Annotated in this window: 56 protein-coding genes, 3 tRNA genes and 1 pseudogene (2 of these 60 running past the window's edge); 15 read left to right on the top strand and 45 right to left on the bottom strand. The window is 70.0% G+C overall.

From position 1 onward, the window contains the following. The 13 genes from rplX to rpsJ form a co-directional block, all read right to left on the bottom strand. Positions 1 to 17: the 5' end (the start) of a 50S ribosomal protein L24 gene (gene rplX / locus ACIBTU_RS35055; protein WP_016645174.1), read on the bottom strand. The gene continues 307 nt to the left of window position 1, outside the view; 17 of the gene's 324 nt are visible here — the first part of the coding sequence; it begins with the start codon at positions 15 to 17; its stop codon lies off the left edge, out of view. 2 nt (positions 18 to 19) lie between these two features. Continuing rightward, complete coding sequence (gene rplN, locus ACIBTU_RS35050; protein ID WP_003992364.1) at positions 20 to 388, bottom strand: 50S ribosomal protein L14; 369 nt, start codon at positions 386 to 388, stop codon at positions 20 to 22. Positions 389 to 569: 181 nt separating this feature from the next. Beyond that, positions 570 to 854, bottom strand: a complete 285-nt coding sequence (gene rpsQ / locus ACIBTU_RS35045; protein ID WP_111663851.1) for a 30S ribosomal protein S17 — start codon at positions 852 to 854, stop codon at positions 570 to 572. Further along, the gene (rpmC, locus tag ACIBTU_RS35040) at positions 854 to 1,078 is read right to left on the bottom strand and encodes a 50S ribosomal protein L29 (RefSeq protein WP_059079052.1); all 225 of its coding nucleotides are present in this window, start codon (positions 1,076 to 1,078) and stop codon (positions 854 to 856) included. Before rpmC ends, rpsQ begins: the two co-directional genes overlap by 1 nt. Continuing rightward, positions 1,078 to 1,497 carry a 50S ribosomal protein L16 gene (rplP, locus tag ACIBTU_RS35035; RefSeq protein WP_055553500.1) on the bottom strand — a complete coding sequence of 140 codons (420 nt, stop codon included), beginning with the start codon at positions 1,495 to 1,497 and terminating at the stop codon, positions 1,078 to 1,080. The genes rpmC and rplP overlap by 1 nt, the downstream gene beginning before the upstream one ends. A gap of 5 nt (positions 1,498 to 1,502) precedes the next feature. Continuing rightward, a complete protein-coding gene (rpsC, locus tag ACIBTU_RS35030) occupies positions 1,503 to 2,345 on the bottom strand; it encodes a 30S ribosomal protein S3 (protein ID WP_399130729.1) in 843 nt (280 codons plus the stop codon). Next, complete coding sequence (gene rplV, locus ACIBTU_RS35025) at positions 2,345 to 2,692, bottom strand: 50S ribosomal protein L22 (protein WP_004571827.1); 348 nt, start codon at positions 2,690 to 2,692, stop codon at positions 2,345 to 2,347. The genes rpsC and rplV overlap by 1 nt, the downstream gene beginning before the upstream one ends. Positions 2,693 to 2,733: 41 nt before the next feature. Next, positions 2,734 to 3,015: a 30S ribosomal protein S19 gene (gene rpsS / locus ACIBTU_RS35020; protein WP_125514475.1), complete on the bottom strand. Its 282-nt coding sequence runs from the start codon at positions 3,013 to 3,015 to the stop codon at positions 2,734 to 2,736. A 12-nt stretch (positions 3,016 to 3,027) separates the two neighbouring features. Continuing rightward, positions 3,028 to 3,864 (bottom strand): 50S ribosomal protein L2, encoded by an 837-nt coding sequence (rplB, locus tag ACIBTU_RS35015; RefSeq protein WP_161304259.1) that lies wholly within the window; start codon positions 3,862 to 3,864, stop codon positions 3,028 to 3,030. A 39-nt stretch (positions 3,865 to 3,903) separates the two neighbouring features. Beyond that, positions 3,904 to 4,323: a 50S ribosomal protein L23 gene (gene rplW / locus ACIBTU_RS35010; protein WP_399130728.1), complete on the bottom strand. Its 420-nt coding sequence runs from the start codon at positions 4,321 to 4,323 to the stop codon at positions 3,904 to 3,906. Continuing rightward, positions 4,323 to 4,976: a 50S ribosomal protein L4 gene (gene rplD, locus ACIBTU_RS35005; protein WP_399130727.1), complete on the bottom strand. Its 654-nt coding sequence runs from the start codon at positions 4,974 to 4,976 to the stop codon at positions 4,323 to 4,325. Before rplD ends, rplW begins: the two co-directional genes overlap by 1 nt. An 8-nt stretch (positions 4,977 to 4,984) precedes the next feature. Next, positions 4,985 to 5,629, bottom strand: a complete 645-nt coding sequence (rplC, locus tag ACIBTU_RS35000; RefSeq protein ID WP_399130726.1) for a 50S ribosomal protein L3 — start codon at positions 5,627 to 5,629, stop codon at positions 4,985 to 4,987. 15 nt (positions 5,630 to 5,644) lie between these two features. Beyond that, positions 5,645 to 5,953 carry a 30S ribosomal protein S10 gene (rpsJ, locus tag ACIBTU_RS34995; RefSeq protein WP_003948644.1) on the bottom strand — a complete coding sequence of 103 codons (309 nt, stop codon included), beginning with the start codon at positions 5,951 to 5,953 and terminating at the stop codon, positions 5,645 to 5,647. 548 nt (positions 5,954 to 6,501) lie between these two features. Between rpsJ and ACIBTU_RS34990 the strand changes: the two genes are divergently transcribed. Continuing rightward, a complete protein-coding gene (locus tag ACIBTU_RS34990) occupies positions 6,502 to 8,742 on the top strand; it encodes an MFS transporter (protein WP_399130725.1) in 2,241 nt (746 codons plus the stop codon). 21 nt (positions 8,743 to 8,763) lie between these two features. On the opposite strand, the pseudogene ACIBTU_RS34985 reads toward ACIBTU_RS34990, so the two are convergent. Continuing rightward, positions 8,764 to 9,914: pseudogene (locus tag ACIBTU_RS34985) on the bottom strand (FAD-dependent monooxygenase). Between the two features lie 215 nt (positions 9,915 to 10,129). Between ACIBTU_RS34985 and ACIBTU_RS34980 the strand changes: the two are divergent. The 3 genes from ACIBTU_RS34980 to ACIBTU_RS34970 all read left to right on the top strand — a co-directional run bounded on the left by ACIBTU_RS34980 (position 10,130) and on the right by ACIBTU_RS34970 (position 13,212). After that, a complete protein-coding gene (locus tag ACIBTU_RS34980; RefSeq protein WP_399130724.1) occupies positions 10,130 to 11,683 on the top strand; it encodes an ADP-ribosylglycohydrolase family protein in 1,554 nt (517 codons plus the stop codon). Positions 11,684 to 11,866: 183 nt separating this feature from the next. Further along, the gene (locus tag ACIBTU_RS34975; protein WP_399130723.1) at positions 11,867 to 12,619 is read left to right on the top strand and encodes a hypothetical protein; all 753 of its coding nucleotides are present in this window, start codon (positions 11,867 to 11,869) and stop codon (positions 12,617 to 12,619) included. Between the two features lie 152 nt (positions 12,620 to 12,771). Further along, the gene (locus tag ACIBTU_RS34970; protein WP_399130722.1) at positions 12,772 to 13,212 is read left to right on the top strand and encodes an SsgA family sporulation/cell division regulator; all 441 of its coding nucleotides are present in this window, start codon (positions 12,772 to 12,774) and stop codon (positions 13,210 to 13,212) included. 109 nt (positions 13,213 to 13,321) lie between these two features. On the opposite strand, the gene ACIBTU_RS34965 is transcribed toward ACIBTU_RS34970, so the two are convergent. Continuing rightward, positions 13,322 to 13,999 carry a PepSY domain-containing protein gene (locus tag ACIBTU_RS34965; RefSeq protein WP_399130721.1) on the bottom strand — a complete coding sequence of 226 codons (678 nt, stop codon included), beginning with the start codon at positions 13,997 to 13,999 and terminating at the stop codon, positions 13,322 to 13,324. Between the two features lie 394 nt (positions 14,000 to 14,393). Between ACIBTU_RS34965 and ACIBTU_RS34960 the strand changes: the two genes are divergently transcribed. From ACIBTU_RS34960 to ACIBTU_RS34945, 4 genes are all read left to right on the top strand, one after another. Next, complete coding sequence (locus ACIBTU_RS34960; protein ID WP_399130720.1) at positions 14,394 to 16,604, top strand: PIG-L family deacetylase; 2,211 nt, start codon at positions 14,394 to 14,396, stop codon at positions 16,602 to 16,604. Positions 16,605 to 16,721: 117 nt separating this feature from the next. Further along, the gene (locus tag ACIBTU_RS34955; RefSeq protein WP_399130719.1) at positions 16,722 to 17,171 is read left to right on the top strand and encodes a hypothetical protein; all 450 of its coding nucleotides are present in this window, start codon (positions 16,722 to 16,724) and stop codon (positions 17,169 to 17,171) included. Further along, positions 17,168 to 18,556 carry a hypothetical protein gene (locus ACIBTU_RS34950; RefSeq protein ID WP_399130718.1) on the top strand — a complete coding sequence of 463 codons (1,389 nt, stop codon included), beginning with the start codon at positions 17,168 to 17,170 and terminating at the stop codon, positions 18,554 to 18,556. The genes ACIBTU_RS34955 and ACIBTU_RS34950 overlap by 4 nt, the downstream gene beginning before the upstream one ends. Further along, positions 18,553 to 18,876 (top strand): hypothetical protein, encoded by a 324-nt coding sequence (locus ACIBTU_RS34945; protein ID WP_399130717.1) that lies wholly within the window; start codon positions 18,553 to 18,555, stop codon positions 18,874 to 18,876. Before ACIBTU_RS34950 ends, ACIBTU_RS34945 begins: the two co-directional genes overlap by 4 nt. Before the next feature lie 126 nt (positions 18,877 to 19,002). Here ACIBTU_RS34945 and tuf read toward each other — a convergent pair whose 3' ends face one another. From tuf to ACIBTU_RS34860, 17 genes are all read right to left on the bottom strand, one after another. After that, positions 19,003 to 20,196 (bottom strand): elongation factor Tu, encoded by a 1,194-nt coding sequence (gene tuf, locus ACIBTU_RS34940; RefSeq protein ID WP_399130716.1) that lies wholly within the window; start codon positions 20,194 to 20,196, stop codon positions 19,003 to 19,005. A gap of 151 nt (positions 20,197 to 20,347) precedes the next feature. After that, positions 20,348 to 22,474, bottom strand: a complete 2,127-nt coding sequence (gene fusA, locus ACIBTU_RS34935) for an elongation factor G (RefSeq protein ID WP_399130715.1) — start codon at positions 22,472 to 22,474, stop codon at positions 20,348 to 20,350. Between the two features lie 39 nt (positions 22,475 to 22,513). Then, on the bottom strand, positions 22,514 to 22,984 hold the full coding sequence (rpsG, locus tag ACIBTU_RS34930; RefSeq protein ID WP_116511074.1) for a 30S ribosomal protein S7: 471 nt from the start codon (positions 22,982 to 22,984) through the stop codon (positions 22,514 to 22,516). A 2-nt stretch (positions 22,985 to 22,986) separates the two neighbouring features. Continuing rightward, a complete protein-coding gene (gene rpsL, locus ACIBTU_RS34925; RefSeq protein ID WP_003948652.1) occupies positions 22,987 to 23,358 on the bottom strand; it encodes a 30S ribosomal protein S12 in 372 nt (123 codons plus the stop codon). 300 nt (positions 23,359 to 23,658) lie between these two features. Continuing rightward, positions 23,659 to 24,141: a DUF1707 and DUF4190 domain-containing protein gene (locus tag ACIBTU_RS34920; protein WP_399130742.1), complete on the bottom strand. Its 483-nt coding sequence runs from the start codon at positions 24,139 to 24,141 to the stop codon at positions 23,659 to 23,661. Between the two features lie 185 nt (positions 24,142 to 24,326). Beyond that, on the bottom strand, positions 24,327 to 28,226 hold the full coding sequence (locus tag ACIBTU_RS34915; protein ID WP_399130714.1) for a DNA-directed RNA polymerase subunit beta': 3,900 nt from the start codon (positions 28,224 to 28,226) through the stop codon (positions 24,327 to 24,329). A 100-nt stretch (positions 28,227 to 28,326) separates the two neighbouring features. Then, positions 28,327 to 31,812: a DNA-directed RNA polymerase subunit beta gene (rpoB, locus tag ACIBTU_RS34910; protein WP_399130713.1), complete on the bottom strand. Its 3,486-nt coding sequence runs from the start codon at positions 31,810 to 31,812 to the stop codon at positions 28,327 to 28,329. A gap of 221 nt (positions 31,813 to 32,033) precedes the next feature. Then, positions 32,034 to 32,228, bottom strand: a complete 195-nt coding sequence (locus ACIBTU_RS34905; RefSeq protein WP_399130712.1) for a hypothetical protein — start codon at positions 32,226 to 32,228, stop codon at positions 32,034 to 32,036. Between the two features lie 151 nt (positions 32,229 to 32,379). Next, entirely contained in the window at positions 32,380 to 32,763 is a 384-nt protein-coding gene (rplL, locus tag ACIBTU_RS34900) for a 50S ribosomal protein L7/L12 (protein ID WP_394433398.1), read from the bottom strand. A gap of 110 nt (positions 32,764 to 32,873) precedes the next feature. Beyond that, positions 32,874 to 33,404 (bottom strand): 50S ribosomal protein L10, encoded by a 531-nt coding sequence (gene rplJ / locus ACIBTU_RS34895; RefSeq protein ID WP_399130711.1) that lies wholly within the window; start codon positions 33,402 to 33,404, stop codon positions 32,874 to 32,876. A gap of 265 nt (positions 33,405 to 33,669) precedes the next feature. After that, positions 33,670 to 34,629 (bottom strand): hypothetical protein, encoded by a 960-nt coding sequence (locus ACIBTU_RS34890; RefSeq protein ID WP_399130710.1) that lies wholly within the window; start codon positions 34,627 to 34,629, stop codon positions 33,670 to 33,672. A 114-nt stretch (positions 34,630 to 34,743) separates the two neighbouring features. Then, positions 34,744 to 35,442 (bottom strand): hypothetical protein, encoded by a 699-nt coding sequence (locus ACIBTU_RS34885; protein WP_399130708.1) that lies wholly within the window; start codon positions 35,440 to 35,442, stop codon positions 34,744 to 34,746. A 112-nt stretch (positions 35,443 to 35,554) separates the two neighbouring features. Beyond that, positions 35,555 to 36,286 (bottom strand): 50S ribosomal protein L1, encoded by a 732-nt coding sequence (gene rplA / locus ACIBTU_RS34880; RefSeq protein WP_399130707.1) that lies wholly within the window; start codon positions 36,284 to 36,286, stop codon positions 35,555 to 35,557. A gap of 82 nt (positions 36,287 to 36,368) precedes the next feature. After that, positions 36,369 to 36,803 carry a 50S ribosomal protein L11 gene (gene rplK, locus ACIBTU_RS34875; RefSeq protein ID WP_016645192.1) on the bottom strand — a complete coding sequence of 145 codons (435 nt, stop codon included), beginning with the start codon at positions 36,801 to 36,803 and terminating at the stop codon, positions 36,369 to 36,371. A gap of 195 nt (positions 36,804 to 36,998) precedes the next feature. Beyond that, complete coding sequence (gene nusG / locus ACIBTU_RS34870) at positions 36,999 to 37,886, bottom strand: transcription termination/antitermination protein NusG (RefSeq protein ID WP_399130706.1); 888 nt, start codon at positions 37,884 to 37,886, stop codon at positions 36,999 to 37,001. A 77-nt stretch (positions 37,887 to 37,963) separates the two neighbouring features. Beyond that, entirely contained in the window at positions 37,964 to 38,251 is a 288-nt protein-coding gene (secE, locus tag ACIBTU_RS34865; protein WP_399130705.1) for a preprotein translocase subunit SecE, read from the bottom strand. A gap of 107 nt (positions 38,252 to 38,358) precedes the next feature. Continuing rightward, positions 38,359 to 38,431, bottom strand: a tRNA-Trp gene (locus ACIBTU_RS34860). A 202-nt stretch (positions 38,432 to 38,633) separates the two neighbouring features. On the opposite strand from ACIBTU_RS34860, the gene ACIBTU_RS34855 reads away from it, so the two are divergent. Together ACIBTU_RS34855 and ACIBTU_RS34850 are read left to right on the top strand one after the other, a co-directional pair. After that, positions 38,634 to 39,872: a pyridoxal phosphate-dependent aminotransferase gene (locus tag ACIBTU_RS34855; protein ID WP_399130704.1), complete on the top strand. Its 1,239-nt coding sequence runs from the start codon at positions 38,634 to 38,636 to the stop codon at positions 39,870 to 39,872. Positions 39,873 to 40,009: 137 nt separating this feature from the next. Beyond that, positions 40,010 to 41,032 (top strand): adenosine deaminase, encoded by a 1,023-nt coding sequence (locus ACIBTU_RS34850; protein ID WP_399130703.1) that lies wholly within the window; start codon positions 40,010 to 40,012, stop codon positions 41,030 to 41,032. Between the two features lie 52 nt (positions 41,033 to 41,084). Here the strand turns inward: ACIBTU_RS34850 and ACIBTU_RS34845 are convergent, their stop codons facing one another. Next, positions 41,085 to 41,699, bottom strand: coding sequence for a TetR/AcrR family transcriptional regulator (locus tag ACIBTU_RS34845; protein WP_399130701.1), 615 nt, complete (start codon positions 41,697 to 41,699; stop codon positions 41,085 to 41,087). Between the two features lie 124 nt (positions 41,700 to 41,823). On the opposite strand from ACIBTU_RS34845, the gene ACIBTU_RS34840 reads away from it, so the two are divergent. Continuing rightward, positions 41,824 to 42,456, top strand: coding sequence for an NAD(P)-dependent oxidoreductase (locus tag ACIBTU_RS34840; RefSeq protein WP_399130700.1), 633 nt, complete (start codon positions 41,824 to 41,826; stop codon positions 42,454 to 42,456). On the opposite strand, the gene ACIBTU_RS34835 is transcribed toward ACIBTU_RS34840, so the two are convergent. The 10 genes from ACIBTU_RS34835 to ACIBTU_RS34790 form a co-directional block, all read right to left on the bottom strand. After that, positions 42,453 to 43,868 carry a tetratricopeptide repeat protein gene (locus ACIBTU_RS34835; RefSeq protein ID WP_399130699.1) on the bottom strand — a complete coding sequence of 472 codons (1,416 nt, stop codon included), beginning with the start codon at positions 43,866 to 43,868 and terminating at the stop codon, positions 42,453 to 42,455. The two genes, ACIBTU_RS34840 and ACIBTU_RS34835, sit on opposite strands and share 4 nt — an antisense overlap. A gap of 92 nt (positions 43,869 to 43,960) precedes the next feature. After that, positions 43,961 to 45,016, bottom strand: a complete 1,056-nt coding sequence (locus ACIBTU_RS34830; RefSeq protein WP_399130698.1) for a UDP-N-acetylmuramate dehydrogenase — start codon at positions 45,014 to 45,016, stop codon at positions 43,961 to 43,963. A 68-nt stretch (positions 45,017 to 45,084) separates the two neighbouring features. Continuing rightward, positions 45,085 to 45,465, bottom strand: coding sequence for a DUF3291 domain-containing protein (locus tag ACIBTU_RS34825; RefSeq protein ID WP_399130697.1), 381 nt, complete (start codon positions 45,463 to 45,465; stop codon positions 45,085 to 45,087). A gap of 53 nt (positions 45,466 to 45,518) precedes the next feature. After that, positions 45,519 to 46,982, bottom strand: coding sequence for a DHA2 family efflux MFS transporter permease subunit (locus ACIBTU_RS34820; protein ID WP_399130696.1), 1,464 nt, complete (start codon positions 46,980 to 46,982; stop codon positions 45,519 to 45,521). A 102-nt stretch (positions 46,983 to 47,084) separates the two neighbouring features. Further along, positions 47,085 to 47,636: a TetR/AcrR family transcriptional regulator gene (locus tag ACIBTU_RS34815; RefSeq protein WP_399130695.1), complete on the bottom strand. Its 552-nt coding sequence runs from the start codon at positions 47,634 to 47,636 to the stop codon at positions 47,085 to 47,087. Positions 47,637 to 47,797: 161 nt separating this feature from the next. Beyond that, positions 47,798 to 48,226 carry a MaoC family dehydratase gene (locus tag ACIBTU_RS34810; RefSeq protein WP_399130694.1) on the bottom strand — a complete coding sequence of 143 codons (429 nt, stop codon included), beginning with the start codon at positions 48,224 to 48,226 and terminating at the stop codon, positions 47,798 to 47,800. Positions 48,227 to 48,231: 5 nt separating this feature from the next. Beyond that, positions 48,232 to 48,684, bottom strand: a complete 453-nt coding sequence (locus ACIBTU_RS34805; protein WP_399130693.1) for a MaoC family dehydratase N-terminal domain-containing protein — start codon at positions 48,682 to 48,684, stop codon at positions 48,232 to 48,234. Positions 48,685 to 48,798: 114 nt separating this feature from the next. Next, positions 48,799 to 48,963: a 50S ribosomal protein L33 gene (rpmG, locus tag ACIBTU_RS34800; RefSeq protein WP_003948671.1), complete on the bottom strand. Its 165-nt coding sequence runs from the start codon at positions 48,961 to 48,963 to the stop codon at positions 48,799 to 48,801. An 89-nt stretch (positions 48,964 to 49,052) separates the two neighbouring features. Next, positions 49,053 to 49,125 (bottom strand) — tRNA-Met (locus tag ACIBTU_RS34795). A 34-nt stretch (positions 49,126 to 49,159) separates the two neighbouring features. Continuing rightward, a tRNA-Thr gene (locus ACIBTU_RS34790) sits at positions 49,160 to 49,232 on the bottom strand. A gap of 264 nt (positions 49,233 to 49,496) precedes the next feature. On the opposite strand from ACIBTU_RS34790, the gene ACIBTU_RS34785 reads away from it, so the two are divergent. Together ACIBTU_RS34785 and ACIBTU_RS34780 are read left to right on the top strand one after the other, a co-directional pair. Then, positions 49,497 to 50,756, top strand: a complete 1,260-nt coding sequence (locus ACIBTU_RS34785; protein ID WP_399130692.1) for an amidohydrolase family protein — start codon at positions 49,497 to 49,499, stop codon at positions 50,754 to 50,756. A gap of 98 nt (positions 50,757 to 50,854) precedes the next feature. Further along, positions 50,855 to 51,511, top strand: coding sequence for an SDR family oxidoreductase (locus tag ACIBTU_RS34780; RefSeq protein WP_399130691.1), 657 nt, complete (start codon positions 50,855 to 50,857; stop codon positions 51,509 to 51,511). A gap of 44 nt (positions 51,512 to 51,555) precedes the next feature. Here the strand turns inward: ACIBTU_RS34780 and ACIBTU_RS34775 are convergent, their stop codons facing one another. Continuing rightward, positions 51,556 to 51,801 carry a hypothetical protein gene (locus ACIBTU_RS34775; RefSeq protein WP_399130690.1) on the bottom strand — a complete coding sequence of 82 codons (246 nt, stop codon included), beginning with the start codon at positions 51,799 to 51,801 and terminating at the stop codon, positions 51,556 to 51,558. Positions 51,802 to 51,951: 150 nt separating this feature from the next. Between ACIBTU_RS34775 and ACIBTU_RS34770 the strand changes: the two genes are divergently transcribed. Continuing rightward, on the top strand, positions 51,952 to 52,677 hold the full coding sequence (locus ACIBTU_RS34770; RefSeq protein ID WP_399130689.1) for a nucleotidyltransferase domain-containing protein: 726 nt from the start codon (positions 51,952 to 51,954) through the stop codon (positions 52,675 to 52,677). Positions 52,678 to 52,702: 25 nt separating this feature from the next. Here the strand turns inward: ACIBTU_RS34770 and ACIBTU_RS34765 are convergent, their stop codons facing one another. Next, positions 52,703 to 53,578 carry a winged helix-turn-helix transcriptional regulator gene (locus ACIBTU_RS34765; protein ID WP_399130688.1) on the bottom strand — a complete coding sequence of 292 codons (876 nt, stop codon included), beginning with the start codon at positions 53,576 to 53,578 and terminating at the stop codon, positions 52,703 to 52,705. A gap of 195 nt (positions 53,579 to 53,773) precedes the next feature. On the opposite strand from ACIBTU_RS34765, the gene ACIBTU_RS34760 reads away from it, so the two are divergent. Next, positions 53,774 to 54,695: the 5' portion of an MFS transporter gene (locus ACIBTU_RS34760; protein ID WP_399130687.1), read on the top strand. Its footprint extends 377 nt past the window's final position; 922 of the gene's 1,299 nt are visible here — the first part of the coding sequence; the start codon lies at positions 53,774 to 53,776; its stop codon lies beyond the right edge, outside the window.

The raw sequence follows: 54,695 nt of genomic DNA, 5'->3' as shown, positions 1-54,695 counted from the left end.
CCCTTCTTGATCTTCATGCTTACAGCACCTCCGGCGCGAGCGAGATGATCTTCATGAACTTCTTCTCGCGCAGCTCACGGCCCACCGGGCCGAAGATACGGGTGCCACGAGGGTCGCCGTCGTTCTTGAGAATGACAGCGGCGTTCTCGTCGAAGCGGATGTACGAGCCGTCCGGACGGCGGCGCTCCTTGACGGTGCGAACGATGACGGCCTTGATGACGTCACCCTTCTTCACGTTGCCGCCGGGGATCGCGTCCTTGACGGTGGCGACGATGACGTCACCGATGCCCGCGTAGCGGCGACCCGAGCCACCGAGAACACGGATGCAAAGGATCTCCTTGGCACCAGTGTTGTCGGCGACGCGAAGTCGCGACTCCTGCTGGATCACGTCTATCTCCTGATCGTCTGCCGGTTCCCGGTGGGGGGGTCCCGGAGGAATCCCCCACCGAGCCTGGCGGAACTGTCCTGCGGGGTTGCCCGCAGGAATTACTTACTGTCCTGGTGGAAGACCCGCGCCCCGAAAGAAACCGACGGGGCGAGGGGCAGCGGGAGCGAGTGCTCCCGCTTGATTACTTCGCCTTCTCCAGGATCTCGACGACGCGCCAGCGCTTCGTCGCGGACAGCGGCCGGGTCTCCATGAGGAGGACACGGTCGCCGACACCCGCGGCGTTCTGCTCGTCGTGCGCCTTGAGCTTGTTCGTACGGCGGATGACCTTGCCGTACAGGGCGTGCTTGACGCGGTCCTCGACGGCGACGACGACGGTCTTGTCCATCTTGTCGCTGACGACAAGACCCTCACGGGTCTTGCGGAAGCCGCGGGCGGCGGTCTCTTCAGTCACAGTCTTCTCGCTCATCAGGCGTTCTCCACCGTCTCGATGCCCAGCTCGCGCTCACGCATGAGGGTGTAGATCCGCGCGATGTCCTTGCGGACGGCCTTGAGCCGGCCGTGGTTCTCGAGCTGACCGGTCGCCGCCTGGAAGCGGAGGTTGAACAGCTCTTCCTTGGCCTCGCGGAGCTTGTTGAGAAGCTCCTCGTTGCCCAGCTCGCGCAGCTCGGACGCCTTGGTCCCGGCCGACATCACGCCTCACCTGCTTCGCGCTTAACGATCTTGCACTTCATCGGCAGCTTGTGGGCCGCACGAGTCAGAGCTTCACGCGCGATCTTCTCGTTGGGGTACGACAGCTCGAACATGACGCGTCCGGGCTTGACGTTGGCGATCCACCACTCCGGCGAACCCTTACCGGAACCCATGCGGGTCTCGGCAGGCTTCTTGGTGAGGGGACGGTCCGGGTAAATGTTGATCCAGACCTTGCCGCCACGCTTGATGTGACGCGTCATGGCGATACGAGCGGCCTCGATCTGACGGTTCGTCACGTAGGCCGGGGTGAGCGCCTGGATGCCGTACTCGCCGAACGCAACCTGCGTGCCACCCTTGGACATACCGCTGCGCTTCGGGTGGTGCTGCTTGCGGTGCTTGACCCTACGGGGGATCAGCATTTCGGTCAGGCCTCCGTTCCGGTGCTCTCGGCAGCCGGAGCGGCAGCGGCGGGAGCGTCGGCCTTGGGGGCCTCGGCAGCCGGCGCGGACTGCTGCTGCGGCTTACGACCGCGACCGCCACGCTCGCCACCGCGGCCACCACGGCCGGCCGGGCGGTCGTTGCCACCACGGGCCGGGCGGTTGCCGGCACGGGCAGCGGCGTTCTCGGCGCGGACCTCGGCGATGTTCTTGACATCGCCCTTGTAGATCCAGACCTTCACGCCGATGCGGCCGAAGGTCGTCTTGGCCTCGAAGAAGCCGTAGTCCACGTTGGCGCGGAGCGTGTGCAGGGGCACGCGGCCCTCGCGGTAGAACTCCGAACGGGACATCTCGGCACCGCCGAGACGACCGCCACACTGGATCTTGATGCCCTTGGCGCCGGCCTTCATCGACGACTGCATGCTCTTACGCATGGCGCGACGGAAGGAGACGCGGGAGGACAGCTGCTCCGCCACGGCCTGGGCCACGAGCTGAGCGTCGACCTCGGGGTTCTTGACCTCGAGGATGTTCAGCTGGACCTGCTTGCCCGTGAGCTTCTCGAGGTCACCGCGGATGCGGTCGGCCTCGGCGCCACGGCGGCCGATGACGATGCCGGGACGAGCGGTGTGGATGTCCACACGCACGCGGTCACGGGTGCGCTCGATCTCAACCTTCGAGATGCCGGCGCGCTCCATGCCGGACGTCATCATCCGACGGATGGCGACGTCTTCCTTGACGTAGTCCTTGTACAGCTTGTCGGCGTACCAACGCGACTTGAAGTCGGTCGTGACACCGAGCCGGAACCCGTGCGGGTTTACCTTCTGGCCCATTACCGGGTTCCTTCCTTGCTGCTGACGACCACGGTGATGTGGCTGGTCCGCTTACGGATCCGGTAGGCACGGCCCTGGGCACGCGGACGGAACCGCTTCAGGGTCGGGCCCTCATCCACGTACGCCTCGCTGATGACCAGCGAAGAGGCGTCGGTGTGGTCGTAGTTGTGCGCGGCGTTGGCAATGGCGCTGTCCAGCACCTTGCCGACCGGCACGCTCGCGGCCTGCGGGGCGAAACGCAGGACCGCCTGAGCCTCCGTGGCGTCCATGCCACGGATGAGGTCCACCACGCGGCGGGCCTTCATGGGCGTGACGCGGATGTACCGCGCCTGGGCCCTGGCTTCCATGGTTGTCCCTTCAATGTTCGTCATAGTCGTTCACACCCCGCTTAGCGGCGCTTCGACTTGCGGTCGTCCTTGACGTGGCCGCGGAAGGTGCGGGTCGGCGAAAACTCACCGAGCTTGTGGCCGACCATCGACTCGGTGACGAACACCGGGATGTGGGTCTTGCCGTTGTGCACCGCGATCGTGTGCCCCAGCATGCTGGGGATGATCATCGAGCGCCGGGACCAGGTCTTGATGACGTTCTTGGTGCCTGCTTCGTTCTGGACGTCCACCTTCTTCACAAGGTGGTCGTCGACGAAGGGCCCCTTCTTGAGACTGCGCGGCATCTAAACCCGCTCCTAGCGCTTCTTGTTCGACTTGCGGCGGCGGACGATGTACTTGTTGCTCGCCTTGTTGCGATCACGAGTACGACCCTCCTTCTTGCCCCACGGCGAGACCGGGTGACGACCACCGGAGGTCTTGCCTTCACCACCACCGTGCGGGTGGTCGACCGGGTTCATCACGACACCACGCACGGTCGGGCGGACGCCCTTCCAGCGCATGCGGCCGGCCTTGCCCCAGTTGATGTTCGACTGCTCGGCGTTGCCGACCTCGCCGACGGTGGCGCGGCAGCGCACGTCGACCAGGCGGATCTCACCGGAGGGCATGCGGAGGTGGGCCATCGAGCCCTCCTTCGCGAGCAGCTGCACGGAGGCACCCGCGGAGCGGGCGAACTTGGCGCCACCACCGGGACGGAGCTCGATCGCGTGGATCGTGGTACCGACCGGGATGTTGCGGAGCGCCAGGTTGTTGCCGGGCTTGATGTCGGCCGCCGGGCCGTTCTCGACCACGGCACCCTGGGCGAGCCCACGGGGGGCCAGGATGTAGCGCTTCTCGCCGTCCGCGTAGTGCAGAAGAGCGATACGCGCGGTGCGGTTGGGGTCGTACTCGATGTGAGCGACCTTCGCCGGCACGCCGTCCTTGTCGTGACGACGGAAGTCGATCACGCGGTAGGCGCGCTTGTGGCCACCACCCTGGTGGCGGACCGTCACGCGACCGGAGTTGTTACGGCCGCCCTTGCTGTGCAGGGGGCGGACCAGCGACTTCTCCGGCGTGGACCGCGTGACCTCGACGAAGTCGGCGACGCTGGAGCCACGACGGCCCGGCGTAGTCGGCTTGTACTTGCGGATTCCCATTTCTCAGTCCTCGTCCGATATTCGGACCAGGGCGCTCCGTTAGGAGGCCTGGCCGAAGATGTCGATACGGTCGCCCTCAGCGAGGGTCACGATCGCGCGCTTGCTGTCAGCACGCTTGCCGAAGCCCGTCTTGGTGCGCTTGCGCTTGCCCTGACGGTTGATCGTGTTGACCCCGGAGACCTTGACCGAGAAGACCGCCTCGACGGCCTGCTTGATCTGGGTCTTGTTGGCACGCGGGTCGACGATGAACGTGTACTTGTTCTCGTCGAGCAGGGCGTACGACTTCTCCGAGACGACCGGACGAACGAGAATGTCACGGGGGTCCGTGAAGCTCTTGCTCAGCGGCGCGGGCTCGACAGCGATCTTGCCCTCGGTGGCGATGCGCTTCGCCTTGGCGACGCGCGCGGCCTTGGCGGCCTTGGCGGCCTTCGAGGCGATGCTCGGGTGACGCGTAGCCATCAGGCTTCGCTCCCTTCGGTGTCAGCGGCCTTGGGGCCAGACACGAAGGACTCGAAAGCGGCCTGGGTGAAGACCACGTCGTCCGAGACGAGAACGTCGTACGTGTTCAGCTGGCCCGGCTCCAGGATGTGGACCTGGGGCAGGTTGCGGGCGGAGAGCCACGCGGTCTCGTCGGCGCGCTCGGCGACCAGGAGCACGTGCTTGCGCTCCGAGATCTTGCCGAGCAGCGTCTTCGCGGCCTTCGTGGAGACCTCGCCCTCGACCACGCCGGAGACGACGTGGATGCGAGCGTTGCGGGCCCGGTCGGTGAGGGCGTGACGCAGCGCGGCAGCCTTCATCTTCTTCGGGGTCCGCTGCGAGTAGTCACGCGGCACGGGACCGTGCACGACGCCACCACCGGCGAACTGCGGGGCGCGGGTCGAGCCCTGACGGGCGCGGCCGGTGCCCTTCTGGCGGTACGGCTTCTTGCCGCCACCACGGACTTCGCCACGGGTCTTGGTCTTGTGCGTGCCCTGGCGGGCAGCGGCCAGCTGAGCGACGACGACCTGGTGGAGCAGCGGAACGCTGATCTTCTCTACGTCGAAGATCTCCGCGGGGAGCTCGACGGACCCGGCCTTGTCGCCAGCCGGCGAAAGGATGTCAACAGTGCTCATCGGTTACCTCAGGCCCCCTTGGCCGCGGTGCGGACCAGGACGAGGCCGCCGTTCGGACCGGGAACCGCGCCCTTGATGAGCAGCAGACCCTTCTCCGCGTCAACGGCGTGGACGGTCAGGTTCTGGGTGGTGACCCGCTCGTTGCCCATACGGCCCGCCATGCGGAGGCCCTTGAACACACGGCCGGGGGTGGCGCAGCCACCGATCGAGCCCGGCTTGCGGTGCACGCGGTGGGCACCGTGAGATGCCTTGCCACCGGCGAAGTTGTGACGCTTCATGACACCGGCGAAGCCCTTGCCCTTGCTCTTGCCGGTGACGTCGACCTTGACGCCGGCCTCGAAGGTCTCGGCGGTGATCTCCTGGCCGAGGGTGTACTCGCTGGCGTCAGCGGTACGGATCTCGACGAGGTGACGACGGGGGGTGACGTCGGCCTTGGCGAAGTGACCCTTGAGGGGCTTGTTCACCTTGCGCGGGTCGATCTCGCCGAAGGCGATCTGGACCGACTCGTAGCCGTCGACGTCGTTCGTACGGACCTGGGTCACGACGTTCGGGCCGGCCTTGACGACGGTGACCGGAACAACACGGTTGTTCTCGTCCCACACCTGCGTCATGCCGAGCTTCTCGCCCAGAATGCCCTTGATCTGCTTGGTCATCTAGATCAACCGCCCTTAGAGCTTGATCTCGATGTCGACACCGGCCGGGAGGTCGAGTCGCATCAGAGAGTCAACGGTCTTGGGGGTCGGGTCGAGGATGTCGATCAGGCGCTTGTGCGTGCGCATCTCGAAGTGCTCGCGAGAGTCCTTGTACTTGTGCGGCGACTTGATGACGCAGTACACGTTCTTCTCGGTAGGCAGCGGCACCGGGCCCGCGACCGACGCACCAGTACGCGTCACCGTCTCGACGATCTTCTTCGCCGAGGAGTCGATGACCTCGTGGTCGTAGGCCTTGAGCCGGATGCGGATCTTCTGTCCCGCCATGGCTACTTAGTAGTCCTTTGTCTCGAAACGCTCTGGCTCCTGGGGGCCTTGTTTCACACTTCCTCCGACCCACGCGGTCGGGCGTGTCGCGGTGTCGCTGACAGAAATATCCGTACGGACATCCCTGCTACAGGAACCGCGGCCCAGGGCCGCACGAGCTGGAAGGAAGAAACCCACCAGGCGCCTGGTGGAGCTCCGCGCTGAGCTTCCCGGAAGATTCCCGTACGTCCGCCCCAGCGCTGCCGCAGGCGGCAGATAAGGCGACGAGTACTGTGGGACTCGCTTCCGGTCCTCCCGGCGGGAGGCGCGCAGCATCGGCACTCAACCGAGCAACCCCGACAGTCTGCCATACGGGGCACCTCCGGGGCCAATCGAGCCGTAGAGAGTACCCGGTGTGTGACCGAGGTCAAACTGCCCCCGGCACGACGGCGCGCCCAGCGAGAACCGCCCCTCGGAATAAGTAGGACTTTCAGCACTTACCCGGCACTCCTGCGCCCGGGACCCTGGTGGTCGGAGTTGTCCACGGGGGGACTGCCAGGGAGGCCCGAGTGTTCGACCACGCCCAGGGGACGGGTGCCGTGGCCCGGAGCAAGGGTGAACGCCTGCGGGTGCCGGGGCTCCTGCTGGCCTCCGTCGCCGCGTTCTACGTCATCGCGCCGGTGCTCGACGCGGCCGCCGCGCCGCTCGTACGGGCCGATCTCGGGCTCGGCCCCGAGCACGAGGCCGTCGCGCGGGTGGTCGGGGTCTCCGTCACGCTGCTCACCCTGGTCGCGGCCGGGCGGGCCTGCGACGTCGCGGGCCGGCGCCGGGTGCTGCTCCGAGCGCTGGCCGTGCTGTCCGCGGCCTGCGCGCTGCTCGCGGTCTCCTTCAGCGGGTGGGTGTACGTGCCGGCCCGGATCGTCATGGCCGCCGCGCTCGCCGCCGTGTTCGTGGCCTGCCTCGCCTGTCTCGCCGGCGTCTACATGCCGGGGCGGGTGCGCCGGGTGACCGGGTGCTGGCTCGCGGCCATGTCCGCGGGGTTCGTCGTCGCCGTGAACGTCGCGCCGCGCCTCCTCTCGCTGGCCGGCTGGCGCCCGGCGATGGCGGCGCTCGCCGTCGCGGCCACCGGCGCGCTGCTCCTCGTACGGCATCGGCTGCCCGACGACGGGCGGCCCGAGGCGCGGGGGCCGCTCAACGACCCGGTGACGACCGGCTGTTGGGCCGTGGCCGGGGCGCTGGCGGCGGCCGGGCTGCAGCTCGCGCCGCTGTGGGGCTGGGCCGATCCGCGGGTGGGCGGGGTGCTGGGCGCGGCCGTGGTCGTGGGGGTGGGTGCCCGGCTGCGTGCCCTGACCCGCAACGGGCGCACCTCGCTGCCCGCGCGGCTCGGGGTCCCGGTGCTGGTCGCCGGGGTCACCCTGGGCTTCACCCAGACCGTGCTCGCGGTGGCCGTGCCGACGCTGATGATCGCCTCGGGCGGTTCGCCGGCGGCGGGCGCGCTCGCGCTCTCGCTGTTCGGGGCCGGCGGCGCCGCGGGCAGCCTGCTGGTCGTCCGGCGCCGCGCCCTCTCCCCCGTGGCCGGCTGCTCCCTGGGGCTGCCGCTCGCCGCGATCGGGCTCGCGCTGCTGCACACGCTGCTGAGCCACGGCGGGGCCTCGCTGCTCAGCGGCTGCGTCGTCGTCGCCGTGATCGGGTTCGGCATCATGCTGGCGCTGGCCCCGCGCATGGCGGGCTTCCTCACCGCGGTCCCGCACACCGACCTCGGCGGCACGATCGCGCTGCTGCCGGGCGCGATCCTGTTCGGCGCGGCCGCGGCGCAGACGATGCCGTACAGCGTGGGCGCCGCTCCCGCCGAGGCGGCGGACACCGCGGGTCAGATGCTCTGGATCGCCACGATCGTGGTCGCCGCGGCCTCGCTGCTGCTCGGCCGGCCCGTGGTCGCGCTCGTCGTGGCCTCGACGTCCGTCCTGCAGTACCTGGTGGCGAAGGCGCAGACCGACCAGTCCGTGGAGATGCTCGTCGCGCTCGGCGTGGGCGCGGCGGCCGGTGGCATCGCCTGGTCGCGGGGCCGGCTCACGGAGCGGCTCACCCGCTCCCAGGAGACGGCGGGCGCGCTGCTGCGCGCGGTGCTGCACCCGATCCCGGGCACCCTCGGCCGGCTGCGCCTCGCGGGCCTGTACGAACCGGCGACCGCCGACACCGGCATCGGCGGCGACTTCCTGGAGGCCCTGCACACCCCGTACGGCACCCGCGTGCTCATCGGCGACGTGCGCGGCAAGGGACTCCAGGCGGTGCAGACGGTGACGGACCTGCTGGGCTGTTTCCGCAGTCAGGCCTACGAGACCGAGGACCTCGGGGAGCTCGCGGCGCGGCTCGACCGGCAGGTGCTGCGGGCGGCCGAGGCGCGCGGGGACGAGGAGCTGTTCGCGACCGCGCTGCTGATCCAGCACGGGGCCGGGACACCGCACCTGGAAGTGATCAACTGCGGTCACCCTGGGCCGGTCGCCGTGGGCCGCTCGCGCGCCGAGGAGATCGAGGGACCCGTACACCTGCCGCTCGGCTTCGGCACGCTCGGCGCCGTCGACGCCCACCGGGTCTCGCTGGACGACACGACGACGCTGGTCGCCTACACGGACGGGCTGAGCGAGGCGCGGAACGCGAGCGGCGAGTTCTACCCGCTGATCGACCGGCTGGCCGACGGGGCGGACGGACCGCCCGACGCGCTGGTCGGGCGGCTCGCGGACGAGGTGCGGAACTGGACGCACCATCTGGGCGACGACATCGCGATCGTCGCCCTGACGCCGGCGGCCTGACCGCTTTTCTCCGGGGGCGGCCTAGTAGGGCTTCGCCAGGACGTGGGCGGCGCCCGGGACGCCGACCTTGAGGAGTTCGTCCTCCTCCGGAGTGGTCGGGGTGCCGGTCTCCTGGCGCAGCACCGCGCGGGACAGGGCCTGCACCCACAGGGCGCGCGGGCGGCGCCGGGCCTCCCAGGCGGTGAGCGCCTCGGGCACTCCGGGCTCGGCGTCCAGCGCCTCGGCGAGCACCAGCGCGTCCTCGACCGCCATGGCCGCGCCCTGCGCGAGGTGCGGGGTGGAGGCGTGCGCGGCGTCTCCGGCGAGGACGACGCGGCCCACGTGCCAGGGCTCCTCGACGGTCACCTGGGAGATCCGCGAGTACACGACCGCCGACGGGTCGGCGACGGCGGCGAGCGCGTCGGCGACCGGTCCGCCGAACATCCTGAGGCGCTCGGCGAGCTGCTCGTGGGCGCGCTCCGGGTCCGGCCGGAAGTCCTCCCGCTCGGCGAACACCGCGCCCAGGTACATGAGTTCGCCGGTGATCGGGGTGAGCAGCGCCTTCGCCTCCGGTCCGGCCGTGCCCATCACGACGCCGCGCACCTCGGGCGGGCGCGGCACGGTGACCCGCCAGTTGGCGAAGCCCGTGTACTCGGGGGTGTACGTGTCCCCGTAGAGCCGGGTGCGCAGCGGGGAGCCGATGCCGTCGAAGCCGACGACGAGGTCGTGGCGGGCCGTGCTGCCGTCGGAGAGGGTGACGTCGACACCGGTGCCGTCGTCCTTCAGCTCGGTGATGGTCGTGCCGAGCCGGAGGTGCGCCCCGGCGGCGCGGGCCGCGTCGGCGAGGATCCGGGCGAGGGCGGGGCGGGGGATGCCGTTGGCGGCGGGGGCGTCGGCCATGCGGGGCTGGGGTATCGCGGCGAGCGTGGTCCCGGCCGGGTCGGCGATGGTCAGGGTGTCCCACACGAAGCCGGCCGCGAGGCACGCGTCGAGGACGCCGATCTCGCGCATGACGTGCAGGGCGTTGGACGGCTGGATGATGCCGACGCCGAGCGCGTCGAGCTCCTCGCGCAGTTCCGCGACCTCGACGGTGTGGCCGCGGCGGGCAGGGCCGTGGCGAGGGTGAGGCCGCCGATGCCGCCGCCGTGGATCAGGACGCGGAGGGCGGTCGCTGGTGCGGGTGCTGCCGTCATGCCGGGTGACTCCTGGGGTCAAGTGCCGTGACGCGGACGGGGACTGACGGTCGGTCGGACCTCGCCGGTCTGTGACGCGGCATGTTAATCAGGCCCGCGGGGCGGTCTGCGGGCAACTCCCGCACGATCGGCACAGGTTCTCCACGCGGGGCCGCGTGATGGGATGGAGGCCCAGATCAAAGCGCTCCGTCAGACCGTCAGAGGGGAACATCGTCGTGAGTCAGCCGGCCGGTCCGGGCCCGCGTTTCGTGCCGCGCGCGTACATCAATCCGCGGTTCGATGAAGACCTGCGGTTCAACGAGGTGGGCGGCCCCGCGCGGTACGCGTCCCGCACCGAGCGGCCCGTGCGGTACGGCGCCGTGGCCGACGGGCAGGGCACGGTCACCGGGTACGTGTGGGCGAACGACGCGGACGACGCGGCGGGCTGGATCGTACGCCGGGACGCCGGAGAGAAGGCCGCCGGCGACGGGACCTGGGCGCTGCGACTGCGCGACTCCAAGGCCGCGGGCCGCACCCCGGACGAGGCCCTGCGCCGCCTGCTCGACGACGGCGCCACGCCCTCCGGGGCCCACGTGGTCGGCAGCTCGCTCGCCTGGGCGCCGCACCTCGACGCCCTGTACGCGCTGGCGGACGTCCCGCGCGGCCAGGTGCGGGACGCCGCCGCGGGCTCCCTGTACGGGCTCGCCCTCGGCGACGCGATGGGCCGCCCGCTCTCCACGCTCCCCTTGGACGGCATCCGGTCCACGTACGGCGAGTGGGCCGCGATGGAACTCCCTTGGTTCGAGGGCGAGTCGGGGGTGCCCGGCGATCCCCGGCAGGCCGCGGTGCCGCGGGCCCGGGTGTCGGACCAGACCCAACTGGCGCTCGCCGTCGCCGAGGCCCTCGCCGAGACCGCCGTCCGCCCGCCCCAGACAGAGGCCGAGGCCAGGCACAGCCTCACCACGCGCGGGGCGCTGCCCGCACCGCCGTGGGTGACGCCGCCCGCGATCACCACCGCGCTGCGCGACCGTCTGGTGCGCTGGCTCGCCTCCCCCGACAACGACCGCGATCCCGGCCGCAGCACCGTCGACGCCTGTACGGCGCTGCGCGACCCGGGAACGCCCTGGCAGGCGGCGGCCGCCCTGGAGTCGAAGGGCTGCGGGGCCGTGGTGCGGGCCGCGGCCGTCGGTCTCGCCCCGTATCTGAGCGGCGAGCAGCGCTCGGGCGTCGCGCAGGCGCAGGCCGCGCTCACGCACGGCCACCCGACCGCGCTCGCCGCGAGCGATCTGGCGGCGCATGCGGTGCACCTCCTGGCCCACGGCTGCGAACCGGGCGCCCTCCTGGACCGGCTGCGCGCCCACGCGGCCGCGTCCCGCCGGACGTACCGGGCTGACTGGCTCGGCGACCTGGCCGAGCGCGCGGGGGCGGACAGCCCGGCCGGGTACGCCGAGCGCGGGTGGGACGAGTGCCTCGTGGCGCTGGACGCGGTGGGCGCGGCACTGGCCCCGGCGGACCGGGACCGGGAGCCGGCGCGGGCCGTCGGCGGTGCCTGGACGGCCGACACCGTCCTCGCCGGCGCGCTCTACGCCTTCCTCGTCACCGACGCGCATCCCCGCCACGCGATCCGCCGCGCCGCGCACACGTCGGGGGCCTCGGCGGCGACGGCCGCGCTGGCCGGGGCCTTCGCGGGGGCGGGGCGCGGGGCGGACCGCTGGCCGCGGGAGTGGACGGAGGCCGTTGAGTACGGGGAGCGGGTGCGGGCGCTGAGCGGGGTCTGGGACCGTCGCTGAGGGGGGCCGGTCTCTCGTCGCCGGGCAACAGGCGGCCCAGCAGCCGCCCCCCGCCCCGGCCCACCACGGGATGGCCACACCGATGTCCGCAAGCCGTAACGATCCGCCCCGGCACGTACGGAACGACTGCCTCCCCGGGCACGATCCCCTCGCACCGCACACACCGACCACGGGGGTCCGACCATGCGCGCCGAAGCGAACCGAACGAGCAAGAAGACGAGCACGAAGCCGAGCAGGAACACGAGCAGGAAGACGAGCAGGAAGCTGTACGTCCTGGGGGTGGCCGCCGCCGCGGCACTGGCCCTGACGGCCTGCGGCCCGAGCGACTCGGAGGGATCGGCCGACGGTCCCACGAGCGCGTCCCCCACGACCGCGCAGTCGACACCGCCGTCGACCCCGGACTCCCCGTCGACACCGGCCTCGACGACGCCACCGTCCTCGCCCGACCCCACGATCTCGGGCGGCCCCGGGGACGCCGGGAACGGCGGCTGGGACCTCGCCGACCGCCAGACCCCGCCGACCGGTTCGGTCTGCGACCACGACGGCCAGGGCCCGTACGGCGCGATCGAGTCGGTCAGCGCGGGAGGCGAGAGCCCGACCATGCTCGGCCTCGTCCTCGGCTCGTACCAGTGCGACGGCGACGGCCCCACGTTCACGCCCAGCAGCGCGACCGGCGCCGCCACGGACGTACTGACCGACGACACGCACCTGAAGATCGTCGTCGGCGGGCAGCTCGCGCGGGACCTGGGCACCAAGACCCCGGACGCGAACACGTTCGTCAAGCACCTCATGGACCTGCAGGAGAAGAACGCCCTCGGCGGCCCGAAGGCCCCGCAGTTCTACTTCCGCACCGACGTGCCGTCGGACGACATCAACGCCATGCCGGACGACAACAGCCAGCTGATCTACCTGTTCCAGATCGTCGACGGCGACTGACCGCTCACCATCGGTGAGTATCTCGTGAAGATTCCATAGGAGATGTGCGCATTCGGCATATGCCATCCGTACTGACTTCGCGTCAATTGCGTTCTGCGATGGCGCGACTACAAATGCATGTGCGAGAGGGCGTGGACCCGATGATCCCCGAGATGAGCAGGACCGGCGCGGGCCTGGAGGCGTGGACGAGCGGATCGATCACGCAGGACGACGAACTGCACCCCTGTGCCGTGCTGCTGCGGTACGACGCCGACGACCCGTTCGTCGTGACGGTGACGGTGTCGCCCGACGCCGTCACGAGGTCGAGGGCGAGCTCCCGTTGGGAGATCTCCCGCGACCTGCTGACGGCGGGGTTAGGCGGCGCGGTCGGCATCGGAGCCGTATCGGTGCTGCCCGGGCGGGAGCCCGAGAAACCGGCCCATGTGACGATCCGCGTGCAGGAGAAGGGTGCCGCGACCCTGATCCGGCTCGGCCATGCGGCCCTCATGACGTACCTGGAGCGCAGCCACGCGCTCCAGCCCTTCGGCACCGAGCCGACCGAGATGGCCCTCGACCGGGAACTCGCCCGCATCCTGGGCGACGGCCCCGCATGACCGACCATGCATCACCGACCACGCATGACCGGCGACGTATGACCGGCGACGTATGACCGGCCGGCGATGACCGGCGGGGCCGAGGGACCCGGCCCCGCTTCACGACGGCTCAGTCCCGGTCGATGTTCTCGTGCAGCACCTTGCCGCTGCCCGCGTCGATGTCGAACGAGGTCTTGACCCACGTCGCCGGGGTGACCACGTCCACCGACCAGACCGTCGGCCCGCCGTCGGACTCGTCGAGGCCGACCGACGTGACCGTGCCCTTCTTCCGGTCCGTGGCCGTCTCGGCCGCCTTCATCGACGTCACCTTGGCCGCCGCGAGCCTGTCCGTGTTCTCCTTCTTGTCGCCCGCGTCCTGGTCGTCATCCTTCTGGGACCGCGTGACCTTGCCGGTGACGGCGTCGATCCGCACGTCGGTGCTCGTGCCGTCCGTCGCGACGACTTCCGCGTCCCACTCCGGATCGCCCTGGTCGTCGTCGCCGAGTTCGATCTCCAGGAGCTTGCTGCCGGAGACCTCCTTCTCGGCGGTCATGGCCGCCTTGTCCCAGTCGACCTTCGTCGCGGTGATCAGCTTCTTGCGCTCGGCCTGATCCTCACTCAGCCTCGGCGAGGCGGAAGCGGAAGCGGTCGCAGCCGCCTGCTCGGCCGCGCGGTCCGCCTGCTTCGTGCCCGATGAGGTGTCGTCCCCGTCGTCCGACGAGCAGGCGCTCAGCAGGGAGAGCGACGCGGCGACGGCGCACAGGACGCCGACGGCACGCCCTCGGGCGAGGCGGTTGCTCCGCTTCACGGGTGCAGAGTGCATGGGCAGGCCTTTCGGGCTGGGGGCACCGGGGAACTCTCTCGCTCCGGCGCTCGGGTCCACCCCCCACATCGAGACGTCTGCCCACCGCCGTCCCGGCGGCCCCGCACGTGACGCACGGCACGGACCCCCCGATCGTCGCAGCCCGCCCCGGCCCCGGCATCCCGGCACTGGTCCGTCCGTGTCCCCTCCGGCCGCCGCCCGTCCGGGTGAACGGAACATGTACGCGCATGGAACCCACTCCCCCTGCCGAGCCTCTACCCAGGTGAACCAACCTGAACAGAGGCGCGCTCCACCGACACCGCCGCGCCGCCTCGCAGCGGACGGAGTGAGCGCCACCATGCGGAAGAGACCTGCGATACCGCGCCCTACGCGGCCCGAAATGCGCCCTATATCCACCCCGGGCCTCGACCCCACCCGGGCCCTGGAACCCACCCCGGGCCTGGAGCCCACCTCCGGCCCCGTGCCCGCACCCGGCGCCCAGCCCGAGCCCACACCCGGCCTGCAGCCCGCACCCGGCCTCCACCACCCCACACCCAGCCCCGAGCCCACACCCGCCCTCCAGCCCACGCCCGGCGCCGAGCCCGAGCCCGCCCTCACCCCCACCGCCCCCACCCGCCGCCACCTCCTGCTCGGCGCCTCCGCCCTGGCCGCCGCCACCGCCCTCGCCTCCTGCGCGCCCCGCGCATCCGTCCCCCCGCCGCGCGCCTCCGTCCCCTCCCCCGCCTCCGGCCGCCCCGCCGCGCAGGCGGACCGCGCCCTGCTGCTCCAGGTCCTCGCCCACCCCGACGACGACCTGTACTTCATGAACCCGGACACCCAGCAGGCCCTGGCCGCCGGCACCCCGCTAGTCTGCGTCTACGTCACCGCCGGCGAGGCCGACGGCCGGAACAAGTCGGCGACCGACCGCGACCCCGCCCCCGACAAGGCCGCATACTCCGCCGCCCGCCACCAGGGCCTGCGCCAGTCCTACGCGACCCAGCTCGGCCTCCCCCTCTTCACGCCCTGGGACCAGCGCGTCCTACGTCTGCCCAGCGGCTTCCGCGCCGAGCTCGACGTCCTCGAACACCGGGGCCGCCGCGTCGAGCTGGTCCACCTGAACCTCGCCATGCACACCCCGGCGGGACACATGGGCGCCCCGTCCCTCTGGCGCGAGCCGGGCCTGCTCCTGCGCACCCTCGTCCCCGAGGGCTCCCCGCTGCGCGCCGTCCAGACGTACACCCACGACTCCGTCGTCACCGTCCTCGTAGAACTGTTCCAGCGCTACCGGCCGACCGTCGTGCACACCCTCGACCCGGACCCCGACATCCAGGTCAGCGACCGGCTCACCCGCCTCCGCGACAGCGAGCAGCCCGGCTACTCCGACCACGCCGACCACACCGCCGTCGCCTCCTTCAGCTGGGCCGCGCTGATCCGCTGGGCCCGGACCGCGCCGGGCGGCCCGCCCCCGTTCGTCGTCACCGCCTACCGCGGCTACTACAACCACCACTGGCCCAAGAACCTCCCGCCGCGCCTGCTCGACCAGAAGGCCGCCCACCTCGTCCCGTACGGCGCGGCCCCCGGCTGGTCCTGCGGCAACCCGGCCGGCTGCGGGGACTACAACGTCGGCGGCGACCGCCCTCTGACCAACCGCAAGGGCTGGGTCCGCGCCACCCACCACCGCTATCCCGGCCCGCGCCTCACCCTCGTCCGCGGCCCCGGCGGCCGCGCCACCGCGTACGGCGTCCTCGGCCTGCGCGCGGTCCGCTACGACGAGGAGCCGGGCGGCGGCTTCGCGGCGCCGGTCGACCTCGGCGGCGGCCCGCTCGCCCCGGTGCTCGGCAGCGCCACGCTCCCCGGCGGCCGCCACCTGCTCCTCGGCCTGCGGCTGGCCGAGGTCGAGGGCCTGGGCGGGCCCGACGTACGGGAGATCGTGGCCCTGGAGCCCGCCCGGCGCGGCGCCGGCGCCGGCACCTGGACCGGCCTCGGCAACCCGGAGTCCGACCCCGACCGGGGCCGCCGCATCGGCGTCCCGGTGGCTGTCACCGCCCGCGACGGCCGCGTCCACCTCTTCGTCCGCAACGCCGGGCAGGGCGTCAGCACCCGCGTCCGCGACACGTCCGGCACCTGGTCGCCCTGGAAGGACCTCGGCGGCGGCCCCGTGCAGGACGGCCTCACCGCGACCGTCGGCCCCGACGGCCGCGTCCACGTCTACGCACCGGGCCGCGACACCGTCCACCACTGGACCCCGGACGGCCCCGCCCCCCTGCCGGGCCTGCCCACCCCCGCCGACGCGATAGCCGCGGCGGACGGCCGTCTCTACTACCGTCCGCCCGCCTCCGACCGCCTCCTCTCCCCCGGCGGCCCACCCGGCGCCCCACCCGTCGACCTCCCCGGCTACGGCCCGGTGACCGCCACCGGCGACTACCTCCTCGGCCGCGCCACGGACGGCTCCGTCCGACTCCTCCACCAGGGCCGCCGCATCCACCCCGCCGGCCTCCCGGTCACCCTGGACACCCCGTCCCTGACCGCCGACGCGCACGGCCCCACGCTCGCCGGCCTCTCCCCGGACGCCCGCCCCTGGCTGTGGCGACCGGCCCAGGCGAAAGCGTGACCGTCGGTGCGCACCCTGGGGCGAAACGGTGACGAAAACCGCGTTCCTACGGCCGATCCCTGAGTGACATGCTCGCCTGAAGGTCCGTCACGGGGGCGGGCCGCAAGGGGGATTCGCATGTCGTTCGACGAGGAATGGGACCGGTTAAAGGCCGAGGCGCTGGAGCGCAGGTCGACGGGGATGCGGTTGAACCAACTGCCCGTCGACCCCGGCGGCTCCGGGCCTCCGGGCCCCGCGGCCGGCACCCTGGTCGCCAAGGCCGAGTCCATCAACGGAAATTCCAACCTGCTCATCGAGATCGCCGGCTACCTCCAGGAGGGCCGGCCCGACGCCGAGCTGACGACCATGGCCCGCGATCCGCGGGCCCACGAGGACGTCGCCTCGCAGGTGATCCGCTTCGCCTCCTTCGGGGGCGACCAGTACCTCGACGCCGTCGCCCTGTTCACCGCGCTCTCCACCCGGCTCAGGACCGCGGGCAGCGACTTCACGAAGATCGAGGACGACACGGCCCGCCGGTTCCTGGAGAAGGTCCTCCAGGGCAGCTACCTCTCCCCGGAGGCGCGATGAGCACCGGCATCAGCCACCGCGAGGACGTCGAGTTCCTGGAGGACTGCAGCCCGCCGCTCGTGGAGCGCAACGCGGCCGAGTTCCGGCGGGTGCACGCCCTGCTCACCTCGGTCGACCCCTCCGCCGAGCGTGCCGAGAAGCACACCCAGTGGAAGAGCGAGGGCAGCACCCACTACGAGGGCCGGCTCCGGGACGGCCGCAGGCTCCTCTCGGAGCTCGCCGACGGCTACGACAAGGCGGCCACCGCGCTCAGCGACTACGCGACCGCGCTCGAGGTCGCCAAGTCGTACTACTCCGACGGCAGAAGCACCGAGCAGCAGCTGGCCACCCTCATCCACACCAAGGGCACCGCCGTCACCCGCGAGGCCCAGGAGGCCGAGCCGATGCGGCAGTGGGAGGACATGCGGGCCACCACCGGCGTCGGCGACTTCTTCATGGAACTCACCATGGACGTGGACGACATCCGGGACGAGGCCAACCGGCTGCACGACTCCGCGGGCGGCGACTTCCACCTCGCGAAGACCACCGAGAAGGACGCCCGCGACCTGTGCGTGCACCGGCTCAAGCAGGCCTACGACCTGCTCCCCGAGTTCCGCACCTTCACCGACCGCACCGATCTCGCGTCCGCCGTCCCCGCCCTGCGCAGGGAGGCCGCCGAGGCGAGCAGCAATCCGATCACCCACCTCCCCGGCAGCGGGCCCAAGCAGGACTACTACCCCGTCGCCGGGGACCGGCTCGTCTCGCCGACCCTGCGCGACATCCGCCTCCAGATCGCCGGCCTGCCCGGAGCCCGCGACAACTACTGGGACCCGCCCGGCAACGACCAGGAGCGCGGCGCGTGGCTCCACGCCAACCGCGACTACATCAACGCGGCCGCCCGCAACTCCGGGCTCCCTCCGGACATGGTCGCCGGCATCGCGTGGAAGGAGGTCGCGGGACAGCCCGGCATCCTCGACGACGTCACGGACACCGTCCGCGAGCAGTTCGACTCGCCGATCAGCCCTCTCGCACCCGAGAACCTGCCGGACCGGCTGGCCGGCGACCCGGACAACACCTCGTTCGGCCCGATCGCCATCCAGGTGCGGCGCGGCGCGGAGGTCCTCGGCTACGACCCGGAGCACCTGACCGACCAGCAGCGTGCCACCGTGGAGGAGTCCCTCCAGGACCCGGGGCAGAACATCTTCATCGCCTCCGAGTACCTGGCCCAGCTGAAGGCAGAGAGCGGCTTCGCGGACGTACCGCCCGAGGAGATGACCGCGGCACAGAAGCAGGAACTGGCCGCCCGCTACAACGGCGGCCCCTACTGGGAGTCCGAGAAGGCCCAGGGATACGGGAAGGACTTCGCCGAGAACCTCGACAACGCCAGGAGGGCCCTGCGCCCATGAGCCACCCCGTCCCACAGCACCCGGACGACGCCGACCGCGGCTGTCTGCGCGTGGTGCTCGCCGTTCCGCTCGTGCTGCTGACCCTGCCGGCGGCGTACGCCTGCTGGCTGGCGCTGACGATCCGGCCGGGCTACCCGGGCGACGAGGACGCCTACCGCGGCATCGAGACGGGCTGCCTCGCCGCGGTCTTCTTCGCGGGACTGGCCGCTCTCCTGTGGCTGCTGCCGCCGGTGCGCCGGGTCCTGCGCTGGCCCTGGATCGTGCCCGCCGCGCTGCTCCTGGCGGTCGCCGTCGTGCGCTGGGTGACCGTGCCGCAGTAGATACCCGGTAGAACCCGGCAGAACCCAGTGGAGGGCATGCAAAAGGGCCCGTACGACCGAGGTCGTACGGGCCCTTTCAGAGCTCGCAGGAGCTACCAGGCGTCAAGCCCAACAGGTAAGCGAAGCTTACTTGTTGATCTTGGTGACCTGGCCGGCGCCGACGGTCCGGCCACCCTCACGGATGGCGAACTTGAGGCCCTCCTCCATGGCGACGGGCTGGATGAGCTCCACCTTCATCTCGGTGTTGTCACCCGGCATGACCATCTCGGTGCCCTCGGGGAGGGTCACGACGCCGGTCACGTCCGTCGTACGGAAGTAGAACTGCGGGCGGTAGTTGTTGAAGAACGGGGTGTGACGGCCACCCTCGTCCTTCGACAGGATGTAGGCCTGGGCCTCGAACTCGGTGTGCGGCGTGACCGAACCGGGCTTGATGATGACCTGGCCGCGCTCGACGTCCTCGCGCTTGATGCCACGGAGGAGCAGACCGACGTTCTCACCGGCCTGGCCCTCGTCGAGCAGCTTGCGGAACATCTCGATGCCGGTGACCGTGGTGGTGGTCTTCTCGGTCTTGATGCCGATGATGTCGACGGTCTCATTGACCTTGAGGACACCACGCTCGATACGACCGGTGACGACGGTGCCACGACCGGTGATCGTGAAGACGTCCTCGATCGGCATCAGGAACGGCTTGTCGACGTCGCGCTCGGGCTCCGGGATCGACTCGTCGACGGCCTTCATCAGGTCGAGGACGGTCTGGCCCCACTCCTTGTCGCCCTCAAGGGCCTTCAGAGCGGAAACCTTGACGACCGGCAGGTCGTCGCCCGGGAACTCGTACTCGGAGAGGAGCTCACGGACCTCGAGCTCGACGAGCTCCAGGATCTCCTCGTCGTCCACCATGTCGGCCTTGTTCAGGGCGACGACGATGTACGGAACGCCGACCTGGCGGGCCAGGAGCACGTGCTCCTTGGTCTGCGGCATCGGGCCGTCGGTGGCGGCGACCACGAGGATGGCGCCGTCCATCTGCGCGGCACCCGTGATCATGTTCTTGATGTAGTCCGCGTGACCGGGGCAGTCGACGTGGGCGTAGTGACGCGCCTCGGTCTGGTACTCGACGTGCGCGATCGAGATCGTGATACCGCGCTGGCGCTCCTCGGGAGCCTTGTCGATCTGGTCGAAGGCCGAGGCCTCGTTCAGGTCCGGGTACGCGTCGTGCAGCACCTTGGTAATGGCGGCCGTGAGGGTCGTCTTACCGTGGTCGATGTGACCGATGGTGCCGATGTTGACGTGCGGCTTAGTCCGCTCGAACTTCGCCTTCGCCACTGGGGTCCTCCTGGAGTGGTTCTGAACGCCTTGCTTCATCGGCGCCAGGTGATCTTTGCTGGAATGCCGGGCCCAGGGGCATCCACCCACGATTGCGGATGAATGCCCCGGCGGGCTCCGGTGTCAAGCCTACGGGGTGAACTCGGTTGAGTTACTCGCCCTTGGCCTTCGCGATGATCTCCTCGGCGACGTTCCGCGGAACCTCGGCGTAGGAGTCGAACTGCATCGAGTAGCTCGCGCGACCCGACGTCTTGCTGCGGAGGTCGCCGACGTAGCCGAACATCTCCGACAGCGGCACGAGGCCCTTGACGACGCGAGCGCCGCTGCGCTCCTCCATGGCCTGGATCTGGCCACGGCGGGAGTTGATGTCGCCGATGACCTCACCCATGTAGTCCTCGGGCGTGGTGACCTCAACGGCCATCATCGGCTCGAGCAGCACGGGCTTGGCCTTGCGCGCGGCCTCCTTGAAGGCCTGCGAACCGGCGATCTTGAAGGCGAGCTCGGAGGAGTCGACCTCGTGGTAGGCACCGTCGAGAAGCGTGACGCGGACGCCCGTCATCTCGTAGCCGGCCAGGATGCCGAACTGCATGGCCTCCTGCGCACCCGCGTCCACCGACGGGATGTACTCCCGGGGGATGCGGCCACCGGTGACCTTGTTCACGAACTCGTACGACGCGTCGCCGCTGTCGATGGGCTCGATCGCGATCTGCACCTTGGCGAACTGACCGGTACCACCGGTCTGCTTCTTGTGGGTGTAGTCCACGCGCTCGACGGCCTGACGGATCGTCTCGCGGTACGCGACCTGCGGCTTACCGACGTTGGCCTCGACCTTGAACTCACGGCGCATACGGTCGACCAGCACCTCGAGGTGCAGCTCGCCCATACCACCGATGATGGTCTGGCCGGTCTCCTCGTCCGAGTGGACCTGGAAGGAGGGGTCCTCCTCCGAGAGACGCTGGATGGCGACACCCAGCTTCTCCTGGTCACCCTTGGACTTGGGCTCGATGGCGACCTGAATGACCGGCGCCGGGAAGTCCATGGACTCCAGGATGACCGGGTTCTTGTCGTCCGACAGCGTCTCACCCGTCGTGGTCTGCTTGAGACCCATGACGGCGACGATGTCGCCCGCGCCCACCGACTCGATCTCCTCACGCTTGTTCGCGTGCATGCGGTAGATCTTGCCGATGCGCTCCTTCTTGCCCTTGACGGAGTTCAGCACGGCAGTGCCGGACTCCAGGCGGCCCGAGTAGACCCGGACGAAGGTGAGCTTGCCCAGGTGCGGGTCGCTCATGATCTTGAACGCGAGGGCGGCCAGCGGCTCTTCGTCCGACGGCTTGCGCTTGACGACGACCTCGGCGTCCTTGACGTCGTGGCCCTCGATGGCCTCGACGTCGAGCGGGGTCGGCAGGTAGCGCACGACGGCGTCGAGCAGGGGCTGAACACCCTTGTTCTTGAACGCGGTGCCACAGAACACGGGGGTGACGGTGGTGTCGCCGCCCTTGCCGGAGGCGATGGTGATGCGACGCACGGCGGCGTGCAGCTGCTCCACGGTGGGCTCGGTGCCCTCCAGGAACAGCTCCATCATCTCCTCGTCGTTCTCCGCGACGGCCTCGAGCAGCTTGCCGCGGTACTCCTCGGCAGCCTCGGTGTGCGTGGCGGGGATGTCGACGATGTCGTAGGCCTCGCCCTTGGCGGCCTCGGCCGACCAGACGAACGCCTTCATCGTGACGAGGTCGACGACACCCTGGAAGTCGGCCTCGGCACCGATGGGAAGCTGCATGACCAGCGGAGTCGCACCGAGGCGGTCGACGATCATGTCGACACAGCGGTGGAACTCGGCGCCGGTGCGGTCCAGCTTGTTGACGAAGCAGATGCGCGGCACGCCGTAACGGTCGGCCTGACGCCACACCGTCTCGGACTGCGGCTCAACGCCGGCGACACCGTCGAACACCGTCACGGCACCATCGAGAACACGCAGGGAGCGCTCCACCTCGACGGTGAAGTCGACGTGCCCAGGCGTGTCGATGATGTTGATCGTGTAGTCGTTGTCCTCGAGCGGCCAGTGACAGGTGGTGGCAGCAGACGTGATCGTGATGCCACGCTCCTGCTCCTGCTCCATCCAGTCCATCGTGGCGGCGCCGTCGTGGACCTCACCGATCTTGTACGAAACGCCGGTGTAGAACAGGATCCGCTCGGTGGTGGTCGTCTTGCCCGCGTCGATGTGGGCCATGATGCCAATGTTGCGCACCTTGGCCAGGTCAAGCGAAGTGGTAGCCATAAGGCTTCAGTCTTCTCTCGGTCTCGATGTGGGTTGCGACTACCAGCGGTAGTGCGCGAAGGCCTTGTTGGACTCGGCCATCTTGTGCGTGTCCTCGCGCTTCTTCACGGCAGCACCGAGGCCGTTGGAGGCGTCGAGCAGCTCGTTCATCAGACGCTCGGTCATCGTCTTCTCGCGACGGGCGCGGGAGTAGCCGACGAGCCAGCGGAGCGCGAGGGTGTTGGCACGACCGGGCTTGACCTCGATCGGAACCTGGTAGGTCGCGCCACCGACACGGCGGGACTTGACCTCGAGGGTCGGCTTGATGTTCTCGAGCGCGCGCTTCAGCGTGATGACCGGGTCGTTGCCCGACTTCTCACGCAGGCCCTCCATGGCGCCGTACACGATGCGCTCGGCGGTGGAGCGCTTGCCGTTCAGCAGCACCTTGTTGATGAGGGAGGTCACCAGAGGAGAACCGTAGACCGGGTCGATGATGACCGGGCGCTTCGGGGCGGGGCCCTTACGAGGCATTCTTACTTCTCCTTCTTGGCGCCGTAGCGGCTGCGGGCCTGCTTGCGGTTCTTGACACCCTGGGTGTCAAGCGAACCGCGGATGATCTTGTAACGAACACCAGGCAGGTCCTTCACACGGCCGCCGCGCACGAGCACGATGGAGTGCTCCTGCAGGTTGTGTCCCTCACCCGGAATGTAAGCAGTGACCTCGATACCGCTGGTCAGACGCACACGCGCGACCTTACGCAGGGCCGAGTTCGGCTTCTTCGGGGTGGTCGTGAACACACGCGTGCAGACACCACGACGCTGGGGCGAACCCTCGAGTGCGGGCGTCTTGTTCTTCTCGACCTTGTCCTGCCGGCCCTTCCGGACCAGCTGCTGGATCGTAGGCACTACTTCTCCGGTTTCTGTGTGCCGAGTAGTGAAGCTAACCTGGAACATCGCCGACCCACGCGGTCGGGTGTGTCGAATACTGCAGACCCCCGCCGAAGAGCGGGAAGCGGCAGATTGCGGTGGCCATGATCAGAACGAAGCGGACTGATCCGGACTCGCCGTGCGGCTGAAGACACGCACACGAGCCCAGGCACACCCCAGGCACAAGGTCTGAGCGTACCTATCTCATCAGCTGCGGTCAAAACAAATACATCTCAGCCGGGACACGCCGGGCGCATGTCACACCCAGGATCGGCGCTCTCAGGCGCCGTTGGTCGTGGCCACGACCATGAGCAGGATGAACAGCGCCCAGCCGGCGATCGACAGCCAGCCCAGCACGATCCCGGCGACCGCCATGCCGTCGCCCTGCTCACCGCGCTCCCGGATCTCCTTGCGGGCCATGTGCCCGAGGATGACCGCCGGGATCCCGGACACGCCCATCGAGAAGAACGTCGCCACCCCGCACGACATCGCGCCGATGGCCTTGCCGTTGGTCGGCGGCGGCAGATACGGGGCCGGCATGAACGTCCGCGGCACGGGCGGCGCCACCGGCACGGCCATCTGCTGCTGCGGTACGGGCCCCTGGGGCAGGTCCGCGACCAGAACGCTCAGCTCGCCCACCGTACGCGCCTGATAGGCCCGCTCGACCCGCTTCTCGTACTCCGCCTGCGGCAGCCGCCCCTCCGCGAACCCGGCGCGCAGCACGTCCACCGCGCGCTCCCGGTCGGCGTGCGCGGCCAGCATGGACGGCTGCCCCTGGTTCTGCGGCGGCCACGGCGCCGGCTGCCACGACGGATTCGACACGAGACCACTCCCCCGGAAACGGACACGCACGTCGTACGTGACCTCAATCATGCTCCAACGCGCCGCAGGGCGGCCACCCCGGGTTCCTCCGTGGTGACCGCCCTGCGGTTCAAGCAGCTGCTCGCTTACTGGTTGTACGGACCGTAGTCGTAGTCCTCCAGCGGAACGGCCTGGCCGGAGCCGGTGCCGAACGGCGAGTAGTCGATGTCGTCGTAGCCGACGGCCGAGTACATCGCGGCCTTGGCCTCCTCGGTGGGCTCCACCCGGATGTTGCGGTAGCGGGACAGACCCGTACCGGCCGGGATGAGCTTACCGATGATGACGTTCTCCTTGAGGCCGATGAGGCTGTCGGACTTGGCGTTGATCGCCGCATCCGTCAGGACTCGGGTCGTCTCCTGGAAGGAGGCGGCCGACAGCCAGGATTCCGTCGCCAGCGAGGCCTTGGTGATACCCATCAGCTGCGGACGGCCGGAGGCGGGGTGACCGCCCTCGGTGACCACACGACGGTTCTCGGTCTCGAACTTCGAGCGCTCGACGAGCTCGCCCGGCAGCAGCTCCGCGTCGCCGGACTCGATGATCGTCACGCGGCGCAGCATCTGCCGGATGATGATCTCGATGTGCTTGTCGTGGATCGACACACCCTGCGAGTTGTAGACCTTCTGGACCTCGCCGACCAGGTGGACCTGGACGGCACGCTGACCCAGGATGCGCAGCACGTCGTGCGGGTTGGTGGCACCCACGGTCAGCTTCTGGCCGACCTCGACGTGGTCGCCCTCGCCCACGAGCAGACGGGCACGCTTCGAGATCGGGAACGCCGTCTCGTCGCTGCCGTCGTCCGGGGTGACGACGAGCTTCTTGGTCTTCTCGGTCTCCTCGATGCGGACACGGCCCGCGGCCTCGGAGATCGGGGCGACACCCTTCGGCGTACGAGCCTCGAAGAGCTCGACGACACGGGGCAGACCCTGGGTGATGTCGTCACCGGCCACACCACCGGTGTGGAAGGTACGCATCGTCAGCTGGGTACCGGGCTCACCGATGGACTGGGCGGCGATGATGCCGACCGCCTCACCGATGTCGACCAGCTTGCCGGTGGCCAGCGAGCGGCCGTAGCAGAAGGCACAGGTGCCGACCGCGGACTCACAGGTCAGGACCGAGCGGGTCTTGACCTCCTCGACGCCGTTGGCGACCAGGGCGTCGATGAGCACGTCACCGAGGTCGACGTTGGCCGGCGCGATGACCTTGCCGTCCACGACGATGTCCTCGGCCAGCATGCGGGCGTACACGCTGGTCTCGACGTCGTCCGCCTTGCGCAGGATGCCGTCGGCACCCTTCTCGGCGATCCGCAGACGCAGACCACGGTCGGTGCCGCAGTCCTCCTCGCGGATGATGACGTCCTGGGAGACGTCGACCAGACGACGGGTGAGGTAACCGGAGTCGGCGGTACGAAGGGCGGTGTCAGCGAGACCCTTACGAGCACCGTGAGTCGAGATGAAGTACTCGAGCACCGACAGGCCTTCACGGAAGGAGGCCTTGATCGGGCGCGGGATCGTCTCGTTCTTGGCGTTCGACACCAGACCACGCATACCGGCGATCTGACGCATCTGCATCATGTTTCCTCGGGCACCCGAGTCAACCATCATGAAGATGGGGTTGGTCTTCGGGAAGTTCGCGTTCATCGCCTCGGCAACCTCGTTGGTCGCCTTGGTCCAGATCGCGATGAGCTCCTGAGTGCGCTCTTCCTTCGTGATGAGACCGCGCTCGTACTGCTTCTGGACCTTCTCGTCCTGCGCCTCGTAACCCGCGACGATCTCCTTCTTCGCCTCGGGAACGACGACGTCGGAGATGGCCACGGTGACACCGGAACGGGTCGCCCAGAAGAAGCCGGCCGCCTTCAGGTTGTCGAGCGTCGCCGCCACGATGACCTTGGGGTAGCGCTCGGCCAGGTCGTTGACGATCTCGGAGAGCTGCTTCTTGCCCACCGAGTAGTCGACGAACGGGTAGTCCTCGGGCAGCAGCTCGTTGAAGAGCGCGCGGCCCAGGGTCGTGCGCAGCCGGAAGCTGTCGCCCGGCTGGTACTCGGGCTCGCCCTCCTCGGCGGCCGGCGGCGTCCAGCCACGCGGCGGCATGGTGCCGACCGGGAAGCGGATGTCGACCGGCGACTGCAGCGCCAGCTCGCCGGCGTCGAACGCCATGATCGCCTCGGCGACGGACCCGAACGCACGGCCCTCGCCCTTGGTGTCACGGAGCTCACCGTCGGTGGTGAGGAAGAACAGACCCAGGACCATGTCCTGCGTCGGCATCGTCACCGGACGGCCGTCGGCGGGCTTGAGGATGTTGTTCGAGGACAGCATCAGGATGCGGGCCTCGGCCTGCGCCTCCGCGGAGAGCGGCAGGTGGACGGCCATCTGGTCACCGTCGAAGTCCGCGTTGAACGCGGTGCAGACGAGCGGGTGGATCTGGATGGCCTTGCCCTCGACCAGCTGCGGCTCGAAGGCCTGGATGCCGAGGCGGTGCAGCGTGGGCGCACGGTTCAGCAGAACCGGGTGCTCGGCGATGACCTCTTCCAGAACGTCGTACACGACCGTGCGGCCGCGCTCGACCATGCGCTTGGCGCTCTTGATGTTCTGCGCGTGGTTCAGGTCCACCAGGCGCTTCATCACGAACGGCTTGAAGAGCTCCAGCGCCATGGCCTTGGGCAGACCACACTGGTGCAGCTTCAGCTGCGGGCCGACGACGATCACGGAACGCGCGGAGTAGTCCACACGCTTACCGAGAAGGTTCTGGCGGAAACGACCCTGCTTGCCCTTGAGCATGTCGCTCAGGGACTTCAGCGGGCGGTTACCGGGACCGGTCACCGGGCGACCACGACGACCGTTGTCGAAGAGGGCGTCCACGGCCTCCTGGAGCATGCGCTTCTCGTTGTTCACGATGATCTCGGGGGCACCGAGGTCGAGAAGGCGCTTCAGGCGGTTGTTGCGGTTGATGACGCGGCGGTACAGGTCGTTCAGGTCGGAGGTCGCGAAGCGGCCACCGTCCAGCTGCACCATCGGACGCAGGTCCGGCGGGATGACCGGCACGCAGTCCAGAACCATGCCCTTGGGGCTGTTCGCGGTCTGCAGGAACGCGGAGACGACCTTGAGGCGCTTGAGCGCACGGGTCTTCTTCTGGCCCTTGCCGGTGCGGATGATCTCGCGGAGGCGCTCGGCCTCCTCCTCGAGGTCGAAGGTCTCCAGGCGCTTCTGCAGCGCCGCGGCACCCATCGAACCGTCGAAGTACGTGCCGAAGCGGTCACGGAGCTCGCGGTAGAGCAGCTCATCGCCCTCGAGGTCCTGGACCTTGAGGTTCTTGAACCGGTTCCACACCTCGTCGAGACGGTCGATCTCGCGCTGCGCACGGTCGCGCAGCTGCTTCATCTCGCGCTCGGCACCCTCGCGCACCTTGCGGCGCACGTCGGCCTTGGCACCCTCGGCCTCGAGCTCGGCCAGGTCGGTCTCGAGCTTCTTGGCGCGGTTCTCCAGGTCGGAGTCGCGGCGGTTCTCGATCTGCTGACGCTCGACCTGGACGTGCGCCTCGAGGGAGGGCAGGTCGCGGGTACGGCGCTCCTCGTCGACGTACGTGATCATGTACGCCGCGAAGTAGATGACCTTCTCGAGGTCCTTGGGAGCCAGGTCGAGCAGGTAGCCCAGCCGGCTCGGGACACCCTTGAAGTACCAGATGTGCGTGACGGGGGCGGCGAGCTCGATGTGGCCCATCCGCTCACGGCGCACCTTGGCGCGCGTGACCTCGACGCCACAGCGCTCGCAGATGATGCCCTTGAAGCGGACGCGCTTGTACTTGCCGCAGTAGCACTCCCAGTCCCGGGTAGGACCGAAGATCTTCTCGCAGAAGAGCCCGTCCTTTTCCGGCTTGAGCGTGCGGTAGTTGATCGTCTCGGGCTTCTTGACCTCGCCGTGGCTCCACTGACGGATGTCGTCCGCGGTAGCCAGGCCGATCCGGAGCTCATCGAAGAAGTTGACGTCGAGCACTATGCGTCAATCCCTCTCAAGGGTTGTAAGTCTGTGGTCTGAAACGGGGGTCTGGGGGCCGGCCGGGGGGCTCATCACGAGCCCCCCGGCCTGACTCCCGTCAGACCTCTTCGACGCTGCTCGGCTCGCGCCGCGACAGGTCGATGCCGAGCTCCTCCGCTGCGCGGAAGACGTCCTCGTCGGTGTCGCGCATCTCGATGGACATGCCGTCCGAGGACAGCACCTCCACGTTGAGGCACAGGGACTGCATTTCCTTGATGAGCACCTTGAAGGACTCGGGAATGCCGGGCTCAGGGATGTTCTCGCCCTTGACGATGGCCTCGTAGACCTTCACGCGGCCGGTGACGTCGTCGGACTTGATGGTCAGCAGCTCCTGGAGGGCGTAAGCGGCGCCGTACGCCTCCAGCGCCCACACCTCCATCTCACCGAAGCGCTGGCCACCGAACTGGGCCTTACCACCCAGCGGCTGCTGGGTGATCATCGAGTACGGACCGGTCGACCGGGCGTGCAGCTTGTCGTCGACCAGGTGGTGGAGCTTGAGGATGTACATGTACCCGATCGAGATCGGGTCCGGGAACGGCTCACCGGAGCGGCCGTCGAACAGCCTCGCCTTGCCGGACGGGAGGACCATGCGGTCGCCGTCGCGGTTCGGGATGGTGTGCTCGAGCAGACCGGCCAGCTCGTCCTCGCGGGCACCGTCGAAGACCGGGGTCGCGACGTTGGTACGCGGCTCGACCTTGTCGGCGCCGATCGCCTGGAGGCGCTGGGCCCACTCCTCACCGAGGCCGGAGACGTCCCAGCCCTGGCTGGCGAGCCAGCCGAGGTGGATCTCCAGGACCTGTCCCGGGTTCATTCGGGACGGGACACCCAGCGGGTTGAGGATGATGTCGACCGGGGTGCCGTCCTCCAGGAACGGCATGTCCTCGATCGGGTTGATCTTCGAGATGACGCCCTTGTTGCCGTGACGGCCGGCGAGCTTGTCACCATCGGTGATCTTGCGCTTCTGCGCCACGTAGACACGAACCAGCTGGTTCACGCCCGGCGGCAGCTCGTCGCCCTCTTCGCGGTCGAAGACGCGGACGCCGATGACCTTGCCGATCTCACCGTGCGGCACCTTCAGCGAGGTGTCGCGCACCTCGCGCGCCTTCTCACCGAAGATCGCGCGGAGCAGGCGCTCCTCGGGCGTCAGCTCGGTCTCACCCTTGGGCGTGACCTTGCCGACGAGGATGTCGCCGGCGACGACCTCGGCACCGATACGGATGATGCCGCGCTCGTCGAGGTCGGCGAGGACCTCCTCGGAGACGTTCGGGATGTCCCGGGTGATCTCCTCGGGGCCGAGCTTGGTGTCACGGGCGTCGACCTCGTGCTCCTCGATGTGGATCGAGGAGAGGACGTCGTCCTGCACGAGGCGCTGCGACAGGATGATCGCGTCCTCGTAGTTGTGACCCTCCCAGGGCATGAACGCCACGAGCAGGTTCTTGCCGAGGGCCATCTCGCCCTCTTCGGTCGCGGGACCGTCGGCCAGGACCTGGCCGGTGATGATCCGCTGACCCTCGTCCACGACGACCTTCTGGTTCACAGAGGTGCCCTGGTTGGAGCGCGAGAACTTGTGCAGGCGGTACGTGGTGTACGTGCCGTCGTCGTTCGTGATGGTGATGTAGTCCGCGGAGACCTCCTGGACCACACCGTCCTTCTCGGCCTTGAGCACGTCACCGGCGTCGGTGGCGCAGCGGTACTCCATGCCGGTGCCGACGAGCGGCGCCTCGCTCTTGATGAGCGGGACGGCCTGACGCATCATGTTCGCGCCCATGAGGGCACGGTTGGCGTCGTCGTGCTCGAGGAACGGGATCATGGCGGTCGCGACCGACACCATCTGGCGCGGCGAGACGTCCATGTAGTCGACGTCGTCACCGGGGATGTAGTCGATCTCGCCGCCACGACGGCGGACCAGAACGCGGGCCTCGGTGAAGCGCATCTCGTCGTTCAGCGTCGCGTTCGCCTGGGCGATCACGAAGCGGTCTTCCTCGTCGGCCGTCAGGTAGTCGACGTCGTCGGTGACGACACCCTCGACGACCTTGCGGTACGGCGTCTCGATGAAACCGAACGGGTTGATCCGGCCGTACGAGGCGAGCGAACCGATCAGACCGATGTTCGGGCCTTCGGGCGTCTCGATCGGGCACATGCGGCCGTAGTGCGACGGGTGTACGTCTCGGACCTCGAAGCCGGCCCGCTCACGGGACAGACCACCCGGGCCGAGGGCGTTCAGACGACGCTTGTGCGTCAGCCCCGACAGCGGGTTGTTCTGGTCCATGAACTGGGACAGCTGGGAGGTGCCGAAGAACTCCTTGATCGACGCCACCACGGGGCGGATGTTGATCAGGGTCTGCGGCGTGATCGCCTCGACGTCCTGGGTCGTCATGCGCTCGCGCACGACGCGCTCCATACGGGCAAGACCCGTACGGACCTGGTTCTGGATCAGCTCACCGACGTTACGGATACGGCGGTTGCCGAAGTGGTCGATGTCGTCGGTCTCGACGATGATCTCGCGGCCCGACTCGCTGACCGTCTCGGTCTCACCGGCGTGCAGCTTGACCAGGTACTTGATCGTCGCGATGACGTCGTCCGTGGTGAGCACGCCGGCGTCCAGCGGCTCGTCGGCGCCGAGCTTCTTGTTCACCTTGTAGCGGCCGACCTTCGCGAGGTCGTAGCGCTTCGGGTTGAAGTAGAGGTTCTCGAGCAGCGTCTGCGCGGCCTCACGGGTCGGCGGCTCGCCCGGACGCAGCTTGCGGTAGATGTCGAGCAGCGCGTCGTCCTGGCCCTGGGTGTGGTCCTTCTCCAGGGTGGCGCGCATGGACTCGTACTGGCCGAACTCCTCGAGGATCTGCTCGGTCGTCCAACCGAGAGCCTTGAGCAGGACGGTGACGGACTGCTTGCGCTTGCGGTCGATGCGCACACCGACCATGTCGCGCTTGTCGATCTCCATCTCCAGCCAGGCACCACGCGAGGGGATGACCTTGGCCGAGAAGATGTCCTTGTCGGACGTCTTGTCGATGGAGGAGTCGAAGTAGACACCGGGCGAGCGGACGAGCTGCGAGACCACGACACGCTCGGTGCCGTTGATCACGAAGGTGCCCTTGTCCGTCATGAGCGGGAAGTCGCCCATGAAGACGGTCTGAGACTTGATCTCGCCGGTCTCGTTGTTCGTGAACTCGGCCGTGACGAAGAGCGGGGCGGCGAACGTGAAGTCGCGGTCCTTGCACTCGTCGATCGAGTTCTTGGGAGGCTCGAAACGGTGGTCGCGGAACGTCAGCGACATCGACCCGGAGAAGTCCTCGATCGGGGAGATCTCCTCGAAGATCTCCTCGAGACCGGACTTGGTGGGGACGTCCTGACCCGACTCCAGAGCCGCCTCGACCCGACTCTGCCAGGCGGTGTTGCCGAGCAGCCAGTCAAAGCTCTCGGTCTGCAGCGCGAGCAGGTTCGGAACCTCGAGGGGCTCCTTGATCTTTGCAAAGGAGATGCGCAGCGGGGCAGTGCTTGCGCCATTGTTCGTATTCGCGGTCGAGGCGTTGCGCGAGGCGGCCAAGAGGGGGTCCTTCCGAGGGCTCGGACTCACTACGCGCGTACCGGTCCCAAGCCAGACAGATAGACAGAACACCCAGGTCAGGGCTGATTCGGTCCACTGTGCTCAAGCGAGGGCATGCCCCTGGTGACGGGCAGGGAGCAGCTAACAGGCAGCGCAAAGGGACAGTGTAGCCAGAAGGCCCACTGATGTCCAGTGCGGGTTTTTTGAGACCCTCGTTGTTCTCAACCGTTCACCGTCTGCCGCATGCCCTGCGCGCTCAGCGAGCGCACATCCTTACTGCCCTCTTCGTCGTCGATCCATGCCTCGGATACGGATCCTTGTGACGACGCGTCCTGAGAATTGCGCGCCGCGTGCGGTTCGTCAAGGCCCCCGCTCGGCCGAACCAGGGTGGCTCCAGGCACGACGAAGATCACCATACTCCGCGTGACCAGCAGCGCAAGGCACCCTCGACCCGCGCGCCAGACAACGCCGAAAGGCGACCACCCACCTGGGTGATCGCCTTTCGGTACCTCGGTGTTACACCCCGGAAGGGTGTTTCACCGATGAGGAGTCAGCAGACTCGCGAGGTCACTTGACCTCGACGGAGGCGCCGGCGCCCTTGAGGGCCTCGGCGGCCTTCTCAGCGGCGTCCTTCGCGACCTTCTCGAGGACCGGCTTCGGGGTGCCGTCGACGAGGTCCTTGGCCTCCTTGAGGCCCAGGGAGGTGAGCTCGCGCACGACCTTGATGACCTGGATCTTCTTCTCGCCGGCACCCGTGAGGATGACGTCGAACTCGTCCTGCTCCTCAGCGGCCTCGGCCGGGGCGCCCGGGCCGGCCGGACCGGCGACGGCGACGGCCGCGGCGGCGGTGACGTCGAACTTCTCCTCGAAGGCCTTCACGAACTCGGAGAGCTCGATGAGGGTCATCTCCTCGAACTGGGCGAGCAGGTCTTCCTGGCTGAGCTTCGCCATGATGGGCGATCCTTCCACTAAATCGGCTGGTGCCGGTTGTCCATGTAGGCGGGCGTACAGACGGCCCGCTTCGACCGCTGCCTCAGGCAGCGATCAGAGTGCGAGCCGAATTACTCGGCACCGCCCTGCTCGGCCTGCTTGGCACGAAGCGCCTCCGCGGTGCGGACGAACTTCGAGGGCAGCGCCTGGAAGAGCTGAGCAGCCTGAGACTGCTTGCCCTTGAAGGCACCGGCCAGCTTGCTGAGCAGAACCTCGCGGGACTCGAGGTCCGCAAGCTTCTTGATCTCGTCGGCGGACAGCGCCTTGCCGTCAAGGACACCGCCCTTGATGACGAGGTTCGGGTTGTCCTTGGCGAAGTCACGAAGACCCTTCGCCGACTCCACCGGGTCACCGGTGACGAAGGCGACTGCCGTCGGACCATTGAAGAGGTCGTCCAGCGAGTCGATCCCGGCCTGGTTGGCCGCGATCTTGGTCAGCGTGTTCTTCACCACGGCGTACTCGGAGTTCTCACCGAGCGAACGGCGCAGCTGCTTGAGCTGGGCCACGGTGAGACCCCGGTACTCGGTCAGCACGGCGGCGTTCGAGCTGCGGAACTTGTCCGTGAGCTCGGCTACCGCGGCAGCCTTGTCGGGCGTCGGCATAGAGCGTCGGCCTCCTTCCGGGTGATGAGGACCGCTCGCAAGGAGGCTGGGAAAACGAAACGCCCCGGCGCAGGCGCACGGGGCGTGAGCTCGACCAGAATCCTGAAGCGGAATCCGGGAGCACTTCCACAGTCACCTACGCGGGTCGTCCGCAGTTTCAGCGGATCCTTCGGCCACCGCACCCTCTGACGAGAGCACAGCGACGACCAGCGGTCTTTGGCTTCTGTGGAAGATTACGTGAAGGGGGCGTCCCGAGCAAATCCGCTCAGACGTCGCCGTCGGTACCGGTGGCGGACCCGGCGTCACCGGCCCCCTGACCGATCGTCTTCAGCATCTCCATGATGTCGAAGGTCTGGTCCGCGGGCGGCACCTCGACCTTCACGGCCGATCCGTAGTCGGAGAAGGACTCGTTGATCACGACCGCGCCCTGCGGCGTGTTCATCGTGACGTCGATCCGGACCGGGAGGTCGTCCTCGTTGACCCACAGCTCGGTGTCGTAGCCCTTGATGCCGGACTTCTTGACGCTCTTCAGGAGCTGGTCGCGCTCGGACTTGCTGAGGGCCTTCAGCGAGTCGTTCTTCTCCGCCATCTCGTCGACGGTGAGCTTGCCCTTGTAGTGCTGCGTCTTCACGCCGTCGACCGTGGCCGCGCCCAGGTGCTTCAGGTTCGGCGAGGAGAGCAGGACGGCGATCTGCTGCGCCGGGTCCTGGTTCATGCTGTCCAGGCTGCCGGTCATCTGGCGCATCAGCTGCCCGTCGCCGGACTTCTCGGCCATGGCGCCGAGGTCCATCTTCATCCAGCGCTTGCCGTCCATCATGCCCATGTCCTTGGTCGCCTCGGCGCCCATGTCCATGTACATCACGTCGTCCTGCCACACCATGCGCACCTTCTCCGGCGCGTCCGGATCGCCGGCGCCGAGGGCCGAGCCCGTCATCGTCATATCCATGACGGTCGGGTCCCAGCCCATCGTGCCGGAGAGCTTCATGGTGCCGCCGCCGTCGAGGCCCGCCGGCGTCTTCATCGTCATCTCGACCTTGGCCGACTTCGCGGCCTCGGTCTTCTTGAACGCGGCCGTCAGGGCCTGCGTCACCCGGGACTGCGACCTGGTGCCCGCGTCCGAGGCCGAACCGCTCTTCTCGGAACCCTCGTCGCAGGCCACGGCCCCGGCGCAGAGCAGCGCGGTGACGGTGGCGGCGCCGAGCGCGCGTCGTACGGCAACAGTCATCTCAATCCCACCCCTTTGAACACGTGTCTGAACTGAACCCGTGTATGTGCCGCACGATATCCGACCCCTCCGACAGCGCTCCGTGAATAACCGGTCCGGCGTTCCCCCACCCGGTCAGCCCTCGGCGCGCACGTCCGCGAGGTCCACGATGTCGCGCCCGGGCGGCCGCTCGGCCCGCGCACGGGCCCCGTAGTCCCGGTAGTGGACGGTGCTGCGGAAGTCGCCCGCGCGCTGTGTGCGCCGCACCAGCAGGTCCCGGGCGTCGATCCACACGTCGACACGCTGCTCCCCCGCGGTGCCCCGGTAGTGCGTGGTGCGGACGCCGCGCACGGTCTCCTGGCCCACCCGGTGGGTGTCCCCCGCCCCGGCGAGCGTCTTCAGGCAGTCGGCCGGGCCCAGGTCGCTCTGCGCGTCGTAGGCGTGCCGGATCCAGTGCCGGCCGTCCTGGAGCCGAGCGAAGCGTTCACTCATACGGGTGTAGTACGCGTCCGGCAGGAAGCGTGTCTGGGACGGGTCGCCGCCCAACGCGCGCGTGGAGGCGGCCAGTTCGCCGCCGGTGACGCGGACGGTGAGGGTGCCTTCGACGCCGCCGGACCAGCGCAGGGCGCCGCTGCTGCGGGTGCGCAGCCGGTCGCCGGTGTCCGTCGTGGCCTCGATCCGGGCCGAGCCCGCCGCCGCGACCTTCGCGCGGGCCGTCCGCAGGGCCTGAGGCACGCCCTGGCGGTCCCGTCCGTCGTGTCCTTCGTGCCCGGCACCGCAGCCCGCGAGCAGGGCGCCCGCGGCGGCCAGCGCGACCGCCCGTCCGTGTCTCATCAGGGGCGACGCTAGCGCAGCACCGGTCCGTGCGGGCCGGAAAAGAGGAACGGGCCCCGCACCTGGGAAGGTGCGGGGCCCGTCGCCGACTTCAGCGAGTCTCCGGGGAGGCTCAGACCGCGGCCGGGTCCTCCTCGACGAGGAGGTTCTTGGTGCGGTTCGGGTCGACCTGAATGCCGGGGCCCATCGTGGTGGCGATGGCGGCCTTCTTGATGTAGCGACCCTTGGCGGCGGACGGCTTCAGACGAAGGATCTCGTCCAGGGCCGCGCCGTAGTTCTCCACCAGCTTGGTGTCGTCGAAGGACGCCTTGCCGATGATGAAGTGCAGGTTCGAGTGCTTGTCGACGCGGAACTCGATCTTGCCGCCCTTGATCTCGTTCACGGCCTTGGCCACGTCCGGGGTCACGGTGCCGGTCTTCGGGTTCGGCATGAGGCCACGGGGACCGAGCACGCGGCCGAGGCGGCCGACCTTGCCCATGAGGTCCGGCGTGGCGACGACGGCGTCGAACTCGTTCAGGCGCTGGCCCTTGGAGATCTCGTCGATGAGCTCGTCGGAGCCGACGATGTCGGCGCCGGCGGCCTCCGCGGCCGCAGCACGGTCACCGGTCGCGAAGACCAGGACCCGGGCGGTCTTGCCGGTGCCGTGCGGGAGATTCACGGTGCCACGGACCATCTGGTCGGCCTTGCGCGGGTCAACGCCCAGGCGGAAGGCGACCTCGACGGTGCCGTCGAACTTCGTCGCGGAGGTCTCCTTGGCGAGACGGACGGCCTCGAGCGGGGCGTAGAGCTTGTCCCGGTCGATCTTGGCGTCCGCAGCGCGGAGAGTCTTGCTGCGCTTGCTCACTACTGCTCCTGTGTGTCTGAGGAGTCGTGGTGTGGGCCGAGCAGGCCCTGCCACGGTGTTCTACTGCTTACGGGGGGTGAGGTCAGCCCTCGACCGTGATGCCCATGGAACGGGCGGTGCCGGCGATGATCTTGGACGCGGCGTCCAGGTCATTGGCGTTGAGGTCGGGCATCTTCGTGGTGGCGATCTCGCGGACCTGCGCCTCGGTGATCTTGGCGACCTTGGTCTTGTGCGGCTCGCCAGAGCCCTTCTCGACACCAGCGGCCTTGAGGATCATCTTCGCGGCCGGCGGGGTCTTGGTGATGAAGGTGAAGGAACGGTCCTCGTAGACCGTGATCTCCACCGGGATGACCCAACCGCGCTGCGACTCGGTCGCGGCGTTGTAGGCCTTGCAGAACTCCATGATGTTCACGCCGTGCTGGCCCAGCGCGGGGCCGACCGGCGGAGCCGGGTTGGCGGCGCCGGCCTGGATCTGGAGCTTGATGAGCCCCGTGACCTTCTTCTTCTTGGGAGGCATGTGCTCTCTCTCCGGGTCTTAGTGAGAGTGTTCAGCCACCACCTTGGGGATGATCGTCCGGATCATCCGGATGGAGGCATACCGCACAACGATAACGGGTATCCATGTGCGGCCAAAAACCGAGCAGGTCAGACAGGCTTTTGGGAGCCGGTCTGACCTGTTCGGAAGCGCTTGTCCGGAAGGCGCTAGCTCTGGCTAGTTCTTCTGGATCTGGTCGAAGCTGAGCTCGACCGGGGTCTCGCGGCCGAAGATCTCGACGAGGCCCTTGACCTTCTTCGAGTCGGCGTTGATCTCGTTGATCGTGGCCTGCAGCGTGGCGAACGGGCCGTCGGTGACGGTGACCGAGTCGCCCACCTCGAAGTCCAGGACCTCGACGGTGACCTTGCGGGCCGGAGCCGGCTTGCCCTCGGCCTCGGCGGCCTCACGGGCGGCCTTCTCCTCGGCCTCCGGGGCGAGCATCTTGACGATCTCGTCCAGGGTCAGCGGGTACGGGTCGTAGGCGTTGCCCACGAAGCCGGTGACGCCCGGAGTGTTGCGGACGACGCCCCAGGACTCGTTCGTCAGGTCCATGCGGACGAGCACGTAGCCGGGCAGCTTGTTCTGCCGGACGTTCTTGCGCTCGCCGTTCTTGATCTGGACGATCTCTTCCTCGGGGACCTCGGCCTGGTAGATGAAGTCCTCGACGTTCAGCGAGACGGCACGCTGCTCCAGGTTCGCCTTCACGCGCTTCTCGTAGCCCGCGTAGGTGTGGATCACGTACCACTCGCCCGGGAGACCGCGGAGCTCGTCGCGGAGGGCGGCGATCGGGTCGACCGGCGCCTGCTCCTCCTCGGACTCCTCGGCCTCGTCCTCGACGGCGGCGTCCTCGTCGGCCTCGGCCTCGACGGTCTCGTCCTCCGCGGCCTCGTCCTCGGTGGCTTCCTCGACGATCTCGAGGGCGGCCTCCTCGGCGGGCTCGCCGGCGGCGATGTCGGCAGCTTCGGCCTGGTCCGGGTCCTCGGAGTCCGCCGCCTCGACGATGTCGAGCTGGTCCTCCACGGACTCCGCCGACTCGATGGCGTCGTTCAGGTTCGGGTCAGACACGGTGGCTGCTTCTTCCTGGATACATAGGGGTGGAACGCGCGAAAGGGGCGCCGGACACGGCGCCCTCCGCTTTCGGCTCAGCCGAAGATGTACTTGATGAGATGGTTGAACCCATAGTCAATCACGGTGACCAGACCGATCATGATGACGACGAACACGATCACCACGGTGGTGTACGTCGAGAGCTGACTACGAGTCGGCCAGACGACCTTGCGGAGCTCCGCGACGATCTGGCGGTAGAAGAGAGCGAGGCGGCCGAAGGGGCCCTTCTTGCCGCGCTTGCCGCCCTTGCGGGCCTTCTTCTTGGACTCCGGCACCTCGTCCTGGGCATCAGGCATGTCGATGGAGCCCACGGCGTCCGTCACTCGTCCTCACCTGATTCCGGGTCGTGGCCGTGCCGCGCCCGGTTGAGCCGCACGGCGGTGCATTGCAGTACGTACATGCGCACACATCCTGGCGATGGAGTGTGTAGCAGGGCCGGAGGGACTTGAACCCCCAACCGCTGGTTTTGGAGACCAGTGCTCTACCAATTGAGCTACGACCCTTTGCTTCCCCCAACGTACCGCATCCTTCCGACTGCACGGTGTGTGCTCGGAAAGCGCGGCCGGTGAAGGCCAACGAGCAGTGAGTGTACGTGTTCCGAGGGCCTCCGTCGAACGGATACGGAGGAGAAGTGGATCAACAGCTGATCGTCCGGTCCGTGAAACCCGTGTGCCGGGCGGCTTTCCGGTCTGGAACGATGGGTTCATGAGCGCTGCTGCTACTCCTTCGTCCTCGCCCACCGAGCGCCGGGTCTCCGCCCGGATCGGCGCGATCTCCGAGTCCGCGACCCTCGCTGTCGACGCCAAGGCCAAGGCCCTCAAGGCCGCCGGGCGTCCGGTCATCGGCTTCGGCGCGGGTGAGCCCGACTTCCCCACCCCGGACTACATCGTCGAAGCGGCCGTCGAGGCCTGCAAGAACCCGAAGTACCACCGCTACACGCCGGCCGGCGGCCTGCCCGAGCTCAAGGCCGCGATCGCCGCGAAGACGCTGCGCGACTCCGGCTACGAGCCCGAGGCCGCGGAGATCCTGGTCACCAACGGCGGCAAGCAGGCCATCTACGAGGCCTTCGCCGCGATCCTCGACCCGGGGGACGAGGTCATCGTCCCGGCCCCGTACTGGACGACGTACCCGGAGTCGATCCGTCTCGCCGGCGGTGTCCCGGTCGAGGTCGTCGCCGACGAGACGACCGGCTACCGCGTGTCGGTGGAGCAGCTCGAGGCCGCCCGCACGGAGAAGACCAAGGTCGTCCTCTTCGTGTCGCCGTCGAACCCGACGGGCGCGGTCTACAGCCGCGAGGACGCCGAGGCCATCGGCCGCTGGGCGCTCGAGCACGGCCTGTGGGTCATGACGGACGAGATCTACGAGCACCTGGTCTACGGGGACGCGGAGTTCACGTCCCTGCCGGCGCTCCTGCCCGAGCTGCGCGACAAGTGCATCGTGGTGAACGGCGTGGCCAAGACGTACGCGATGACCGGCTGGCGCGTGGGGTGGATCATCGGCCCGAAGGACGTGGTGAAGGCCGCGACGAACCTCCAGTCGCACGCCACCTCCAACGTGTCGAACGTGGCGCAGGCCGCCGCCATCGCCGCCGTCTCCGGCGACCTGACCGCCGTCGAGAAGATGCGCGAGGCCTTCGACCGGCGCCGCAAGACGATCGTGCGGATGCTCAACGAGATCGACGGCTTCGTCTGCCCGGAGCCGGAGGGCGCGTTCTACGCGTACCCGTCCGTGAAGGGGCTGCTCGGCAAGGAGATCCGCGGCAAGCGTCCGCAGAGCTCGGTCGAGCTGGCCGCGCTCATCCTGGAGGAGGCCGAGGTCGCCGTGGTTCCGGGCGAGGCCTTCGGCACGCCGGGTTACCTGCGTCTGTCGTACGCGCTGGGCGACGAGGACCTCGTCGAGGGTGTCTCGCGCATCCAGAAGCTGCTGGCCGAGGCGCGCGACTGATCCGCGCGTCCACAAGGGCGGGCCGTCTCCTCCTGGAGGCGGCCCGCTTCTTCGTTCGTCCGGTTGTTTGTTCGCTGTCGGCCCCGAACGGGGAAAGGCGCTACCGGTACGACCGGTGTGTGCGGCAGGATCACTGGATGGAGCGTGTAGCACGTGATGTACGTCAGTTGCCGAAGGCCCATCTGCACCTGCACTTCACCGGGTCGATGCGGCCCACGACCCTGCTGGAGCTCGCCGACAAGTACGGCGTGCGGCTGCCCGACGCGCTGACCGGCGCGGAGCCGCCGAAGCTGCGGGCGACGGACGAGCGCGGCTGGTTCCGCTTCCAGCGGCTCTACGACGCGGCGCGTTCCTGTCTGCGGGAGCCCGAGGACATCCAGCGTCTGGTGCGCGAGGCCGCCGAGGAGGACCTGGCGGACGGCTCGGGCTGGCTGGAGATCCAGGTCGACCCGACCTCGTACGCGCCGCGGCTGGGCGGCCTCATCCCGGCGCTCGAGGTCATCCTGGACGCGGTCGACCGGGCCCAGCGGGACACCGGGCTCGGGATGCGCGTCCTGGTCGCGGCGAACCGGATGAAGCACCCGCTGGACGCCCGCACGCTGGCGCGGCTCGCGGTGCGGTATTCGGACCGGGGCATCGTCGGTTTCGGGCTCTCCAACGACGAGCGGCGCGGCATGGCGCGGGACTTCGACCGGGCCTTCCACATCGCGCGCGAGGGCGGGCTGCTGTCCGCGCCGCACGGGGGCGAGCTGACCGGCCCGTCGTCGGTGCGGGACTGCCTGGACGACCTGGACGCCACCCGGATCGGGCACGGGGTGCGGGCGGCCGAGGATCCGCGGCTGCTCAAGCGGCTCGCCGACCGCGGGGTGACCTGCGAGGTGTGCCCCTCGTCCAATGTGGCGCTCGGTGTCTACGAGAAGCCCGAGGACGTGCCGCTGCGCTCGCTCTTCGAGGCCGGGGTGCCGATGGCGCTGGGTGCGGACGACCCGCTGCTGTTCGGCTCGCGGCTGGCCGCCCAGTACGAGATCGCGCGGCGCCACCACGACTTCTCGGACGCCGAACTGGCCGAGCTGGCGCGGCAGTCGGTGCGGGGCTCGGCGGCGCCGGAGGACGTCAGGCGGCGGCTCCTGGACGGTATCGACGCCTGGCTGACCGGCTGAGCGTCCGGTCCGGGTCGGTCCGGACCGTTCAGGGCTTCAGGGCTTCAGGGCTTCAGGGCTTCAGGGGCGCGATCCCGCCGAGCAGGGTGCGGGCCAGGCCCGTGGCGAAGGCGTCCAGGGACTGCGGCGGCTTGCGGTCGGGCGACATGTCGTAGGCGAAGGCACGCTGGGCGCAGGCGCCCAGGAGGAGCGAGGCGGCCGCGTACGTGTCGGCGGCGGTACTGACGCGTCCGGCGGCCTGTTCGGCGCGCAGGTAGGCGTCGAGGCCCTGGATGGGCTTGTGCGGGCCCGAGCCGAGGCCGCGCAGGATGTCCTCGTGGCGGCGCTTGAGCTGCGGCTCGGCATACAGGGACGCGGCCATCGGGAACGTCTCCTCGTAGAAGAGGGCCGCTTCGCGCGCGATGTCGGTGAGGTTCTCCTCGACGGTGCGGTCGGGGTTCGCGACGCCCTCGGTGAGCCGGCTCAGGAGGGAGCCGAGCTTCGGGAGGCGTTCGTGGAGCACCGTGACGAAGAGCTCCTCCTTGTTGGCGAAGTACTTGTAGAGCGCGGCTTCGGAGCAGCCGGCGGCCTGGGCGATCGCCTTCGTGGTGGTGCGGGCGAGGCCGATGCTCAGCATGAGGTCGTGAGCGGCGTCGACGATGCGGACGCGGGCCGGCTTCTGGTCCATGCGAATTCCAACCAGGCTTGACGGGTGAGTGAGTGCTCACCCACTCTAGTGGGTACGGGGGTGAGTGAACACTCACCCACCTGATCGTTCGGATCTTGCACGTGACGCGCACTGGAGGCATCCCATGAAGCTCACGGTTTTCGGCGCGACGGGCGGCGTCGGACAGGAGATCGTCCGGCAGGCGCTCGCCGCCGGGCACGAGGTCACTGCGGTGGTGCGGGACCCGGCGCGGTTCACCGTGACCGGTGACCGCCTGGAGGTCTTCCGCGCGGACCTGCGCGATCCCGAGGCGCTGCGCCCCGCGGTCGCCGGGCGGGACGCGGTGCTCTCCGGGCTCGGTGCCCGCAGGAAGGCGGACGCGGGGGTCGCGGCGCGGCTCACGCGCGCGGTGCTGGCGGCGATGGAGGCCGAGGGCACACGGCGCCTGGTGGTGGTGAGCGCGGGCCCGGTCGGTCCGCAGCCCGCGGACTCACCGCTCTCGGACCGGATCGCCATGAAGATCGTCGGCAGCGTCCTGAAGGACGTCTACGTCGATCTGGCCGCCATGGAGGCGGAGCTGGCCGCCAGCGCGACCGACTGGACCTCTGTGCGCCCGCCCCGCCTCCAGGACAAGCCGGTCACCGGTGCTTATCGCACGGTCATCGGCGGCTTCCCCCGCTCGGGGCGCTTCCTGGGCCGGGCGGACGTGGCCCACGCGATGCTCGCGGCCGTCGACGACGCGGCGACCGTGAAGCAGGGCGTGGGCGTGGCGTACTAGACGGCCTCGGCGGCCCGCGGGCGCAGGACGGCCTTTCGGAGCGCGCGGGCGGTGCGGGCCAGGGAGTCCCGGCCCTCGGTCTCGCCCGGGACCAGGACGACGCCGACGCTGCCCTTGTCGACCCAGGCGCACATCGAGAGCGCCCCCGTGCCGTTCCCGTGGACGAAGCACTCGAGCCGGCCGCCGAGCGGGCCCGGGGACGCGCTCCAGCTGTCCTGCAGGGTGAGTCCGGCGAACCCGAGGTCGTCGAGCCCCGCGTACAGGTCGTCCGGGTCCTCGGCATGGAGGTCGCCGGTCGCGCCCACCACGGCGACGGCGCGGGCGGAGTCGCGATCGCCCTCTCCGTAGACGCCCGAGAACGACTGCACCCCGCGCGGGAGCGTGGTCCCGGCCAGGTACGTCTCCAGCTCGTCCGCCATCGGGGCGTCGGGGCGCAGCGGCATCCCCTGGAAGGTGCGCGGGACGGCCGCCTTGTAGTGCGGGTAGTCCGTCGCCCGCGCGTACTGCCACGTGAACGCGCTGCTGATCGCGCACACCGCCACCACGAAGGTGAGCGCCAGCATCGTGCGCTCGCCGCGCGTGGGCGGGGGCACGGCCGGGGCGCCGGGCGCGGGCAGTCCGGTGTCGGCGGGCATGCGCCGCTCGGCCCGCCTGCGCGCACCCCGCAGCAGCGCCTGTTCGAGCCGTACCGGGATCAGCGCGGGCAGCGCCCACAGTCCCGCGGCCAGGGGCAGGTGCAGGAGCGGCAGGGCCAGCATCCAGGCGGACACGAGGGAGCAGATGATCAGCGCGGTGCGGTACGGCGCGCGCAGGGTCGCGCGGACGAGGCTCAGGTGGCCGTAGGGGCGCTCCAGCGCGGTGAGCGTCTCGGCGCGCACGGCGAGCCGCCGGTCGTGCGGCCAGGCCTCGGCGGCTTCCCTCGCCTGCGCGGCCGCGACAGCGAGGTCCACGCCGCTGTTCAGGGCGGTCTTGACGTCGTAGCGCTGGATGTGGGCCTGGGAGGCGGGGCGCGCGGCGCCGCTCTGCCCTGTGGCCGCCAGCCGCCCGGCCTGCGGTGAATCCGGGGCGAGCTCGTTCAGGCGGTCGGCGGCCCGCTGTCCCCGGGCGCGGCGGCCGGGCTGGTCCATGACGTCGCCGGCGAGGCCGAACTCGGCGTACGCGGCGAGCAGGTCGAGGTCGTCGGGGAAGGCGTCGAGCCCGGCGCGGTAGGCCTGCTCGGCCTCCGTGTCGTGGTCGTCCTCGTCCTCGGCGGCGTGCGCGCGGCCCAGGACGAGGTAGAGACCGGCGTGCGGCCCCTCCTGGTCGAGGCCCGCCCGCGCGGCCTCCCGCGCCTGTCTCAGCTCCCCCGCGCGCAGCAGCAGCTCGGCGCGCTCGTGTGCGGGCAGCACGGACTGCCCGCTGTTCTCCTGCATCTGTGGTCCCCACCCCTGATGTGTGCGCCGAGTGTCTCGACGCCGTCACTATCAGGGGCGACCGTCCCTGCGGTCAATGGGATAGGCCCAGCTCAGAGGCGCACGCCGACCGTCACCGGCTCGTTGACGAGGGTCACGCCGAAGGCCTCGTGGACGCCGGCGACGACCTCGCGGGCGAGCGCGAGGAGGTCCTCGGTGGTGGCCTCGCCGCGGTTGGTGAGGGCGAGGGTGTGCTTGGTGGAGATGCGGGCGGGGCCGGTGCCGTAGCCCTTGGTGAAGCCCGCCTTATCGATCAGCCAGGCCGCGGAGGTCTTGGTCAGGCCCTCCCCGGCGGGGAACGCGGGCGCCTTGGCGTCCGGCCCGAGCCGCTCCGCCACGCGCGCGTGGAAGGCGGCGAACTCGGGGTCGGTGAGGATCGGGTTGGTGAAGAACGAGCCGGCCGACCACGTGTCGTGGTCCTCCGGGTCGAGCACCATGCCCTTGCCGGCGCGCAGCCTCAGGACGGTCTCCCGCGCGGTGGCGGCCGGGACGCGGTCGCCGGCCTCGACGCCGAGGGTGCGGGCGGTCTCGGGGTACTTGATCGGCGCGCTCATGCCGCCCGCGTCCTCCAGCTCGAAGCGGACGCGCAGGACCACGTAGCGGTCCGGTTCGGCCTTGAAGCGGCTGTGGCGGTACGAGAAGGCGCACTCCTCGTTCGGGATCACGACGGTCTCGCCCGCGGCGCGGTCGTAGGCGACGACCTCGGTGATCGTGGAGGAGACCTCCTGGCCGTACGCCCCCACGTTCTGGATCGGCGTCGCGCCCGCGGAGCCGGGGATGCCGGCGAGGCACTCGATGCCCGCGAGGCCGGCCTCGACGGTGCGGGCGACGGCGTCGGTCCACACCTCGCCGGCGGCCAGCTCCAGGCGGGTGCCGTCCAGGGAGAAGCCCTGGGTGGCGATGCGCAGGGCCGTGCCCGCGAAGCCCTGGTCGCCGATGACGAGGTTGCTGCCGCCGCCGACGATCAGCAGCGGGGTGCCCGCGGCGTCGGCCGCGCGCACGGCGTCGACCACCTCTGCGTCGGTCGTCGCGGTGATCAGCCGGGTGGCGGGCCCGCCGAGCCTGAAGGTGGTCAGGGGGGCGAGGGGGGCGTCGTGGAGTTCCTGCACGCGCCCAAGGGTACGAGAACGGCCCCGCCGCATGGACGGGGCCGTGTCGCCCGGGGGTGCCACGCCGGTCACCGGAACCTCGGCAGGACGTCCTTCCAGGAGAGCGGGAGTTCGTCGGTGCTCGCCTTCCAGGTGAGGAACTCGGCGTCCTTCATCTGGTCGCGGAGCCCGTCGGCGAGCGGCCGGTGCGGTGCGGAGGCGGCGAAGTCCTTGAGTGCCTGGGGGGACTCCCAGACGGACAGCGTCCAGAAGGTGCGCTGAAGGGGCTTCGCCTTCAGGGTGGCGCCGTACGCGCCCGGCGCGCGGCTCACCTGGCGCCAGATCCTCGGCGTACGGAGGAAGAACTTCAGGGCGCCCCACAGGGTGCGGGTCTCGAAGCGGGAGGCGAAGACGGTGGCCTCCGCGCGCGTGGGCGGCGTGTTCGGAACGGTCCAGGGGAGGGTCGGCACGACGTGCTCCTTCTCGTTCGCTGTGCAGGGGCCGGTGACGGGGGTCGGGACGGTCAGACCTTCTCCAGGACGCGGTCCGCTTCCTGGTCGCCCTTGCCGTCCTGGACTGCGGCCGTAGTGCGCGACGCCTTCGGGATGCACAGGGCGGCGACACCGGCCAGGGCGACGACGGCCGCGCCGACCCACAGCGCGGGTTCGATGCCGTCCACGAAGTGCTGTGCGGAGTCGTAGCCGCCCTGCGCCGAGAAGATCGAGGACATGACGGCGATGCCGAGCGCTCCGCCGACCTCGCGCAGCGCGTTGTTGGCGCCGGAGGCGATGCCCTGCTCGTCCTGGTGGACGCTGGACATGACCAGGTTGGCGGCGGGGGCGAAGTACAGGGCCATGCCGACGCCGCTGACGATCAGGGCGGGCAGCTGGGCCGCGTACGAGACGTCGACGGTGGCGACGGAGGCGAACCAGCCGAGCCCGACGGCCTGGAGGAAGAGGCCGGCGGCGACGACCGGGCGGCCGCCGATGCGGTCGGAGAGGATCCCGGCGACGGGGGCGACGAGCATCGGCATGCCGGTCCAGGGCAGCATCCGCAGGCCCGCCTGGGTCGGCGAGTAGCCGAGGACGCCCTGCATGAACTGGCTGAGCAGGAAGATCGAGCCGAACATCCCGAGGAACATGAGCAGGCTCGCGGCGTTGATGCCCGAGAAGGCGCGGGAGCGGAAGAGCCGCATGGGGAGCATGGGGTTCCTGCTGCTGATGCCGTGCCGCACGAAGGCGCAGAGCAGTGCCGTTCCGGCGAAGAGCCCGGTCAGGACGAGGGTGTCGGTCCAGCCGACGACGGGGGCGCGGACGAGCCCGTAGACGATGCCGAAGAGGCCGCCGCTGGCGAGCAGGGTGCCGACGAGGTCGAGCGGGGCGCCGGTTCCGTGGGACTCGGCGAGGCGCAGCCGGGCGAGCGGCAGCAGGGCGAGGCCCAGCGGCACGTTCAGCCAGAAGATCCAGTGCCAGGAGACGTGCTCGGTGAGGCTGCCGCCGATGAGCGGCCCGGAGGCGACGGCGAGGCCGTTGACGGCGCCCCAGATCCCGTAGACCATGCCGCGCTTGGCGGCGGGCACGGCGGCCGTGAGCAGGGTCAGGGTGAGCGGCATCATGATGGCGGCGCCGACGCCCTGGACGGCGCGGGCGGCGATCAGGGAGTCGATGCCGGGGGCCAGGGCCGCCGCGGCGGAGGCGCCGGTGAAGATGGTGAGGCCGACGAGGAAGAGCCGGCGGCGGCCGAACCGGTCGCCGAGGGCCGCGCCGGTCATGAGCAGGACGGCGAAGGTGAGCGTGTAGGCGCTGACCGTCCATTCGAGGTCGTCCAGGGCGCCGCCGAGGTCCGCGCGGATAGACGGCAGGGCGGTGGTGACGACGAGGTTGTCGAGGGCCGCCATGAATCCGGCGACGCTGGTGATGACGAGGGCCCAGACGGCTCCCGCGCGGCTCGGTGTTTCCTTCTCCGGTGCGTGCGTTCCCTGTGACATGCTTCCCCCAGCGCTTTCAGGTTAGTTATTGATGACTAACTTTCACGGTCATGAGAATGCGCCTTCATGTTTTCCTCCGCCCTCACGGGAACAGAAGCGCCCCTAGATGCACTGAGAGTCACCGAAACCGGCCCAGACCCGGTGATCGGGCGCGAACCCCAGCGACACCAGCACGTTGATCAGCATTCCGTAGGCGAGGAACTCGGTCGTCTCACCGAGGTCCGCACCCAGTGCCAGCCGGGCTGTGTCGTACATCTCCATCCAGCCGGCCCGCAGCGCGTCACCGAACTCCCGGTCCCCCGAGGCCTCGGAGGCGGCCACGGCGACGTACATCTGCATCTGCATCAGCAGGACGTCCGGGTCCTCGGCGATCAGCGCCCGGTACGCCTCCCCCATGGCCTGGTGGGCGGCTTCGCCCTCCAGCCCCTCGGAGGACGCGCGGAACACCTCGATCGTCCGCTCGCAGCAGCGCATCGCGGCCGCGAGGAACATCGCCTGCTTCCCGGGGAAGAGACGGAAGAGGTACGGCTGCGAGACGCCCACCCGCTTGGCGATCGCCTCGGTGGACGTGCCGTTGTAGCCGCCGCGGGCGAACTCGCTCATCGCCGCGCGCACGACGCTCTCGCGCCGCTCCTCCGCACTCATCCTTGCCATGAGTTCTAAGTTAGTGGCCAATCACTATCTAAGTCAACGGGTACGGGACGGCAGGGTGGGCGTCCCGGATCGCGTCCGGCATTGCGCCTGGGTACGCGTAAGGGGCACTCCCCCATGGAGAGTGCCCCTTACCTGCGTCTACAGGGACGCGAAGCCGCAGGTCAGACGAGCTGGACCACCGCGCGCGACATCCCGAGGACCTTCTGGCCCGCGCTGGTGGCGAGGAGGTCGACGCGCACCCGGTTGTCGTCGAGCTTGGCCGCGACCTTGGCGCTGACCTGGACCTCGGCGCCCTTGTCGTCGTTGGGCACGACGACCGGCTTGGTGAAGCGCACGCCGTACTCGACGACGGCCGCCGGGTCGCCGGTCCAGTCGGTGACCACACGGATCGCCTCGGCCATGGTGAACATGCCGTGCGCGATCACGTCCGGCAGGCCGACCTCGACCGCGAACTTCTCGTTCCAGTGGATCGGGTTGAAGTCGCCGGAGGCGCCCGCGTACTGGACGAGCGTGGCGCGCGTCACGGGGAACGTCTGCGCGGGGAGTTCGGTGCCGACCTCGACGTCGGCGTACTTGACGGTCGTCGCCATGGCGATCAGGCCTCCTCTGCGGCGCGCGAGACGAGCTTGGTCCAGGCGGTCACGACGTGCTCGCCGGCCTCGTCGTGGACCTCGCCGCGGACGTCCACGATGTCGTTGCCCGCGAGGGACTTGATGCCCTCGATGGTGGAGGTGACGCTCAGCCGGTCGCCCGCGCGCACAGGGCGCGTGTAGGCGAACTTCTGGTCACCGTGCACGACGCGGCTGTAGTCGAGCCCCAGCTCCGGGTCGTGGACGACCTCACCGGCCGCCTTGAACGTGATGGCGAACACAAAGGTCGGCGGGGCGATCACGTCGGCGTGACCGAGCGCCTGCGCGGCCTCACGGTCGACGTAGGCGGGGTTCGCGTCCCCCACCGCCTCCGCGAACTCGCGGATCTTCTCCCGGCCGACCTCGTACGGGGCGGTGGGCGGGTAGGTCCGCCCCACGAAGGACTGGTCGAGCGCCATGGACTCGGTACCTCCTGGGTGTAACGACGGATGGAGGGCCTGGGTGGACGCAGGCCGGTGAAACGACGCGAGGCCGCCCCCTCAGGAGGGGACGGCCTCGTGTACGAGCCTGAGTTATCGCGTTTCACGGTGCGCGGTGTGCGCGTTGCAACGCGGGCAGTGCTTCTTCATCTCAAGACGGTCCGGGTTGTTACGCCGGTTCTTCTTGGTGATGTAGTTCCGCTCCTTGCACTCCACGCAGGCCAGCGTGATCTTCGGGCGGACGTCGGTGGCAGCCACGTGAGTGCTCCTTGACGGACGGGATAGATGGTTGAACGCATAGAAGAGTAGCCGATCGAAGGACCGACCCTACAATCGGCTACTGTCAGTAGCGGTGACCGGACTTGAACCGGTGACACAGCGATTATGAGCCGCTTGCTCTACCGACTGAGCTACACCGCTTTGATGCTCACCTTGCGAACGAGATGAGTACCAGAGCCCCAATGCGGAATCGAACCGCAGACCTTCTCCTTACCATGGAGACGCTCTACCGACTGAGCTATTGGGGCGAGCGAGGAAGACATTACACGGTTGCGCGCCGATCGCCCAAATCCGTTTCGCCGACCCCCCGCACGGGAAGAGCCCGACCGCTTCCCGGCCCGGTCCCGCGCGCCCCACCGGGCCCTTCGGACCCCATCAGTACGACTTTTTCCGCGTTCCCCGAAGCGCGCCCGCGGCCGCCCTAGAGTCGACCCTCTCTGCGTGATCTTGCTGTGCGCCCCGCGCGCCGCCGGTCCGCGCCACGAGCCCCCTCGACGAGCCCCTGGAGCGTGATGCCCGACAGCCCCCAGCCACCGCCCTCGCCCGGTTCTCCCGACGTCGCGCCCGAAGGCTCCGGGCTGCTCCTCAGCGGCGCCCGGCTCACCGACGGCAGGAGCGTGGACGTACGGCTGGGCGGCGGACGCATCGAGGCGGTCGGCACGGCCGGCAGCCTCATCGCGCGCGGCGCGCGCGTGGACCTCTCCGGCTATCTCCTGCTGCCCGCCCCCGCGGAGCCGCACGCCCACAGCGACACCGCACTGTCCGCGGACGGCGAGGGGCCCGTCTCGCACGACCCCGAGGAGGTGCAGCGCCGGGCCACGGAGGCGACGCTGCTCCAACTCGGGCACGGGGCCACGGCGGTGCGCTCCCATGTGCGGCTCGGCGACATGGAGGGGCTCGGCTCCATGGAGGCGGTGCTCCAGGCGCGGCGTTCACTGGTCGGGCTCGCCGATCTGCGGGCCGTGGCGATGCCGCGGCTGCTCACCGGGGTCGCCGGCGCCAACGGCCTCGCCATGGTGCGGGACGCGCTCAAGATGGGCGCCTCCGTGGTGGGCGGCTGCCCCGATCTGGACCCCGACCCGACCGGCTACGTGGAGGCGGTCCTGGAGGTCGCGGCGGAGCACGGCTGCCCGGTCGACCTGCACACCGAGGGCGCCGATCCGGCCCGCCTCGAACGGCTCGCGGCGGCGGCCGGCGGGCTGCGCACCGGCGTCACGGTCGGCCCTCTCGGCGGGCTCGCGCGGCTGCCCGGGGAGGCGGCCCGGCGGGCGGCGGACCGGCTCGCGGCGGCCGGCGTCACCGTGACGTGCCTGCCGCAGGGCGGCTGCGCCGGGGTGGACGGGCTCGGGGTCGCTCCGGTGCGGCTGCTGCGGGCGGCCGGGGTGCGGGTGGCGGCGGGCAGCGGGGCGCTGCGCGACGTGTCGAACCCGGTGGGCCGGGGCGACCCTCTGGAGGCCGCCTACCTGCTCGCCTCCCGGTACGGGCTGCGGCCCGAGGAGGCGTACGAGGCGGTGAGTTCGGGGGCGAGGGCCGCGCTCGGGCTGCCCGAGGTGCGCGTGGAGGCCGGTTTTCCGGCGGAGCTGCTCGCGGTGCGGGGGGAGCGGCTGGCGGGGGCGCTCTCGCTCGCGTACAGCCGGCTCGTGATCCACCGGGGGCGGGTGGTGGCCCGGACCAGTGCGGTGCGCGAGTACTGCGACTCGGCGGCGGCGGTCGCCCTCGACCTGCCGCGCCAGGGGCGGGCCGCCAACTACGGGAGCGGCGGACCCGCGTAGCGGCCGGTGGCGCCCGTAGTTGGCGGCCCGTCACCCTTCAGGGCGCCGCCCACATGGTTGCCCGGTCAACCTCCCGCTCCCGGCGTACGGTCGAAGGCATGCGCATTGTCATCGCAGGTGGACATGGTCAGATCGCGCTGCGGCTCGAGCGGTTGCTCTCCGCGCGCGGGGACGAGGTGGCGGGCATCATCCGCAGGCCCGAGCAGGGCGACGATCTGCGGGAGGCGGGCGCGGAGCCCGTGCTGTGCGACCTGGAGTCGGCGTCCGTCGAGGAGGTCGCGGCGCATCTGCAGGGCGCGGACGCGGCCGTCTTCGCGGCGGGCGCGGGCCCGGGCAGCGACGCCGCCCGCAAGGACACGGTGGACCGAGACGCGGCCGTGCTGTTCGCCGACGCGGCGGAGCGGGCCAAGGTGCGCCGGTACGTCGTGGTGTCGTCGATGGGCGCGGACGCGGCCCACAAGGGCGACGGCATCTTCGACGTGTACCTGCGGGCGAAGGGCGCGGCGGACGACGACGTGCGCCGCCGTACAGGCCTGGACTGGACGGTCCTGCGGCCCGGGCAGCTCACGGACGACGCCGGCAAGGGCCTGGTCCGTCTGGAGGCGTCCACGGGGCGTGGGCCGGTGCCGCGCGACGACGTGGCGGCGGTCCTCGCGGAGCTCGTGGAGTCGACCGCCACGGCCGGCCTGACGCTGGAGCTGGTGTCGGGTTCGACGCCGGTCACGGTGGCCGTGAAGTCCGTCGCGGGGAACTGAGGCGGGCACCAACCGCCTTATCCAGTACGGAGTCTGACGTGCTCTCAGAACAGCGGTAGCTGTCCCGGGACGTGCGGGACCGTGTAGCCGTCGAGCGTGTCCTGGACGGCGCCCAGTTGGGCCGGGAGACGTGATCCCGGGCAGGAGACGAGCTCGCCCGCCTCGCGGGCCCCGGGCGGGTCGTGACGGGCGAACCTGCCGCCGACGACGGCGATGTCACGGCGGCACTCGGGGCAGCTGCGGCGGCGGGACACGGTGGGCACTGAGGACCTGGTCGGCATGGTCGGCATGGGTTCAGTCTGCGTCGTGATCGGCGCGGGCACACACCGGAGTGCGCGACCGGGCGGGCAAGCGGGCGCGCGGCGGGGCTGACGGCCGGAGGCGCGGCGGGGCGCAAAGCGCTGGACCCCGCCGGTCCCGCGCCGGTAGACCCGTGTCGCATGGACGATCTCGTGAAGGCACTGACCGAGCAGGCGCGACGGCTCGTGGCCGACCGCTTTCCGCAGGCGCGGGGCGCCGTGCTGGGCGGGTCCGCGGCCCGGGGCACGGCGCGCGGGACCAGCGATCTGGACGTGGCGGTCCTGCTGCCCGACGGCGCACCGGCGCGGCGCGAGGTGATCCGGCACGAGGGGCGGCTCGCGGAGCTGTTCCTGCACGCGGGCCCGGACCTGGAGCGGTTCTTCGAGGAGGACCGGGCCGTGCGGCGCGGGACGGTCCTGTTCCTCTACGACGAGGGCGTCGTGCTGGCCGATCCGCACGGCGAGGTCGCCCGGATGAGGGAACGTGCCGGCCAGGTCCTCGCGGCGGGCCCGCTGCCGCTCACCGAGGCCCAGCGCGAGCGCTCCCGCTATGTGCTGACCTGCTGGCTCGACGACCTGTACGACACTCCGCGCGAGGCCCGCTCCGAGCAGCTGGCGGTCGCCGACGCCGCGCTGCGGGAAACAGCACATCTGCTGACCGCGTGGCACAACGCCTGGACGGGGATCGGGCGTTGGCTGCCGCGTCGGCTGCTCACGGCGGACCCGGAGCGCGGCGGGGCGCTGCTCGCGGGGCACCGCGCGGTCGCCGAGACGGGTGACCCCGGCCCGTTGGCCGAGGCGGCGCGGGCGGTGCTCGAACTGGTCGGCGGGGAGCTGCGGGAGGGGTACGTGGAGGGGCGGCGATGAACCCCCAAGGGCGGCGCCGAGTCCGTCAGAGGCCTCGTACGACCGCGAGGGACTCGTCGACCGCCGCCGGGATGTCGGTGACCGGGAAACGGGCGTGGCGGACGACGCGGTCGCGGTCCACGACGAGGACGGCGCGCTTGAGGCGCAGGGCCTGGCCGGCGCGGAACACGGGCAGGCGCAGGGCCGCGGCGAGGCGCAGGTCGACGTCCGAGAGGAGGGTGAACGGGATGCCCTCCTCGACCGCGAACACCCGTTGTTCGTCCGGGCGTTGGGTGCTCACGCCGCGCACCTCGGCCCCGGCCGCGCGGAACTCCTCGTAGCGGTCCCGGAAGAGGCGGTTCTCCAGGGTGCAGCCGACCGTGCCGGGGATGTCGCCCCAGCCGTCCGGGAGGGGGCTCGGGCGGCCGGTCGCGGGGTAGCAGAACAGGACGGTGGCGGCGGCGCCGGGCGCGAGCGGGTCGAGCGGTGCGCCGTCGCGGTGGCCCGGCAGTTCCAGGACGGGCAGCTCCTCCCCCACCAGGGACGCGACGCGCCGCGCCTGCTCGCTCTCCTCGTCGGCGGTGCCGCTGAGCGAGCCGTCGCCGAAGACCCAGCGGTCGGCCCAGTCCTGCATCGACAGCAGCACGGGCAGCAGGCCGCGTCCGCTGCCGGTCAGCCGGTACTCGTAGCGGACGGGGCCGCTCTGATAGGGGATCTTCTCCAGGACGTCGGCGTCGACGAGCTGGGCGAGGCGTTCGGCGAGGACCTTGCGGGAGATGCCCAACTCCTCCTGGAGGGCGTCGAAGCGGTGGTGCCCGCGGGCGGTCTCGCGGACCAGGAGCAGGCTCCACCAGTCGCCGACGACGGCGGCGGCCTGCGCGATCGCGCACGCGGCGTCCCGCTCGGGCACCGACCTGACCATGACCCCCGCTCACCCTTCCTTCCTTCGCCCGTGACGCCCGTGACGCTCGTCCCGCCCGTCGCGTTCGCTCCGTTCGCCGGAACCATCTTGCGCCATGCAGTGAGTTCCCGATAGGAACTAACCCTAACGAGTGAGTTCCCAAAAGGAACCCACGCACGCACACACTCACAAGTGAACCCACGGGGGATGCACCGCATGAGCGAGGCGAAGACCGAGCAGGCCACGAAGCCGGAGGACAGAGCCGGGGCGGACGCCCCGAGCCCGGCCCCGCCGACCACCCCTCCCCCGGCCTCATCGGCGGGCACCTTCTGGCGCTACTGGACCGCCGCCACCATCAGCAACGGCGGCACCGCCGTCACCGCGCTCGCGCTGCCGCTGGTCGCCCTCACCGTGCTGCACGTCTCGGCCTTCGAGGCGGCGCTGCTGGCCGCCGCCGGACAGGTCTCCTGGCTGCTGCTCAGCCTCCCGGCGGGCGTGATCGCCCAGCGGGTCCCGCTGCGCCGCCTCCAGGTCGCCCTCGACCTCGTACGGTTCGTGGCCCTCGGATCGCTGCCGCTCGCCTGGTGGCTCGACCACCTGACGTACGCGCACCTGCTGGGCGCGGCGCTGGTCACGGGCGCGGCGACCGTGCTGTTCGACATCGGCAACTCGACGTTCCTGCCCGCCGTCGTGCCCACCGAGCAGCTCGCCGCGCGCAACAGCCTGATGTCCGGCACCCACGCCGTCACCGACACCGGCGGCCCGTCCATCGGCGGCCTCCTCGTGCAGGCCACCGGTCCGGTGGGGGCGCTCGTCGTGGACGCGGGCAGCTACCTGGCCTCGGCCGTCCTGCTGCGCACCCTGCCCGAGCGCAGGCCCGTCGCCCCGCCGCCGGGCGCGGGCGCGCTGCGCCTCATGCGCGAGGGCCTGCGGTACGTGCTGCGGCACCCGGTGATGGGCCCCTGCATGTTCTGGGCGACGGCCGCGAACTTCCTCAACGCGGCCCTCCTCGCACTCACCCCGCTCTACCTGGTGCGCGAGGCCGGGCTCAACTCCGCCCAGCTCGGCCTGGTCCTCGCCATGGACGGCGTCGGGGCGCTCGCCGGCTCCGCGGTCGCCGTACGGGTGACCCGGCGCC

Source organism: Streptomyces sp. NPDC050145 (assembly GCF_044460245.1).
Lineage (GTDB): Bacteria > Actinomycetota > Actinomycetes > Streptomycetales > Streptomycetaceae > Streptomyces.
Note: the sequence above shows the minus strand (reverse complement) of the source record. Positions and strands in the feature narration are given on the sequence as shown.

What these genes read in the sequence shown, in the direction of transcription:
- ACIBTU_RS34960 (WP_399130720.1), top strand. Translation starts at nt 14,394, where the DNA reads ATGCGCCCTATATCCACCCCGGGCCTCGACCCCACCCGGGCCCTGGAA.
- rplW (WP_399130728.1), bottom strand. Translation starts at nt 4,323, where the DNA reads ATGGCTACGCGTCACCCGAGCATCGCCTCGAAGGCCGCCAAGGCCGCC.
- ACIBTU_RS34835 (WP_399130699.1), bottom strand. Translation starts at nt 43,868, where the DNA reads ATGCAGGAGAACAGCGGGCAGTCCGTGCTGCCCGCACACGAGCGCGCC.
- ACIBTU_RS34765 (WP_399130688.1), bottom strand. Translation starts at nt 53,578, where the DNA reads ATGGTCAGGTCGGTGCCCGAGCGGGACGCCGCGTGCGCGATCGCGCAG.
- rplK (WP_016645192.1), bottom strand. Translation starts at nt 36,803, where the DNA reads ATGCCTCCCAAGAAGAAGAAGGTCACGGGGCTCATCAAGCTCCAGATC.
- ACIBTU_RS34805 (WP_399130693.1), bottom strand. Translation starts at nt 48,684, where the DNA reads ATGGCGCTCGACCAGTCCTTCGTGGGGCGGACCTACCCGCCCACCGCC.
- rplB (WP_161304259.1), bottom strand. Translation starts at nt 3,864, where the DNA reads ATGGGAATCCGCAAGTACAAGCCGACTACGCCGGGCCGTCGTGGCTCC.
- rplC (WP_399130726.1), bottom strand. Translation starts at nt 5,629, where the DNA reads ATGACCAAGCAGATCAAGGGCATTCTGGGCGAGAAGCTCGGCATGACG.
- rpsG (WP_116511074.1), bottom strand. Translation starts at nt 22,984, where the DNA reads ATGCCTCGTAAGGGCCCCGCCCCGAAGCGCCCGGTCATCATCGACCCG.
- rpsC (WP_399130729.1), bottom strand. Translation starts at nt 2,345, where the DNA reads ATGGGCCAGAAGGTAAACCCGCACGGGTTCCGGCTCGGTGTCACGACC.
- ACIBTU_RS34905 (WP_399130712.1), bottom strand. Translation starts at nt 32,228, where the DNA reads ATGGTGATCTTCGTCGTGCCTGGAGCCACCCTGGTTCGGCCGAGCGGG.
- fusA (WP_399130715.1), bottom strand. Translation starts at nt 22,474, where the DNA reads ATGGCTACCACTTCGCTTGACCTGGCCAAGGTGCGCAACATTGGCATC.
- ACIBTU_RS34920 (WP_399130742.1), bottom strand. Translation starts at nt 24,141, where the DNA reads ATGCTGGCCGCGCACGCCGACCGGGAGCGCGCGGTGGACGTGCTGCGC.
- ACIBTU_RS34845 (WP_399130701.1), bottom strand. Translation starts at nt 41,699, where the DNA reads ATGGACCAGAAGCCGGCCCGCGTCCGCATCGTCGACGCCGCTCACGAC.
- rpmC (WP_059079052.1), bottom strand. Translation starts at nt 1,078, where the DNA reads ATGTCGGCCGGGACCAAGGCGTCCGAGCTGCGCGAGCTGGGCAACGAG.
- rplL (WP_394433398.1), bottom strand. Translation starts at nt 32,763, where the DNA reads ATGGCGAAGCTCAGCCAGGAAGACCTGCTCGCCCAGTTCGAGGAGATG.
- ACIBTU_RS34840 (WP_399130700.1), top strand. Translation starts at nt 41,824, where the DNA reads ATGAAGCTCACGGTTTTCGGCGCGACGGGCGGCGTCGGACAGGAGATC.
- ACIBTU_RS34945 (WP_399130717.1), top strand. Translation starts at nt 18,553, where the DNA reads ATGAGCCACCCCGTCCCACAGCACCCGGACGACGCCGACCGCGGCTGT.
- ACIBTU_RS34780 (WP_399130691.1), top strand. Translation starts at nt 50,855, where the DNA reads ATGCGCATTGTCATCGCAGGTGGACATGGTCAGATCGCGCTGCGGCTC.
- rpsQ (WP_111663851.1), bottom strand. Translation starts at nt 854, where the DNA reads ATGAGCGAGAAGACTGTGACTGAAGAGACCGCCGCCCGCGGCTTCCGC.
- ACIBTU_RS34810 (WP_399130694.1), bottom strand. Translation starts at nt 48,226, where the DNA reads ATGGCGACGACCGTCAAGTACGCCGACGTCGAGGTCGGCACCGAACTC.
- ACIBTU_RS34955 (WP_399130719.1), top strand. Translation starts at nt 16,722, where the DNA reads ATGTCGTTCGACGAGGAATGGGACCGGTTAAAGGCCGAGGCGCTGGAG.
- rplD (WP_399130727.1), bottom strand. Translation starts at nt 4,976, where the DNA reads ATGAGCACTGTTGACATCCTTTCGCCGGCTGGCGACAAGGCCGGGTCC.
- rpsJ (WP_003948644.1), bottom strand. Translation starts at nt 5,953, where the DNA reads ATGGCGGGACAGAAGATCCGCATCCGGCTCAAGGCCTACGACCACGAG.
- ACIBTU_RS34785 (WP_399130692.1), top strand. Translation starts at nt 49,497, where the DNA reads ATGCCCGACAGCCCCCAGCCACCGCCCTCGCCCGGTTCTCCCGACGTC.
- ACIBTU_RS34855 (WP_399130704.1), top strand. Translation starts at nt 38,634, where the DNA reads ATGAGCGCTGCTGCTACTCCTTCGTCCTCGCCCACCGAGCGCCGGGTC.
- ACIBTU_RS34890 (WP_399130710.1), bottom strand. Translation starts at nt 34,629, where the DNA reads ATGACTGTTGCCGTACGACGCGCGCTCGGCGCCGCCACCGTCACCGCG.
- ACIBTU_RS34775 (WP_399130690.1), bottom strand. Translation starts at nt 51,801, where the DNA reads ATGCCGACCATGCCGACCAGGTCCTCAGTGCCCACCGTGTCCCGCCGC.
- rpsS (WP_125514475.1), bottom strand. Translation starts at nt 3,015, where the DNA reads ATGCCGCGCAGTCTCAAGAAGGGGCCCTTCGTCGACGACCACCTTGTG.
- ACIBTU_RS34820 (WP_399130696.1), bottom strand. Translation starts at nt 46,982, where the DNA reads ATGTCACAGGGAACGCACGCACCGGAGAAGGAAACACCGAGCCGCGCG.
- ACIBTU_RS34970 (WP_399130722.1), top strand. Translation starts at nt 12,772, where the DNA reads ATGAGCAGGACCGGCGCGGGCCTGGAGGCGTGGACGAGCGGATCGATC.
- ACIBTU_RS34975 (WP_399130723.1), top strand. Translation starts at nt 11,867, where the DNA reads ATGCGCGCCGAAGCGAACCGAACGAGCAAGAAGACGAGCACGAAGCCG.
- rplP (WP_055553500.1), bottom strand. Translation starts at nt 1,497, where the DNA reads ATGCTGATCCCCCGTAGGGTCAAGCACCGCAAGCAGCACCACCCGAAG.
- ACIBTU_RS34950 (WP_399130718.1), top strand. Translation starts at nt 17,168, where the DNA reads ATGAGCACCGGCATCAGCCACCGCGAGGACGTCGAGTTCCTGGAGGAC.
- ACIBTU_RS34850 (WP_399130703.1), top strand. Translation starts at nt 40,010, where the DNA reads ATGGAGCGTGTAGCACGTGATGTACGTCAGTTGCCGAAGGCCCATCTG.
- rplV (WP_004571827.1), bottom strand. Translation starts at nt 2,692, where the DNA reads ATGGAAGCCAGGGCCCAGGCGCGGTACATCCGCGTCACGCCCATGAAG.
- ACIBTU_RS34885 (WP_399130708.1), bottom strand. Translation starts at nt 35,442, where the DNA reads ATGAGACACGGACGGGCGGTCGCGCTGGCCGCCGCGGGCGCCCTGCTC.
- ACIBTU_RS34770 (WP_399130689.1), top strand. Translation starts at nt 51,952, where the DNA reads ATGGACGATCTCGTGAAGGCACTGACCGAGCAGGCGCGACGGCTCGTG.
- ACIBTU_RS34815 (WP_399130695.1), bottom strand. Translation starts at nt 47,636, where the DNA reads ATGGCAAGGATGAGTGCGGAGGAGCGGCGCGAGAGCGTCGTGCGCGCG.
- rplJ (WP_399130711.1), bottom strand. Translation starts at nt 33,404, where the DNA reads ATGCCGACGCCCGACAAGGCTGCCGCGGTAGCCGAGCTCACGGACAAG.